Genomic DNA, 54804 nt, shown 5'->3' with positions numbered 1-54804 from the left:
TCATGTCGGTGCGACCTTCTTCGGCGATGTTCTGAATGATCATATCGACATTCACCCCGGCCTCGGAGAGCGGGCCGAAGATGGCGGCGGCGATGCCGGGCCGGTCGGCGACCGAGATGAGGGTCATCTTGGCCTCGTCCCGCGAATAGGCGATGCCGCTTACGACATTAGATTCCATGATTTCCTCCTCATCGCAGACCAGCGTCCCGGCCGCGTCAGATTGTTCCTCGAAACTGCTCAGCACGCGCAGTTTGACATTATAGCGCATCGCCAGCTCGACCGAGCGGGTCTGCAATACCTTGGCCCCGAGCGAGGCCAGTTCCAGCATTTCCTCAAAGGCGATCTTGTCGAGCTTGCGCGCCTTCGACGCGATGCGCGGGTCGGTGGTATAGACCCCGTCGACATCGGTGTAGATGTCACAGCGCTCGGCGTCGAAAGCGGCGGCAAAGGCCACGGCAGTGGTGTCCGACCCGCCCCGGCCCAGCGTGGTGATGCGGCCCTCGGGGCTCACGCCCTGAAAGCCCGCGACCACGGCGACGCGCATGCCTTCGCCAAACTTGGCGGTGATGTTGTCGGTGGGGATCTCTTCGATGCGGGCGGCGGAATGGGCCGAGGTCGTCTTGACCGGCACTTGCCAGCCCTGCCAGCTGCGCGCCGGCACGTCCATTTCCTGCAAGGTGAGCGCCATGAGACCGGCGGTCACATTCTCGCCCGAGCTCACCACCGCGTCATATTCGCGGGCGTCATAGAGCGGCGAGGTCTCGCCCACCCAGCCCACCAGCTCGTTGGTCTTGCCCGACATGGCCGAGACGATGACGATCACGTCATAGCCCTTGGCCACCTCGACGCCCACACGTTTGGCGGCGCGGCGGATGCGGTCGAGATTGGCGACGGAGGTGCCGCCGAATTTCATCACGAGAACGGGCATGGGGTCGGTCCCTTCGGGTATTGGTCGCGCGGGGGTTTACGCCCGGTCGCGGCGAAGGGCAAGTGGCGTGGCATCAGGAAAATTGCGCTCTGGGCCGGTTTGTCGCGGCTTGCGGCGGGAAATCCGCCCCGAGGGCGCAGTTTTCGGACCAAAGGGATCGGGGCAAAACCGCCTGTCGGTATCGCGTCGGTATTGCGGCGGTGCTACGACAGTGGCGGTTTTGGCGTGCTCAGCAGGGGATCAGAAGGGGATCGGGTTGCCGTCCCAGCCCTCGAAACAGCCGGTGGTGTCGAGGGTGAGCGCGTCAAACCGGGCGATGAGCCCGTCGCGCGCCTCTGCGACGTCGATATCGGCCTCATTACCGCCCATGTCGGTGCGGACCCAGCCGGGGTGATAGATGCCCAGCGCGATGCCCTCGGGGGCGAGATCGACCGCGAGGTTGCGCCCGAGGTTGAGCGCCGCCGCCTTGGAGGCGCGGTAGGCGTAGCTGCCGCCCGGGGCGCGGGCGTCGCTGGCCATGATGCTCGACAGGATGGCGATCTTGGGCGTCGCGGCGCGGGCGAGATGGGGCAGGAGGGACTGAATGGTGAGAAAGACGCCGGTGACATTGGTGGAGAGCGCCGCGGCCCAGGTGTCGGCGTCAAAGCCAGAGGTCAGATCGTGGCCCTTGTCGGGATAGACGCCGGCGTTGCAGATCAGGAGATCGACGGCGCGGCCCTCGAGCGTTTGGGCAAAGCGGGCCTGCGCCTCGGGGTTGGTCACATCGAGCGGATGGGCGGCGTCCGCGCCGCGCGCGGTGCCGGTGACCTCGTGATCCAGATCCGCATAGGCAGCCGCGAGGGCCGCGCCAATGCCACGATTGGCGCCGGTGATCACTACATGCATGGGATGTCCTCTCGGTGGGGTCTGTGCACCGAAGTTCAGTGCCAGAATTAGTGAGCCGGGGTCAGTTCGCTTTGCGGCCCGGGGTGAAGGGCAGGGGCGTGACCGGCACGCCATCCTCAATGAGCTTGCGCGCCTCGTCGGGGCGGGCCTCGCCATAGATGGCGCGGGAGGGGATGAGACCCTCGTGCATGTCGCGGGCTTCTTGCGCGAATTTGCCACCGACATAGTCGGAATTGCTCTCGACATGTTTGCGCAGCGCGGCGAGCGCCTGGGCGGTGACATCGGGGGATTGGTCGGCGGCGGGGCGCAGCGTATCCGCCTTGCGCCGGGCCTCTTGCACGCGCGGCGACATCAAGGCCTTTTCAACCTTGTCGCTGCCGCAAACGGCACAGGCGACATGGCCCGCCTTTTGCAGCTTGTCAAAGGCCTCGGCAGATTGAAACCAGCTGTCAAACCGGTGATCTTGCTCACATTTCAACGTGAATTTTATCATCGCACGCCCAAATATTACACCTAAGTGTTACATAACCTTTTGCCGCGAAAGATCAACGCTTGGCGCGAATGGGCTTGGGCAAATGCTTGGGGTTGAACTGGCGCAGAATCTGCGCGAGCTCGGGCTCGTCGACCTTGGTCGCGGCCTTGTCGAGACCCATCCATTTGCGTTTGCGCTGGCCTTTTTCGGGGAAATTCTGCGCCAGCGCCTTGACCTTGATCGGGTAGACCAGCGCCAGACAGGGCGCGCCATCGGTGCGGGTAAAAAGCTTGTGATAGGAGAAGACGCCGAGGCATTGATCATAGCCCTTGCCCTGCACGCCCGCCTCTTCCCAGGCCTCGATCAGCGCCGCCTCGGCGGGGGTGCGTCCCGGCATCGGCCAGCCCTTGGGGATGATCCAGCGGCCAGAGCCGCGCGTGGTGATCATCAGCACCTGCGGCTTGCCTTTTTTCATGCGAAAACAAAGCGCTGCAAATTGCGAACGCATGTCGCGCTTGTCGTAATCGTCAACCGATATGGGGGCTTGTCTGATCATGTGCCGCATTCGTCCCGCCACTTTCGCGCGGTTATTGTTTCACTCACTCGTTACACACAACATATTGTGGCGTTTCACCCGTTCTGACCAGAGGAAATTATCGCGAAGCCCGGCGCGGGGCAAAATGGCCACGGTGGCGGGGCGCGCGCCGCTTGCGCCGCTGGGGGGATTGCGAAATACTCGCGCCATGACAGGAATTTTCGCCATGATCACCGGGGTTTGCGCCCTGATTGCCGTGCCGCTGACGGCGCTGGCAGGCTCGGCCCGGGCCGAGCCGCTCACCGTGTTTGCGGCGGCGTCGCTGCGCGAGGCGCTGGACGGGGCGGCGGCGGGGTTTTCCGGCGAGGTGGTCCTGTCCTATGGCGGGTCGGGGGCGATGGCGCGGCAGGTGGCGCTTGGCGCGCCGGCGGATGTGGTGATCCTGGCCAATGAGGCCTGGCTGCGCTGGCTCGACGACGAGGGCGCGTTGCGGGCGGGCAGCGTGGCGCGGGTGATGGGCAATCGGCTGGTGCTGGTGGGGCCCGAGGGGGCCGCGCCTTTGGAGGATCTGAGCGCCGAGGCGCTGCGCGCGCGGCTGGCAGGCGGGCGCATGGCGCTGGGGCAGGTTTTGTCCGTGCCCGCAGGGATTTACGCGAAGGAATGGATGCAGTCCGCCGGGCTTTGGGAGGCGCTGGCGCCGCAGCTGGCCGAGACCGAGAATGTGCGCGCGGCGCTGGCGCTCGTGGAGCGCGGCGAGGTGGCGCTCGGCGTGGTCTATGCCACCGATGCGCGGGCGGCGCGGGTCGCCGTGGTGCGGGAGATCGGGGCCGAGACCCATAGCCCGATCGCCTATTGGGCGGCGGTCTCTGAGGCCAGTGAGCACCCGCAGGCGGAGGCGTTCATCGCGCATCTGATGGGTCCGGCGCAGGACGGGTTTGCGGCGCTGGGCTTTGTGCCCCGGGCCGCGCTTGGGGCCCTGCCATGAGTTTCACGCCCGAAGAGCTGGCGGCGCTCGGTCTGTCGCTCAAGGTGTCGCTTTGGGCGACGCTGCTCAGCCTGCCCTTGGCGGTGGCGATGGCCTGGCTCTTGGCGCGGCGCGAGTTTGCGGGCAAGGCGGTGCTGTCGGCGCTGGTGCATCTGCCTCTGGTGCTGCCGCCGGTGGTGACCGGCTATCTGCTGCTCTTGGGTTTTGGTCGGCAGGGCTGGCTTGGCGGGGCGCTCGACTCGGTGGGGATCGTGCTCGCCTTTCGCTGGACCGGGGCGGCGCTGGCGGCGGCGATCATGGGGTTTCCGCTCATGGTGCGGGCGATCCGGCTCGGGTTCGAGGCGGTCGATCCGCGGCTCGAAGAGGCGGCGGCGACCTTGGGCGCGCCACGGGCGCAGGTGTTCGTCACCGTGACCCTGCCGCTCATCGCGCCGGCGCTGTTGGCGGGGGCGGTGCTCGGCTTTGCCAAGGCGATGGGCGAATTTGGCGCGACGATCACCTTTGTCGCCAATATCCCCGGCGAGACGCGGACGCTGCCTTCGGCGATCTACACCTATCTGCAGGTGCCGGGGGGCGAGGCGGCGGCGCTGCGGCTCTTGTCGCTGTCGCTGGTGGTGGCGGTGGGCGCGGTTCTGGCCTCTGAGCTGCTGGCGCGGCGGATGGCGAAGAGGATCGGCAGATGAGCCTTTCTCTCGATATTACCAAGTCTTTTCCGGGCTTTACCCTCGAGGCCGCGTTGCAGGCCGGGGCCGGGGTGACGGCGCTATTCGGCCCGTCGGGGTCGGGCAAGACGAGCGTGGTCAATGCCGTGGCGGGGCTGTTGCGGCCAGATGCGGGACGGATCGCGCTGGGCGACAGGGTGCTGTTTGACGGGGCAGCGGGCCAGATGGTGCCGCCGCATCGGCGGCGCGTCGGCTATGTGTTTCAAGACAGCCGTCTTTTTCCGCATATGAGCGTCGCGGGCAATCTGCGTTATGGGGCGCGGTTTGCGCCAGAGCCGCCTGATCCGGCGCAGGAGGCGCGGATTGTCGATCTGCTGGGTCTGGGCGGGCTGCTCGACCGGCGGCCGCGGGCGCTCTCGGGTGGCGAGACGCAGCGCGTGGCGCTGGGGCGGGCGATCCTGTCGCAGCCCGAGATGCTCTTGCTGGATGAGCCTTTGGCGGCGCTCGATGATCGGCGCAAGGCGGATATCCTGCCCTATCTCGAAGAGCTGCGCGACGGGCTGGGGCTCTCGATGCTTTATGTCAGTCACAGCCTCGGCGAGGTGGCGCGGCTGGCGGATCGGATCGTGGTGATGGCGGGCGGGCGCGTGGTGCTGAGCGGGCCGGTGCAGGAGGTGCTCAGCGATCCGGCGGCGCTGCCTTTTGTGGGGGTGCGCGAGGCGGGGGCGGTTCTCTCGGCGCGGGTGCTTGGCCATGAGGCGGATGGGCTGACGCGGCTGGGGCTCGATGCGGGCGAGTTGCTGCTGCCGGGGGTGACGGCGGTGCCGGGGAGCGGGCTGCGCATCCGGGTGCTGGCGAGCGATGTGCTGATCTCGCGGGGGCGGCCCGAGGGGCTGTCGTCGCGCAACATCCTGCCGGCGGTGGTGAGCGGGCTTTTCCGGGGCGAGGGGCCGGGGGTGGCGGTGCAGCTGGCGCTTGGCCAAGACCGGATCTTGGCGCGGATCACGGCGCGGGCGGCGGCGGAGCTGGAGCTTGCGCCGGGGGCGGAGGTGTTCGCCATTCTCAAGGCCACGGCAGTGCCCCGACAAAGCATCGGTCAGAGCATCGGGCAGGGGGGCGGGCAGGGCGAGCCCTTGTCTGATTAATGGTTAATGGCCGGGATTACCCCCTGTAACCCCGGCCATATTTGTCTTAACCCAACATTTCGCGCGATTATCCCTATTCGGTGTGGTGGCAGGCCACCTCGGTGCCGGTCGAGGGCAGAACCCGCAGTTTCGGACGTTCCGCCCGGCACAGATCGGTGGCCAGCGGGCAGCGCGGCGCGAAGGGGCAGCCCTTGGGCAGGTTGACCGGATCGGGCAATTCGCCCGGCGTGCGCGGCTTGTCGAACGAGCCGCCTTCGAGCTTGGGGATCGCGTCCAAAAGCAGCCGCGTATAGGGGTGTTTGGGCGTCGCAAAGAGCGTCGCCGTCTCCGCCAGCTCCATCACCTGACCGAGATACATGACCGCGACGCGGGTGCCGAAATGCTGCACCACGCTCAGATCATGGGTGATGAAGAGATAGGTGAGCCCGCGCTCGGCCTGCAGATCGGTGAGCAGGTTGAGAATCTGCGCCTGGATCGACACGTCGAGCGCCGAGATCGGCTCGTCCGCGACGATGAAGGCGGGATTGGTGACCAGCGCGCGGGCGATGGCGATACGCTGACGCTGACCGCCCGAGAACTCATGCGGCAGGCGGCGCTGCCAGCTCAGGTCACAGCCGGTGGCGGCGAGCACCGCCTCGACCGTCTCGCGCTGTTCGGCGGCGGATTTCTCCGGCATCAGGTGGCGGATCGGTTCGACCAGCGTGTCATAGACATTGCGGCGCGGGTTGAGCGAGGCATAGGGGTTCTGAAACACCATCTGCATGTCGCGGCGGATCGGTTTGCGCGTCGCCTCGTCCATCTGGTCGATGCGCTGGCCGTTGAAATAGACCTCGCCCGCCGTCGGGTTTTGCAGCCCGATGATGGTGCGGCCGAGCGTGGTCTTGCCACAGCCCGATTCGCCCACCACGCAGAAGGTTTCACCGGCGCGGATCGACACATCGACGGTGTTGAGCGCATGCAGCACCGGTTTTTCGCGGCTCAGAAAATGGGTGGGCAGGGGAAAGCGCACCTCGAGCCCGCGGGTTTCGACGATATGGTCGGTTTGCGGGCTGGGGGCGGCTTTGATCTGGGCGCTCATGCGATCTCCTCCACGCTTTGCAGCGGGTGATAACAGGCCACGCCGTCGATGATCTCGGGCATGGCGGCGCGGCACTCATCGCTCGCGCGGGGGCAGCGCGGGTGATAGGGGCAGCCGCGCGGCAGGTTGGTGATCGGCGGCATCGAGCCGGGGATCTGATAGAGCTTCTGCCCCGGTTCGGCATTCTGCGGCAGCGCCTTGAGCAGGCCGGCGGTATAGGGGTGGTTGGGCGCGTCGATGATGGCGCGGGTCTCGCCCGCCTCGACGCATTTGCCCGCATACATGATCATCAGCTTTTGCGTCACCTCGGCCACGACGCCAAGATCATGGGTGATGAGGATCAGCGCCACGTCGTTTTCGCGGCAGAGCTTGAGGATCAGCGCCATGATCTCGGCCTGGATCGTCACGTCGAGCGCGGTGGTCGGCTCGTCCGCGATGATAAGCTCCGGGTCGGTCAGCAGCGCGATGGCGATGACGACACGCTGCCGCAACCCGCCCGAGAGCTCGTGCGGATAGGCGTCCATCCGGGTTTCCGCCGAGGGGATGGCGACCATCTTGAGCTTTTCCACCGAGAGCCTATGCGCCTCGCGCCGCGAGATGCGGCGATGGGCTTGCAGGGTTTCGATCATCTGGGTGCCGATGGTCAGCACCGGGTTGAGCGTCACCATCGGGTCCTGGAAGATCATCGAGATGCGATTGCCGCGGATGCCGCGGATCTGGCGTTCCGACATGTCGAGAAGGTTCTCGCCCATGAAGCGCACGGCGCCTTCGCTCACCCGGCCCGGTTCGGCGATGAGGTTGAGGATCGAGAAGGCGAGCATGGATTTGCCCGCGCCGCTTTCGCCCACGACGCCAAGGCGTTCGCCCTTTTCGAGCCGCAGGGAGACCCCGCGCAGCGCCTCGATTTCCTCTGTCTTGCCGCGCGGAAAGGCCACGCGCAGATCGTCGATTTCGAGCATGGCCATCAGTCGTCTCCCCGCCGCAGTTTGGGATTGAGCACGTCGCGCATCCAGTCGCCCAGAAGGTTGAGCGCCAGCACCAGCGCGATGAGCACCAGCGCCGGGTAGAGGGTGATCCAATATTGGCCCGAGAAGACGAACTCGAACCCCGACCGGATCAGCGAGCCGAGCGACGGCCGGTCCACCGGCATGCCGAGGCCGAGAAAGCTCAGCGCTGCTTCGGTCATGATCGCCTCGGCCACCTGGATGGTCGAGATCACCAGCACCGGGGTCAGCGTGTTGGGCAGGATATGCCCCCACATCACCTTGCGCGCGGGCAGGCCGATGACGCGGGCGGCATCGACATATTCCTTGTTCTTTTCGCCAAGGACCGAGCTGCGCACGGTGCGGGCGAATTTCGGCCATTCCGCCACGCCGATGATCACGATGAGCATGACAATCGCGTAATCGGCATAGACATTGGCATCAAAGGCCGCCTGAAAGATCGCCAGCACGATGATCGCGATCATCAGCGTCGAGAGCGACATCTGAATATCGGCAAGCCGCATCAGAAAGGCGTCGATCCAGCCGCCCTTGTAGCCGGCAATGAGCCCGAGGGTGACGCCGAGGATGGCCTGCACCACCACCGCGCCGATCCCGATCAGGAGCGAAATGCCGGTGCCATACATGATGGTCGAGAGCACCCCGCGCCCCTGCGCATCGGTGCCGAGCAGAAAGCGCGCATCGCCATCGTCTTTCCACGAGGGGGGCAATTCGCTGTCCATGATGTCGATCTGCATCAGGTCATAGGGGTTCTGCGGCGCGAGGAGCGGCGCAAAGACCGCCATCAGCACCAGCAGGAGAAGGACGATGCCCGCGCCGATGGCCACGGGATCGCTGAGAAAGCGTTTGAAGAGGCTGCGCCAGGTGATCATGATTTGGCTCCCGGCAGTTTCACCATCGGATTGATGAGCGTGTAGACGAAATCGACGATCGTGTTGACCACCACAAAGATCAGCCCGACCACGATGATATAGGCGATGATCAGCGGCGTATCGGTGCGGTTCACCGCCTCAAGAAAGAGAAAGCCCATGCCGGGCCATTGGAACACCGTCTCGGTCAGGATCGTATAGGCGATGAGCGTGCCGATCATCAGCCCGCCCACCGTCACCACCGGCAAAAGCGTGTTGCGGAAGGCATGGACATAGCGCACCCGCGCCGTGCGCAGGCCCTTGGCGCGGGCAAAGCGCACGTAATCGGTGCCCATGGTCTCCATCATCTCGGCCCGGATCAGCCGGATGAAGAGCGGCAGCATGATCGAGCTCAGCGTGACCGAGGGCAGGATCAGGTGTTTGAGCCCGTCAATCGTGAGAAACCCGGTGTCCCAGCCCCAGGGCAGGGTGACCGTGTCGCCGCGCCCGAAGGCGGGCAGCCAGCCGAGTTCGACCCCGAACAGCCAGACCATGAAGATCGCGGTCAGGAAGACCGGCACCGAGATGCCGATGATCGAGCCGGTCATGATGATCCGGGTGATCCAGGAATTGCGGTGGATGGCACAGTAGATGCCGGCCGGGATCGACAGCGACAGGAAGATTACGACCGCCCCGATCACCAGTTCGAACGTGGCCGGGAACTTGTCCATGATCACGTCGAGGGCGGGGCGTTTGAAGAAATAAGAGGTGCCCAGATCGCCCTGCACGGCATTGCCGAGAAAGCGGATATATTGGGTGAGGAACGGGTCGTTGAGACCCAGCTGATCGCGCAGCTCTTGGCGTTCGGCCTCGGAGACGGATTGTCCGACCAATTCGCGCAGCGGATCGCCCAGATTGTCCTGGATCGAAAAGCCGATCAGCGAAATCACGAACATCACGATCACGGCCTGAACGGCACGGCGGATGAGGAAAGCTAGAATATGCATGGGGTGCAGGGTCTCTGGCGGGGGCTTGAGCATCCGGCCCGAGGCGCAAGCAGGCGCACCGGCAACAGCGGACGAAAGACGGCGGGCCGGAGCATACCGGCCCGCCGCAGGCGGTTATTCGGAGATGACGAGATCGCCCAGATAGGGGAAGTTCATCACGTTGAGCACGGGCTCGATGTCGACGCCTTTGCGCGCGGCCCAGGCCAGATCCTGCCAATGCAGCGGCACATAGGCTGCGTCGTCATAGAGGATCTTTTCGACCTCTTGCAGCATCTCGGCGCGTTTCGCGGGATCGGTCTCGGTCAGCGAGGCCATGGTCAGCTCGTCGACCTTGGCGTTCGAGTAGTTGCCCGAGTTGTACTGGCCTTTGCCGGTGTCGGCATTCGGCGTCATGGTCAGGAACTCGTTGAAGTTGGCGCTGTCCTCGGTGTCTGCGTGCCAGCCGATCATCATGATGTCCGCAGCGCGTTCATCGAATTTCGGCCAGTATTGCGCCTTGGGCATGGTGGTCAGGTCGATCTTGATGTTGATCTTGGCCAGCATTGCCGCCGCCGCTTCGCAGATTTTGAAATCGTTCACGTAGCGGTTGTTGGGGCACATCATCGTGGCCTCGAACCCGTCGGCATAGCCTGCCTCTTCCATCAGCGCCTTGGCCTTGGCCACGTCGAAACGCGGGGTCAGATCGGGGTTATAGCCGACATAGCCCTCGGGCGATTGCTGGGCCGCGGCGGTGCCAAAGCCCTTCATGATCTTTTCGACGATGCCTTCGTTGTTGATGGCATGGACGATGGCCTGACGGACCTTGGGATCGGCCAGCGCTTCGTGGCGTTTCTGGTTGAGCTGCAGGGTGATGATCCGGGTGCCGGTCATGGTCACCAGGTTGACGTTTTCATCGGCCTCGATCCGTTCGAGATCGGTCGGCGGCACGGGGGCGATGAAATCGACGTCACCGGCGAGCAGCGCCGCAACGCGGGTCGGCGCCTCTTTGATCGGGGTCAGCACGGCGGTCTGCACGTTGCCGGGGCTGTTGGTGTCCCAATAGTCGGGGTTGCGCTCGAACACGACTTTCACGCCCTGTTCGCGCTCGGCGATGGTGAAGGGGCCGGTGCCCGACACGTTGGACGAGGCAAAGCTGTTGCCGTGTTTCACGACCTCATCACCGCCTTCGGTGTAGAAATCCTTGTCCATCGGAAAGACATAGGTGGCGGTGTGCAGCACCAGCGGGCTCGGCCCGTCGGTCTTCACTTCGACGGTATAGTCATCGACGGCGGTGGCCGAGGCCCAGCCCGAGAAGATGCCTTTGAAATCCGGCGAATTCTTGAGGCGTTCGATGGTATAGACCACATCTTCGGCCTTCATCTCGTCGCCCGAGTGGAATTTCACGCCCTTGCGCAGGTTAAAGCGCACGGTGGTGTCATCGACACGGTCCCAGCTTTCGGCCAGACGACCGTCAAAGCCCAGATCCTTGTTCCAGCGCACCAGCGGGTCAAAGACCATATGCGACAGTTGCAGCGTGCCGCCGGACAGCTGCTCATGCGGATCGAGCGACACCGGGTCGGCGTCATAGGCAAAGTTGAGCGTCTGTGCCGACGCGAGCCCTGCGGTGCCCAGCATAATGGCCGTGGCAGTGGCAAGATTACGAATGGTTTTCATGAGAGTCTCCCTGAATTGACGGTGCCTCCCGCGCGAAATTTTTGACGCGCACACCTGTCATGCGGGCAAAACTGGCGCGAATTATGTCTGCTGTAAAGGCTTGCGACGGGTGGGTAACTTCACGTCATTTTTAACCATTTGGTTGAAATCTTGCGTTGCCAAGGGCTTGCGCGGTTTGGCGAATATTTCGTGTGACGCGAAATACATGGGGCTTCCGGCGGGTCAGGGTTGAGGGAGCGGGGCGGAGAATCAGGCCCGGATTGGGTCAAGGCAGGGCCGGGGGAGCGCTGGGGAAGGGCCGGTGCAGCGGGCAGAGGTCCCGCATCTTCCCGGCGCATTGATTGACGGCGCCGCGCTTGGGCAATACTGATCGAAAACCTCGGATATCGCCGCCCGGACGCGCGGGCGGACCCCACAGCGGATCAAGGATCAGATGATAGACCGCCTGTTGCACCGCCTGGCCTGGCTCGTGGCCCTGCTTTGTGTCGCGCCCATCGTGGCGGCGGGGCTGGCGGCGTTGACCGGCGATCTCGACACCTGGCGCAATGTTCTGGCCCCGGTCTTGCCGCGCTTTGCGGGCACCACGCTGTTGCTGGTCGCCATTGTCGGCACGGCGACGGCGGCGATTGGCACGGGGGCGGCCTGGCTGGTGACGGTCTATCGCTTTCCGTTTTCGCGCACGCTCGAAGTGGCGCTGGCGCTGCCGCTGGCCTTTCCGGCCTATGTGCTGGCCTATGCCTATACCTCGTTCCTCGATCATTCCGGCCCGGTGCAGAGCCTTCTGCGCGATGTGACCGGCTGGGGCCCGCGCGACTATTGGTTTCCCGAGATCCGCAGCATGGGCGGCGCGGCGGCGATGCTCATCTTTGTGCTCTATCCCTATGTCTATCTGCTGGCGCGGGCGTCGTTCCGCCAGCAAAGCTCGAACGCCTATCTGGTGGCGCGGACGCTCGGGCATACGCCGCTCACCGCCTTTTGGCGGGTGGCGCTGCCGATGGCGCGCCCGGCGATTGTCGGCGGCGCGCTTCTGGCGGTGATGGAGACCATCGCCGATTACGGCACGGTGGCGTTTTTCAATGTCGATACCTTTGCCACCGGGATCTACCAGTCGTGGTTCAGCCTTGGCGACCGGGGCGCGGCGGCGCAGCTGGCGCTCTGCCTTCTGGGCTTTGCGCTCTTGGTGGCGGGGCTCGAGCGGGTGCAGCGGGGCCGCATTCGCACCGCCGGGCGCGGCGCGCGGTTCGAGACGGTGGAAAAGCCCCGGCTGCGCGGTGGGGCGGGCTGGCTGGTGACGGCGCTCTGCGCGGTGCCCGTGGTCTTTGGCTTTGTGATCCCGCTGGTGATGCTCGGCTCCATGGCGGTGGATTCGGGGCAGAACATCCTCAGCGCGCGCTATGCCGCGCTGATGAGCAATTCGGTGACGCTGGCGGCGCTGGCCTCGGTGCTCACGGTGCTCGGCGCGGTGGTCATCGGCTTTCACGCGCGGATGCGGCCGGGGCGCGGGGCGCGGGCGATGGTGCTTGGCGCGGGGCTTGGCTATGCGGTGCCGGGGGGCGTGATCGCCGTCGGGCTCATGGTGCCCTTTGCGGCGCTCGACAACGCGATCGATGCGGCGATGGAGGGCTGGTTCGGCGTGTCCACCGGGCTTTTGATCACCGGGTCGGTCTGGCTCATGGTGCTGGCCTATATGGCGCGGTTCATGGCGGCGGCGCTCAATGCCTATGACAGCGGCATGGCCACGGTGCCGGCGCATTTCGACGCCATTGGCCGGTCACTCGGCCAGTCGGGGCCGCGTCTTTTGTGGCGGGTGCATCTGCCGGTGGCGCGCTCTTCGGTGCTGACCGCGCTGCTCATCGTCTTTGTCGATGTGATGAAGGAGCTGCCCGCGACGCTCATCCTGCATCCGTTCAACTTTCAGACGCTGGCGGTGCAGGCGCATCGGCTGGCCTCGGACGAGCGGCTCAACGAGGCGGCGGTGCCGTCGCTGGCGCTGATGGCCTTTGGGCTCATCCCGGTGCTGATCCTGTGCCGGTCGATCGGGCGCGAAGAGCGCGGGCGGCGTGCCGCACGGCTGGCCACGGCGGTGAAACCGGGGTGAGCCCGCGCTAATTTTACCCGCCTCCCTTGCAGCGCCGGGGGCGCGATAATAAGACTCCCTTAGGACATCGGACCTATCGTTCGAAGAAACTTCAGCAGGCAGGCGATTATGAAAGACCCTCTTGAGACGTATATGAACACGCTCGTGCCCATGGTGGTCGAGCAGACAAGCCGTGGCGAACGCGCCTATGACATCTTTTCCCGCCTGCTCAAGGAGCGGATCATTTTCCTCAACGGGCCGGTGCATGACGGCATGTCGAGCCTCGTCGTGGCGCAGCTTCTGCACCTCGAGGCGGAGAACCCGTCGAAGGAAATCTCGATGTATATCAACAGCCCCGGCGGTGTCGTGACCTCGGGCCTGTCGATCTATGACACGATGCAATACATCCGCCCGGCGGTCTCGACGCTGGTGATCGGGCAGGCGGCCTCGATGGGCTCCTTGCTTCTCACCGCCGGTGCCAAGGGCATGCGCTACTCGCTGCCCAACAGCCGGATCATGGTGCACCAGCCCTCGGGCGGGTATCAGGGTCAGGCGACCGACATCATGATTCACGCCGAAGAGACGCTCAAGCTCAAGCGGCGGCTCAACGAGATCTATGTGAAACACACCGGCCAGACCCTCAAAAAGGTCGAAGAGGCGCTGGAGCGTGATAATTTCATGTCGCCCGAAGAAGCCAAGTCCTGGGGCCTCATCGACGAGATCGTCGAGAGCCGTGGCAAGGCGGATGAGGACGACAAGGCGTAAGACTGCCTGCGGGGCGATTTTCGGATTGTGGCACCTCGGCACCTGCCGTAAGCTGTGAACCACATTTCGTCATGGCCCCGCATTCAACCCGATGAATGCCCGAAAGGTAAAATATGTCCAACAATTCCGGCAGCGACAGCAAGAACACCCTCTACTGCAGTTTTTGCGGCAAGAGCCAGCATGAGGTGCGCAAGCTCATCGCGGGCCCGACGGTGTTCATCTGCGACGAATGTGTCGAACTGTGCATGGACATCATCCGCGAGGAAACCCGCAGTGCCGGGCTCAAATCGGGCGAAGGCGTGCCGACCCCGCGCGAGATCTGTGATGTGCTCGATGATTACGTGATCGGTCAGGCCATGGCCAAGCGCGTGCTCTCGGTCGCGGTGCACAACCATTACAAGCGGCTCAACCATTCCGGCAAATCCGGCGATATCGAGCTGCAGAAATCGAACATCCTGCTGATCGGCCCGACCGGCTGCGGCAAGACGCTCTTGGCGCAGACGCTGGCGCGCATCCTCGATGTGCCCTTCACCATGGCCGATGCAACGACGCTGACCGAGGCCGGCTATGTCGGTGAGGATGTCGAAAACATCATTCTCAAGCTGCTGCAATCGAGCGAGTATAACGTCGAACGCGCCCAGCGCGGCATCGTCTATATCGACGAGGTCGACAAGATCACCCGCAAGTCGGAAAACCCCTCGATCACCCGCGACGTGTCGGGCGAGGGCGTGCAACAGGCGCTTCTCAAGCTGATGGAAGGCACGGTTGCCGCCGTTCCGCCGCAGGGCGGGCGCAAACATCCGCAGCAGGAATTCCTGCAGGTGGACACCACCAACATCCTGTTCATCTGCGGCGGCGCCTTTGCCGGTCTCGACAAGATCATCGCGCAGCGCGGCAAGGGCTCTGCCATGGGCTTTGGCGCGGATGTGCGCGACAATGACGATCGCGGCGTTGGCGAAGTCTTCAAAGAGCTCGAGCCCGAGGATCTGCTCAAATTCGGCCTGATCCCGGAATTCGTCGGCCGTCTGCCGGTCATCGCGACGCTCGAGGATCTCGACGAAGATGCGCTCATCACCATCCTGACCGAGCCCAAGAACGCGCTGGTGAAACAGTATCAGCGTCTGTTTGAACTCGAAGGCGCACAGCTCAGCTTTACCGATGATGCGCTCAAGGCCATTGCGAAACGCGCCATTCAGCGCAAGACCGGCGCGCGCGGGCTGCGCTCGATCCTCGAGGACATCCTGCTCAACACCATGTTCGAGCTGCCGGGTCTCGAGGGCGTCGAAGAGGTGGTCGTCAACGAAGAGGCCGTGTCCTCCGAGGCGGCGCCGCTGATGATCTATGCCGACGCCAAGAAGGAAGAGGCGAGCGCGGGCTGATCCAGCCGCCTTTGACCCATGACAGACGCGGGCGTCGGGACCTCCCCGGCGCCCGTTTTCCGTTTCGCCGCTCATCCGCCGCCTGTCCCCGTGCAAGAGACCGCCCGAGACGCCGCCTATCGGCCTTGGGGTACTGGACCTTTGGCCGCCGATGGGCCATATCTGGGGCAACGGATTCCGGAGGACCCTATGGGCATTCTCAAGACGCTACTTCGCGCCGCCACATGGTGGCATGGCAGCACGCTCAACACGCAATTCTTTACCTGGCGCCGGGGCGTCAAGGTGGGCGAGGACGAACAGGGCAACGTGTTCTATCGCAACCGCGACAACACCCGCCGCTGGGTCATGTTCAACGGCGAGGCCGAGGCGAGCCGCGTCAGCCCCGATTGGCATGGCTGGCTGCATCACACGTTCGACACGCCGCCGACCGACCGGCCGCTGCCCCATAAGACCTGGGAAAAGCCGCATCAGGAAAACCTGACCGGCACCGCGCTGGCCTATGCGCCCGCCGGGTCGATCCGCCGCCCGCAGCCGGTCGAGCGGAGCGATTACGAGGCCTGGAGCCCGGAGTAAACAGATGTCCGAGAACAAGACAGAAGTGGCCGTTGGCGGCATCGTGCTCGCGGCGGCGGTGGGCTTTCTGGTCTATGCGGGCCAGCTCACCGGCTTTGCCAGCACCTCGCAGGGCTATCCGCTGCACGCCTCCTTCCGCTCGGCGGATGGGGTCGATCTCGGCACCGATGTGCGCATGGCGGGCGTCAAGGTGGGCCGGGTGACCGCGCTCGATCTCGATCCCGAAACCTTCCGCGCGCGCGCCACTTTCACCGTGCAAGAGGGGATCGAGCTGCCCGATGACAGCGCCGTCTCCATCGCCTCCGAGGGGCTCTTGGGCGGCAATTTCGTCGAAATCCTGCCCGGCGGCTCGCCCTTCGCGTTCGAGCCCGGCGATACGGTCGAGTTTACCCAAGGCTCGGTGAGCCTGATCTCGCTTTTGATGAAATTCGTCGCGGGCGACAATGAGGGTGACAAGTGATGCGCCCGCTGGCCGCACTTCTGCTGGCCGGGGTGACCACCGGGCTCTGGACCGGGGCGACGCCCGGTGTGAGCGCCGCGCAGGAAGCGGCCTCGCTGGGGCAGGGCGCCATTCTGCGCGCCCTCGACAAGGTCAATGGCAGCGTCACCGATCTCGAGCTCGGCAATGCCAGCAGCGCGCGCTTTGGCCGTCTGACGATCAATCTCGGCGAATGCCGCTTTCCCGAGGGCGACCCGGCGGGCGATGCCTATGCCTTTCTGACGATCCAGGAAGATGGCCAGACCCAGCCGCAGTTTTCCGGTTGGATGATCGCCTCGTCGCCGGCGCTGAGCGCGCTGGATCACCCGCGTTACGACGTCTGGGTCATGCGCTGCAAAACCGCGTCGTGATCGCGGTCTAGCGGGACTTTCCAAATATTTCCGGGCATTTGCAGGGCAGAGGCGAGACGGCTGCGATAGTCGGATCGGCTGATTTCCTTGGCTCCGAGGCTCGCCAGATGGTCGGTGAGGAACTGCGTGTCGAAGAGCTGAAAGCCACAGCGCCGCAGATGGTCGATGAGATGCAGCAGCGCCCGCTTTGACCCATCCGTGCGGGTCGAGAACATCGATTCGCCAAAGAAGGCCGCGCCAAGGCTCACCCCATAGACCCCACCGGCCAGCACATCGCCCTCGTAAATCTCGAGACTATGAGCATGGCCCATATTGTGCAGCTCGATATAGAGGCCCCGGATCGTGTCGTTGATCCAGGTGTTTTCCCGCGCCGCACAGCCATCGACCACCGCCGCGAAATCCTGATTGAGCGTGGCGCGATATTCGGCGCGGCGCACGCGGCGGGCCATGCTGCGCGAGACGTGAAAGCCGTCGATGGGGAAAATCCCGCGTTCGCGGGGATCGACCCAGAATATTTCCGGGTCGTCGCGGGTCTCGGCCATGGGAAAGATGCCATTGGCATAGGCCCGCAGAATAAGCGCCGGTGACAGCGCAGGCTCGGTGCTCATGCGCTGCCCCGGTTGGCCCCCGCGCCCTTATGGGGCGCGAGGGACAGGATCAGGTCAGGGGATCGGTCTCCAGCCATTTTTCCAGCCAGTGAATGTTATATTCGCCGGTGAGCACGGCCTCTTCTTCAAGCAGCGCATGAAACAGCGGCACGGTGGTTTCGACCCCATCCACGATGAGCTCGCCCAGCGCCCGGTGCAGACGCGCCAGCGCCTCGGGGCGGTCGCGCCCATGCACGATCAGCTTGGCGATCAGGCTGTCGTAATAGGGCGGGATGTTATAGCCGTCATAGAGCGCGCTATCCATCCGCACGCCAAGCCCGCCGGGGGCGTGAAACTGCGTGATCCGGCCCGGACGGGGCGAGAATTCCGGCAGTTTCTCGGCGTTGATGCGGACCTCGATGGAATGGCCGTTGATGGTGAGATCGTCTTGCGTGAAGGACATCGGCAGGCCCGAGGCCACGCGGATCTGTTCGCGCACGAGATCGACGCCAAAGATGGCCTCGGTCACCGGGTGTTCCACCTGCAGACGGGTGTTCATCTCGATGAAATAGAACTCGCCCTTCTCGTAGAGGAACTCGATCGTGCCAGCCCCGGTATAGTTGATCCGGGCCACGGCATCGGCGCAGATCTTGCCGATGCGGTCGCGCTCTTCCTGGCTGATGCAGGGGCCGGGGGCCTCCTCGAACACCTTCTGGTGACGGCGCTGCAGCGAACAGTCGCGCTCGCCGAGATGCACCGCACCGCCCTTGCCATCGCCAAAGACCTGGATCTCGATATGGCGCGGCGTGGTCAGGTATTTCTCGATATAGACCTCGTCATTGCCAAAGGCCGCCTTGGCCTCGGTCCGCGCGGTGCGGAAGGCGCTTTCGATCTCGGCCGCGCTCATCGCGACCTTCATGCCGCGCCCGCCACCACCGGCGGTGGCCTTGACGATCACCGGATAGCCGATCTCGGCACAGAGCGCCTTGGCACTCTCGACATCGGGGACACCGCCGTCAGAGCCGGGCACGCAGGGCACGCCCAGATCCTTCATCGTGTCCTTGGCGGTGATCTTGTCGCCCATGATGCGGATATGTTCGGCGGTGGGGCCGATAAAGGTAAGGTCGTGATCCTCGACGATCTGCACGAAATTGGCATTCTCGGAGAGAAAGCCATAGCCCGGGTGGATCGCCTGCGCGCCGGTGACTTCACAGGCGGCGATGATCGACGGGATCGACAGATAGCTGTCGGTGCCCGGCGGCGGGCCGATACAGACGGATTCGTCCGCCATCCGCACATGCATCGCATCGGTGTCGGCGGTGGAATGCACCGCCACGGTGCGGATGCCCATTTCACGGGCGGCGCGGATCACGCGGAGGGCAATTTCGCCCCGGTTTGCGATCAGGATTTTATCGAACATGGGGCGCCCCTTATTCGATGATCATCAGCGGCGCGCCATATTCGACCGCGGCGCCATCCTCGACGAGGATGCGTTTCACCGTGCCGGCGCGCGGCGCGGGGATGTGGTTCATGGTCTTCATCGCCTCAACGATGAGAAGCGTGTCGCCTTCGCCAACCTGATCGCCAACCTTGACGAAAGAGGGCGAGCCGGGCTCGGCCTGCATATAGACGGTGCCGACCATCGGCGAGGTGACCGCGCCGGGATGGCTTGCGGGATCTTCGCCGGGGGCCTCGGAGGCGGCCGGCGCGCCGGGGGCATGCGGCGCGGGCGCGGCAGGGGCCGGGGCGGCGGCTGCGGCAGGTGCCGGGGCGGCGGCCATATGGACCACGTCTTGGCGGCGGCTCACGCGCACGTTGAGGCTGTCAGCTTCGCCATATTCGCGTTTGACCTGAAGCTCGGTGAGCTCATTGTCATTCAGCAGTTCCGCCAGCGCCTTGATGAACGCGACATCGTCTTCATGTGTTTTTTTTGCCATCGGGTTCCTCGACCGTTTCGGTGCCGGGGGGAGGCCCGGCCCGGTGCTCTTGCTTTGTTTTCGCCGCTTATACGGCAAGCTGTACAGCGATGAAAGCGCCGTTCTATGCGTAAAACTGGGAATAATGGCAGGCAATTGCGAGGGGGACGGGGAATTTTGCTGACGCAAGGGCAGTTTGCTGCCGATTGCGGGCCGAGGCGCGGTGGCCCGCGCCCTGTGCCTAATGCGGCATTCCGCTCAGCTTGGCGACCAGTTCGGCGAGATTGCGGGCGCTGAATTTCTTCAAGAGCCGGGCGCGGTACACTTCAATCGTGCGATAACTCAGCCCCAGTTCGAGCCCCACCTCCTTGGAGGTCATGCCGCGCGCGGTGAGAATGGCGATCTCGCGCTCGCGTTGGGTGAGCGCCACGATGGGCCGCTCCTCGGACAGATCGGCAAAGGACCACACGCCGCGCCGGAAGGGATCATCCGGGGTCACCGACTGGCCGCGCACCCGGCACCAGAACAGGCTGCCATCGCTGCGCTTCATGATCCGTTCGTCATTATAGCGCCCGGTGCGCTGCATCGCCTCGAGGCTGCGTTCGCCGATCCGGCGGTAATCCTCGATCGAGGGGTAGTAATGCGCCAGCGGGATGTTGATGAAATCGGCGGGCGTGCCGATGAAGGTGCGGGCAAATTGCAGATTGCACAGCCGGATGATCCGGTTTTCCAACACGACAAGCCCGGTTGGCGCATGGGTAAAGGCGATATCGTTGAGGCTGTCCATGCCTCCTTATGCCTTGCACCGCCGCGCGGGGGAAGAGGCCGCGACCGCGTGCCATGCTGTCGCAGGCGATAGGTTTCGGCTTTTGCCTCCGGCCTATGGTTCCCATATCTGGCGGCAGCCCCGGGGATGGGGCACGGGGTTGGGCAAAGGGACAGGACGGATGCAACGAGGAACGGAACGGCTGCGGCAGCGGATGGCGGGTTTTGGCCCGGCGCTGCCTTGGCCGCATCGCGGCGATCTGTGGCGCGCGAGCCTTGGCGCGGCGCTCGGGCTCTTGGCCTGTGCGCTCATGGTGCTGATCTGGCCTGCGGGGGCGGGGCTCTATTTGGTGGCGCCGCTGGGCGCGACGGCGGTTCTCGTCTTTTGCGTGCCCAACGCGCCGCTGGCCCAGCCCTGGTCAGCGCTCATCGGCAATATGATCTCGGCGGCGCTGGCGCTTGTGGTGCTCTGGCTCACGCCCGCCGGTCCCTGGCAACCGGCGCTCGCCGTGGGTGGCGCGATTGCCGCGATGATGCTCACACGCTCGCTGCACCCGCCGGGCGGCGCGGTGGCGCTCTTGACCGTGCTGGCGCCCGAGGCGGCGCTTGGCGCAGGGCCGCTCTATGTGCTGATGCCGATCGGGCTTACTACCGCGATCTTGGTGCTGGCCGGGGTGGTGTTTCATCGCTTCTCGGGCCGGGTCTACCCGTTTCGCCTGCCGCCGCCACCGGCGAGCGCCCCGGCGGAGGCGCAGCCCCGGCTGGGTCTTGGCACCGAAGATCTCGAGGCGCTGCTTGATGAGTTTCACCAAAGCGCCAACCTCGGCGTGGCCGATCTCGGGCGTATCCTCGCGGCGGCGGAACGCGAGGCGGCCGAGCACCGGTTCGACGGCACGCGTTGTGCCGAGATCATGACGCGCACTCCATTGCGGGTGACGCCCGAGGCGCGGCTGCGCGATGTGGCGCGGATGATGCGCGACCACGGCATCAAGAGCCTGCCGGTGGTGGGGGCGGATGGCGTGGCGCAAGGGCTGGTGCAGCAGGCCGATCTCATCGACGGGCTCACCCGGCAGCGCGGCATGGGGCCGATGCGCCCGGCGGCGCTTCAGAGCCGTGTCACCGCGGGCCGGATCATGCGCCCGGTGCCGGTCTCGGTGCCGCAGGACTGGCCGGTGGGGCGGGTGCTCAACCGGATGGCCGAGGGCGATGTGCAATCCGTGCTGCTCACCGATGCGGCGGGGCGGCTGAGCGGCATTCTCACCCGGTCGGATATTCTGGCGCTCTTGCTGCGCGGGGCGGGGGCGCGGCCGGAAACCGGGGCCTCAGGGGCCTCATCGGGCGCGTAAAATACGCACTGTCGTGATACAGTCGGAATACCGACAGGATACCGACATGGCATTTCGGCCGATTTCAGACGTCCGGGCTATCCACCACAAAGGGCGCGGTCGGCGCGATATGCACCGCCTTGGCCCGCCGCGCCGTCTGGATTTCGCGGTAGCCGATGAACACCCCGCTCGCCACGATCAGCGCCATGCCCACCACCGTATTGACCGGCGGCACCTCGCCCCAGAGGAGATAGCCGAGCACCGCCGCCATCGGCAGGTAGGAATAGTCAAAGGGCGCCATCAGGCTTGCCGGGGCGACCTGATAGGCCCGGGAATTGAGGATATAGCCCATCATCCCGGCCCCCGCGATCGCCGCGAGCCACAAGATGCCGCTGCCATCCGGGATCGGGAATTCGAACCGCAGATGCGCGAATTCCGGCCCGAAATCAAAGACTTGGTTCACCGACCAGCCGAGCAGCGCCACGATGGGCCCAGAGGGCGCGAGCGTATAGAGCCCGACGGTCAGCGTGCTCTCGCGGTCGCCGATCTTGCGCGCCACGATCTGTGACAGCGCATAGGTAAAGGCACAGATGAGCGGCAGCACCGCCACCCATTGAAAGGTCGCGCCCCCGGGCCGCATCGCGATAAGCACGCCGACAAACCCGATGACCAGCGCAAGACCACGCTGCAAGCCTATGGTTTCACGCAGGAAAACGGCAGCCAGCAGCGCCGTCATCAGCGGCGCGGAGAAGAAGATCGTGGTCACCTCCGCCAGCCCCATAAAGGGAAAGGCCGTGTAAAAGAGACAAAAGCCCACCGCAAACAGCGTGGCCCGGATCAGGTGCAAGGGCCAGAGCGGCGTCAAAAGCCGATGCGGCCTGCCCAGATAGAGGATGAGCGGCACCAGGATCATCACGCTGATCGTCGCCCGCGCCCCGATCAGCATCCAGACCGGATAGGTCGCCAGCAGCGTCTTCATCAGCGCGTCCTGGACCACAAAGAACACCATGCCGATCATGAGACAGGTCATCCCCTCGAGCGGACGCGACGAGGGCTGAAACGCGGTGTCTGACATGACGGCCATGGCTGTCTCCTGTAATTGGCGACAGGCCCAACCTCGCCGCGCGCGGGGGGCGGCGTCTTGTGACTTTGCGACAGCGTGTCGCAAAACGCCCCGCATCACAGGGTGACGCGGGGCAAGCCGTTGGAATGGCAACAGAGTTTTTAGCTGCGATTCATCCGGTTTTCGATGAGATCGTCGACCACGGCGGGCTCGGCCAGGGTCGAGGTGTCGCCAAGACTGCCGAAATCATCCTCGGCGATCTTGCGCAGGATGCGGCGCATGATCTTGCCCGAGCGGGTCTTGGGCAGGCCCGGGGCCCATTGGATGAGATCCGGCGAGGCGATGGGCCCGATTTCCTTGCGCACCCAGTCGCGCAGCTCCTTGCGCAGATCGTCGGTATATTCCTCGCCCGCCATCAGCGTGACATAGCAATAGATGCCCTGTCCCTTGACGTCATGCGGATAGCCGACGACCGCCGCCTCCGAGACCTTGGGATGGGCCACGAGCGCGCTCTCGACCTCGGCGGTGCCCATGCGGTGGCCCGAGACGTTGATCACGTCATCGACCCGGCCAGTGATCCAGTAATAGCCATCCTTGTCGCGGCGACAGCCATCGCCGGTGAAGTAATAGCCTTTGTAATCAGAGAAATAGGTCTTCTCAAACCGCTCGTGATCGCCCCAGACGCTGCGCATCTGACCCGGCCAGCTCGACTTGATGCAGAGCACGCCCTCGGCCTCGGTGCTGGTGATTTCCTCGCCCGATTGCGCGTCGAGCACGACCGGTTCGACCCCGAAGAAGGGCGTGGTGCAAGACCCCGGTTTGGTGGCGGTGGCGCCGGGTAGGGGGGTCATCAGGTGACCGCCGGTTTCGGTCTGCCACCAGGTGTCGACGATGGGGCAGCGGCCTTGGCCCACCACATCATTGTACCAGTTCCAGGCCTCGGGGTTGATCGGCTCGCCCACCGTGCCCAAGAGCTTGAGCGACGAGAGATCGCATCTGTCGACGAACTCGCGCCCCTTGCCCATCAGGGCGCGGATCGCGGTGGGGGCGGTGTAGAACTGGTTGACCTTGTGCTTTTCGCAGACCTGCCAGAAGCGCGAGGCATCCGGGTAGGTCGGCACGCCTTCGAACATCAGCGTCGTCGCGCCATTGGCCAACGGGCCATAGACGATATAGCTGTGACCGGTGACCCAGCCCACATCCGCCGTGCACCAGTAGATGTCGCCATCGTGGTAATCGAACACCAGCTCATGGGTCATCGATGCCCAGGTGAGATAGCCGCCGGAGGTATGCACCACACCTTTGGGCGCGCCGGTCGAGCCGGAGGTGTAGAGGATGAAAAGCGGGTCCTCGGCGTTCATTTCCTCGGGCGGGCAGTCGTCGGCCACCTTGGCCTCGAGATCATGCAGCCAGTGGTCGCGGCCCTCTTGCATGGGGATCTCGCCGCCGGTGCGCTGCACCACGAGCAGTTTGCAGTCATGCGAAACCCCGTCGAGCGCCTTGTCGGCATTGGTCTTGAGCGGCGTGTTGCGGCCGCCGCGCGGGGCTTCGTCGGCGGTGACCACAACCTTGGCCTCCGATCCGTTGACCCGCGCCGCGAGCGCGTCAGAGGAAAACCCGCCGAAGACCACCGAATGAATGGCCCCGATCCGCGCACAGGCGAGCATCGCATAGGCGGCCTCGGGGATCATCGGCATATAGAGCACCACACGGTCGCCACGGGTGACGCCCAACTCCTTGAGCGCATTGGCCATTTTACAGGTGCGCGCGTGCAGTTCGCGGTAGGAGATATGCAGCGCTTCTTCATCCGGGCTGTCGGGTTCCCAGATGATCGCAGTCTGATCGCCGCGGCTGGCGAGATGGCGGTCGATACAATTGGCCGCAACGTTGAGCGTGCCATCCTCGAACCATTTGATCGAGACATTGCCGAGATCGAAATTGACGTCCTTCACCTTGGTGAAGGGCTTGATCCAGTCGATACGCTGTCCGTGTTCCTGCCAGAATGCCTCTGGATCGCGCAGCGAGGCGTCATAGAGCGCCCGGTATTTCGCGGCGTCGATATGGGCATTTTCCGCGAATTCGGCGGATGGCGGGTGAATGGTGTCGGACATGTCGGACCCCCTCTTAAGACATTGGTTATATTTTTGGGCGATCTTGACGGGGCTTTGCCTAATCCACAAGCACCCCGAGAAGATTTTGCATCGCGTGGAAAATACACTCTAGATCGCGAGATACTCCGCCCGCAGTTCGGCATTGTCGAGAACCTCGCGCGCGGTGCCGTCAAAGACGATGCCGCCGGTGTCGAGGATCACGGCACGATCTGACAGTTCGAGCGCGCGCACCGCGTTCTGTTCAACGATCACCGTGGTGATGCCCTGTTGTTTGATCACGTCGAGCGTCTTTTCGATCTCGTCGACGATCACCGGCGCGAGGCCCTCATAGGGTTCGTCCAGAAGCAGAACCTTGATGTCCCGCGCCAGCGCCCGTGCCACGGCGAGCATCTGCTGTTCGCCGCCCGACAGGGTCACGCCCTCTTGTTTGCGCCGTTCGGCGAGGCGCGGGAAGAGATCGTAGAGCCGGTCGAGCGACCAGCCCACCGGCGGCGCGATCTGGGCCAGTTCGAGATTTTCCTCGACGGTGAGGCCGGGGATGATGCGCCGGTCCTCAGGGACAAGACCGATGCCCGCCTGCGCCGCCTGATGGGCGGTCATATTGTGCAGTGGCTGATGGTCGAGCCAGATTTCGCCGCGATGCAGCTGTGGGTTGGCCATCCGCGCGATCGAGCGCAGCGTCGTGGTCTTGCCCGCGCCATTGCGGCCCAGAAGGGCGAGAATCTCGCCTTCATGGACGTTAAAGCTGATGCCTTGGACGATATAGCTCTCGCCGTAATAGGCCTGAAGATCCCAGACCGAGAGATAGGCAGGCGCGGTTTCGGCATGGTTGCCATTGTGGGCGATGTCGGGTTTGACGTTCATCTTTGATCTCTCCTTTGACCCGGCTCAGGCGGTTTCGCCGAGATAGGCTTCGCGCACCTTGGGGTGGCCCTTGATCTTTTCCGGCGTGTCCTCGACCAGCGGCGAGCCCTGGGCCAGCACGGTGATGCGTTCGGCGAGGCTAAAGACCACATGCATATCATGTTCGATGATGGCGATGGTGATGTCGCGCTCGTCCTTGATCTGCTTGAGCAGGTCGATGGTGTTGTTGGTGTCGGCCCGCGCCATGCCGGCGGTGGGTTCGTCCAGCAGCAGGAGGCGGGGGTTCTGGCTCAGGCACATGCCGATTTCGAGGCGGCGCTTGTCGCCCCGGCTCATGGCGGCGGAATGCATGTGTCGCTTGTCGGCCATGTTGAGGCTTTCGAGCATATGTTCCGCCTGCTCGAGAACGTCCCGCTCGCCCGCCGTGCTGGACAGGGCCTGCATCCGGAAGGCGCCGTCGCGCTTGGCGAAAATCGGGATCATCATGTTTTCGAGCACCGAGAGTTCGCCAAAGATTTCAGGCGTTTGAAAGACTCGGCTGATCCCCATCTGACAGATCTCAAAGGGTTTGCGCCCGAGCACGGATTCCCCGTCAAAGAGCACACTGCCGGTGTCGGGGATGAGCTTGCCGATCAGACAGTTGAGCAAGGTGGATTTGCCCGCCCCGTTGGGGCCGATGATGGCATGGACGGTGTTTTCCGCCACGCTCAGGTTCACGTCGCCGAGGGCCTGCAGCCCGCCGAAGCGTTTGTTGACGTTTTTGACCTCTAGGATTCCCATCACACTCTCCTCATTCCGCCGGGGTGGATTGCGCGGATTTCTGGCTGTCGTCGTCGCTCGGACGACGGCGGCGGAAGAGTCGCGCCAGACGTTGACCGCCTTCGACCAGCCCACCGGGCAGGAAGATGATCACCATCATGAACAACAGACCAAGCGACAGGTGCCAGCCTTTGCCCACGAAGAAATGCAGCACGCCGACAAAGGCGTTTTCCAGCCCGTCGGGCATGAAGGACAGCCATTGGTGCAGCACCTCGTCGTTGATCTTGCTCAGGATGTTCTTGAAGTATTCGTTGAAGCCCGCGCCGAGGATTGGCCCGATGAGCGTGCCGACACCGCCGAGGATCGCCATGATCACGATCTCGCCACTGGCGGTCCAGTGCATCCGCTCGGCGCCCGCAAGCGGGTCCATCGAGCTCAGCAAGCCGCCAGCAAGCCCGGCATAGATGCCCGAGATGACAAAGGCCGCGAGCGTGTAGGGACGGCTCGACAGGCCGGTATAGTTCATCCGCTGCTGGTTCGATTTCACCGCGCGCAGCATCATGCCAAAGGGCGAGCGGAAGATGCGGATCGAGATGTAGAAGGAGATCAGCATGATGATCCCGGCGAGGTAGTAGCCCGCGTTGAAGGTAAAGAGCCAGCCGCCGATTTCGAGGTTGAAGCTGTCGCGCATGGCGATGCCAAAGAAATTGGTCACCGGGATCGAGCCATCCGCCGTCACGCTTTCGCCCAGCACACGCGGGTCGTCGAGCAGCAGCTGCAGGCCGGTTTCGCCATTGGTCAGGTTAAAGTTCGACGCCGGATTGCCGAGCACCGAATAGGCGAGGTTGTAGGACATCTGGGCGAAGGCCAGCGTCAGGATCGAGAAATAGATGCCCGAGCGGCGCAGGCTCACATAGCCGATGAGCAGCGCGAAGAGCCCGGCCACCACCATCGACAGCAGGATCGCAGGCACGACATTCATGCCCACCAGCTTGAACACCCAGACCGCCGCATAAGAGCCCACGCCGAGAAAGGCCGCGTGGCCGAAGGACAGATAACCGGTGAGGCCGAAGAGGATGTTGAAGCCGATGACCAGGATGCCGAAGATTACGAAACGCTGCATCAGGTCGGGGTAGCCCGCGTTGAACATCTGCGCCATCGCGGTGCCTTCGGGGAAGGGGTTGAGGATGAAAGGCGCCAGCAATGTCATCGCCGCGACGATGAGGAACAGGCGGGTGTCTTTTTGGTTCAGTCCGAACATGGATTATTCCTCCATCACGCCGGGGCGGCCCATGAGGCCACGGGGACGGGTGAGAATGATGATGATGGCGACGAGATAGATGATGATCTGGTCGATGCCGGGGAAGATCGCCTTGATCTCGTTCATCGAGGCAAAGGCCTCGAGAATGCCGAGCAGGAACCCGGCGAGAACGGCGCCGGGCAGGCTGCCCATGCCGCCGACGACGACCACCACGAAGCTCAGCACCAGAAAATCCATGCCCATGTGGTAGTTGGGTGAATTGATCGGGGCGTACATCACGCCTGCGAGCCCTGCCACCGCGGCGGCGACGCCGAACATGATGGTAAAGCGGCGGTCGATGTTGATGCCGAGAAGTTCCACGGTTTCGCGGTCGGCCATGCCGGCGCGCACCACCATCCCGAAGGTCGTGTAGCGCAGGAAGGCAAAGACGCCGCCGATGATCACCGCAGCAAAGGCGAAATAGACCATGCGCCAATAGGGGTAGATGATCGTGTTGGGATCAAAGCCGAACATCGAGCCGAAATCGAACGACCCTCGAAAGGCGGCGGGGGCGCCGGTGGGGATTGGGTTGGCGCCGTAGAAGGCCTTGATGATCTCTTGCAGGACGATGGCGAGACCAAAGGTCACGAGGATCTGGTCGGCATGGGGGCGCTTGTAGAAATGCTTGATCAGCCCGCGCTCCATCACATAGCCGATGAGCAGCATCACCGGGATCGCGAAGAGGATGGCCAGCGGCACGGACCAGTCGATGATTGCCGCCCCGGTCTCGGGGCCGAACCAGCTTTCGACATAGGGGGTTTTGACCTTGAGCGGATTGCCAAGGAAGTCTTTTTGCGTCTCGTCGATGGTGATCGTGCTGAGCGTCAGGATGCGTTGCAGCGTCACCGCGCAAAACGCCCCGATCATGAACAGCGCGCCATGCGCAAAGTTCACCACGCCGAGCGTGCCGAAGATGAGTGTCAGGCCGAGCGCGATGAGCGCATAGGCCGAGCCCTTGTCGAGCCCGTTGAGTATCTGAAGGAGGATGGCGTCCATGGTCCCCGCCTTGCATAAGAGTGTCCAGTGCCGTGCCCGCGAAGCAACGCAGACCGACGGCTGGAAGGAATTGGGTTTTCGGTGTCCTGGGGTCGGGTGGGCATCGCTGCCCACCCGGGTCTAGGCTCAGGCGCCGGGGTTGCAGGAGCCGAGGCTGCCGCCTGCAAACATCGGGTGATCAGGTGCGTATTCCACCTGGGCCCGCGGGGTGACCTCGACCACTTCGAGAAGGTCGAATTCGCTGGTCGGGTTTTCCTTCCCGCGCACCACCAGAACATCCTTGAAGCACTGGTGATCTTCGGCACGGTAGAGCGTCGGACCGTTGCCCAGACCGTCGAACTCATAGCCCTCAAGGGCTTCGGCGACGGCGCAGGGGTTGAAGGATCCGGCGCGTTCCACGGCATCCGCATAGAGCAGGGTCTGCACATAGCAGGTGTGCGCCGCCTGGCTCGGCGGGAAGCCGTATTTTTCGCCGAAGGATTTGACGAAGGTTTTCGAGCCTTCATCGGTGAGTGACCAATGCCAGTTGGTCGAGCCGAGGATGCCCTTGACGTTTTCGCCGGCACCCTTGGCCATCAGGCGCGAGTAGAGCGGCACGACGATTTCGAAGTTCTTGCCGTTCACCTGCTTGTCGCGCAGGCCGAATTGCACAGCGTTGGTGAGCGAGTTCACCATGTTGCCGCCGTAGTGGTTGAGCACGAGCACATCGGCGCCCGAGTTCATGACCGGGCCGATATAGGACGAGAAGTCGGTGGCGGCGAGCGGTGTGCGCACCTTTTCCACGGTTTCCCAGCCCATGGCCTCGGTCGCGGCCGCGATCGATTCCTCCTGGGTCCAGCCCCAGGTGTAGTCGGCTGTCAGGTGATAGGCCTTGCGGTCATTGCCATACATGCTCTCGAGCACGGGGGCGAGGGCGGCGGCGGACATGTAGCCGTTGAAGAAGTGGCGGAAGCCGTTGGCTTTCTTGTCCTTGCCGGTGGTGTCGTTCGAGTGGGTGAGACCGGCCATGAAGATGACGCCTGCCTCTTGGCAGAGGCCCTGCACGGCAATGGCCACGCCCGAGGACGAGCCGCCGGTGATCATCACCGCGCCATCTTTTTCGATCATGGATTTGGCGCTGGCACGGGCCGCGTCGGATTTGGTCTGGGTGTCGCCGGTGACAAACTCGACCTTCTTGCCGAGGACGCCATTGCCCTGCAGCACCTTGGACGAAAACGTGTTCATCATGCCGCCATCGCCGCCACCGTTGAGGTGTTCGACCGCGAGCTTGTAGGCGCGCAGCTCGTCAGCGCCCTCGTCAGCATAGGGGCCGGATTGCGGCACGTTGAAGCCGAGGGTGACGGTGCTCCCGGTGGGTTCGTTGGTAAAGGCTGCAGCCGATGAGGCCGTAAAGATCGTCGGCAGTGCCAGACCTGCGCCGGCAATGCCGCTGGTCTTCAACAGGCCACGACGCGTGAAGTTCGATTTTGACATGAAGTCCTCCCAAATTTTTATCTCCATCCGCGGCGACATCTCCTCCATGTCGCAGTGAATGGGCACGATTGTGCAAAAGCATTATTTCATCGCGTAAGAAAATTTCTCAATAAAAGCTTTCCCAGTAAGGATTTTTTTGTAAAGTTTTCGACAGGCGGGGTGTGGTTTTTGTAAAAAAATTCGCAAACCCGGGCTGGAGAGGTTGGAAACATGGCAGAAATTGCCCTAGCGGAAACCGGGCTGATCGGGACGAGAGTGCGGGAAAGACGGCTGGCGCTGGCGTTGAAACAGACCGATCTGGCGCGCGCGGCAGAGATTTCGCCCTCCTATCTCAATCTGATCGAACACAACCGGCGCAGAATCGGCGGCTCGCTCGTGTTGCGGCTGGCGCGGGCGCTGGGGGTCGAACCGGCGCTCTTGACGCAAGGGGCGGCGGCGGGGCTTGTCTCCGGGGTGCAGGCGGCGGCGCAGGGGTATCCAGAGCTGGCGCTCGATGTGGAGGAGGCGGCCGAGCTGGCCGAGCGGTTCCCGGGTTGGGCCGAGCTGATCACCAAGGATCAGGCGCGGCTGGCGGAGCTCGAAGAGCAGGTGCAGCGGCTGACCGACCGGCTTGCCCATGATCCCGATCTGGCCGGCAGGCTGCATGAGGTGCTGAGCATGGTGACCGCGATCCGCTCCTCGGCCTCGATCCTGATGGAGACGCCCGAGCTCGAACCCGAGTGGCAGCACAGGTTTCACCGCAATATCAACGAGGACAGCGACCGGCTTGCCCAAGGGGCGGAGGCGCTGGTCGCATATCTCGATGCGCCGGTGGGGCAGGCAGGGCAGATGCAAACGCCGCTCGACGAGGTCGATGGGTTTTGGGCGGCACATGGGCACCATTTCCCCCAGATCGAGGCGCAGGGGCCCGGGGCCGTGGCGGAGCTGATCGCGGCGAGCGATGTTCTGGTGTCCGAGCAGGCGCGCGCCATGGCCCGCGAGCGGCTCGGCCACTATGCACAGGAGGCCGAGGCGCTGCCTTTGGCAGAGATTGCAGCGGCGGTGGCGGATCAGGGCACGGATGTTTTGCGCTTGGCGCAGCATCTCGATCAGCCGGTCGCGCGGGTGATGCGCCGCCTGTCGCATCTGCCGCAGGAGGTGATTGGAGAGCTCGGATATCTGAGCTGTGATGGCGCGGGGGCGATCCTGTCGCGGCGGGCCATTGCGGGCTTTGCCATGCCGCGCGGCTCGGGCGGCTGCCCGCGCTGGCCGCTCTATCTGGCCTTGGGACAGCCGGGGGCGGTGATCCGGGTCGAAATCCAGCAGGCCGGGCAAGAGGCGCGCCACTTGCTGGCCTATGCGCATGGCGAAATGATCCCGGCGGCGCAATATGGCCAGCCGGCGCTGCACCGGGCGCAGATGATCCTCGTCCCCGCCGAGCGGGGCGACGCCACGCCCTCTGAGCCGGCACGACAGGTGGGGATGACCTGCCGTGTCTGCCCCGTGTCGGGATGCGCCGCGCGGCGCGAGCCGTCGCTGCTGCAAAACCCGGCAGACCGGGGGCCGGCAAAGGAGTTTTGACAGCGGGCAGGGCAATGGTGATAGTGCGAGGCAATGGTTTTGATCGGAGGGGAGGCCGGTTGAATGGGGGCGAAGGTACTTCTGATAGAAGATGAGCCGAACATCACCGAGGCGATCGGCTTTATTCTGTCGCGCGACGGGCTGACGGTGAAGAGCCATTCCAACGGGGTGGACGCGGTCGATGTCGTGCGGCGCGAAGCGCCCGATGTGCTGGTTCTCGATGTGATGCTGCCCGGGCGCAGCGGCTATGACATCCTGCAAGACCTGCGCAATGACGATCAGACCCAAGGCCTGCCGGTGCTCATGCTGACGGCGAGAGGTCAGACGCGCGACCGGGAAATGGCTGAGAAGCTTGGCGCAAGCCGTTACATGAGCAAACCTTTTTCCAATGCGGATGTGTTGCAGGCGGTGCGGGATCTGCTGATGCCATGACGCAGGCCAAAGACCCGATCTATGCCGAGCGGCAAACCTATCGGCGGCGGCGGCTTGGCGATGCGGCGCGGCTGTTGCCGGTGCTCGGGGCCGGGCTCTTTGGTCTGCCGATCTTCTGGCAGGAAACGCCGACGACGCGGGCCTTGATCTATGTGTTTCTGACCTGGGCGCTGCTTTGCATCCTGTCGGGGCTGGTGGCGTGGCGGTTGCGCGCAGATGCGGAGGGTGAGGGCGACGACGGCGCTGATGGCTCTGAAGAGGCAAAACCCGAGCAGGTGACATGAGCATTCTCAACCTGCTGATCGCAGTGTGCCTTGGCTATGTGGTGTTTCTCTTCAGCGTGGCCTTTGCCGCCGACCGTGCAGCGCGGCGGGGACGGGGCGCGTGGCTCCGCTCGCCCATCGTCTATACGCTGTCGCTGTCGATCTATTGCACGGCCTGGACCTTTTACGGGGCGGTCGGGTTTGCGGCGCGCTCGGGGCTCGAGTTCGTGACCATCTATCTCGGGCCGACATTGGTGATGATCGGCTGGTGGGGATTGCTGCGCAAGATGGTGCGGATCGGGCGCAGTCAGCGCATCACTTCTATCGCCGACATGATCTCTTCGCGTTATGGCAAGTCGAACCTGCTGGCGGTGATTGTCACCTTGATCGCGGTCATCGGCACGACGCCTTATATCGCCTTGCAGCTGCAATCGGTGACCCTGTCGATCAACGCCTTTGCGCAGGTCGATCTGCCGGGGGATCAGGTGAGCGAGACCGGGACCACAGGGTTTTTGATCGCGGCGGGGCTGGCACTTTTTACTGTGCTCTTTGGGACGCGGAACCTTGATGTGAACGAACGGCATCACGGGGTCGTCATGGCGATTGCGGTGGAGGCGGTGATCAAGCTCTGTGCGCTCTTGGCGGTCGGGGTGTTTGTGGTCTGGGGCCTCGGCGGCGGACCGGCGGATATTCTGGCGCGGGTGGATGCGTCGGATATCGCGCGGTGGGAGGTGAGCAACAGCCGTTGGATCGGGCTGACCATGCTGTCAGCGGCGGCGTTTCTGTGCCTGCCGCGGATGTTTCAGGTCATGGTGGTCGAGAACCAGGATGAGAGCCATCTGCGCACCGCCGCCTGGGCCTTTCCCACCTATCTCATGCTGATGAGCCTGTTCGTGATCCCGATTGCGGTGATGGGGCTCGACCTGCTGCCCGAGGACAGCAATCCGGATCTCTTTGTTCTGACGCTGCCCTTGATGCATGGGCAGGACGGGCTGGCGATCTTTAGCTTTCTGGGCGGGTTTTCCTCGGCCACCTCGATGGTGATCGTGGCGGCGATTGCCCTGTCGACCATGGTGTCGAACCATATCGTGATGCCGGTCTGGCTTCGGATGACGGGTGGCACGGCGATGATGTCGGGGGATGTGCGCAGCGTGGCGCTCTTGGCGCGGCGTCTGTCCATCGCAGCGGTGGTCTTCCTTGGCTATCTCTATTTCCGTCTCTCAGGCGGCGGCACGGCGCTTGCGGCCATCGGGCTCATCGCTTTTGTCGGGGTGGCGCAGTTCTTGCCCGCGCTGCTCGGTGGTCTCATCTGGCGCGGTGCGACCCGCAGCGGGGCGCTGGCGGGGGTCTCGATCGGCTTTGTCACCTGGGCCTATTGCCTGTTCCTGCCGAGCTTTGGGCCAGATGTGCTGATCCCGGCGGAAGTGATGCAGGCGGGGCCTTGGGGCATCGGCTGGCTGCGGCCCTATGCGCTCTTTGGGACGGAGGGGATCGACAATGTGGTGCATGCGGTGCTGTGGAGCCTATCTCTCAACGTGGCGGCCTTTGTCGGGGTGTCGCTGCTGAGCTTTCCGACTCCGGTGGAGCGTCTGCAGGGCGCGCAGTTTGTGAATATCTTTGACCATTCCGGCACCTCTGGGGGCTGGAACGCGGGCATGGCGCAGAGCGAAGACCTGTTGATCATGGCGCAGCGGATCATGGGACCGGACGAGGCGCGCAAGCTCTTTGCGCGGTCGGCACAGCTTCAGGGGCTGCCGGGGTTTTTGCCAGAGCCGTCGCCCGAATTCATCGAACTTCTGGAGCGTGAGCTGTCGGGCTCGGTCGGCGCGGCGACGGCCCATGCGATGATTTCGCAGATCATCGGCGGCGCGAATGTGTCGGTCGAGGATCTTCTCGCCGTGGCCGACGAGACGGCGCAGATCATGGAATATTCCTCGCAGCTCGAAGCGAAGTCCAATGAGCTGGCCGACACCGCCCGCCAGCTGCGCGAGGTGAATGACAAGCTCACCAAGCTGTCGGTGCAAAAAGACGCGTTCCTCAGCCAGATCAGCCATGAGCTTCGCACGCCGATGACCTCGATCCGCTCGTTTTCGGAAATCCTGCGCGACACTCAGGGCCTCGATGCCGGGGCGCAGGCGAAATATGCGGGGATCATTCATGATGAGACGCTGCGGCTGACCCGGCTGCTCGATGATCTGCTGGATCTGAGCGTGCTGGAAAGCGGGACGGTCGTTTTGAACCCCGGGCGTGCGCGTCTGGGCGATCTGCTCGACCGGGCTATTGACGCGACCGGCGGGCTCGACGCGCGGCTGCGCATCCTGCGGGAGGCGGCGCGCGAAGATATCGTGGTGGACACCGATCTCGACCGGCTGGTGCAAGTGTTCATCAACCTGATCGCCAATTGCCGGAAATATTGCGATGCGCCGCAACCCGAGCTGCGGATCGACGTCGCGCAGCGGGACGACATCGTGCAGGTGATCTTTGCCGACAATGGGACGGGCGTGCCGGAGGAGCTGCAGAGCATTATCTTCGAGAAATTCGTGCGGGTCGGCGAAACCAAGGCCGGCGGCGCGGGGCTGGGACTGGCGATCTGTCGCGAGATCATGACGCGGCTGCGGGGCGAGATTGTCTGCCTGCCCAAGCAGCAGGGCGGCGGATTTCTCGTGAGTTTTCCGGTGGCGGGCGGGCTGCAGGCTGCCGGGGAAAACGTCGCCGATTAAGAGGTTGATAACCTCGCCTGACGTAGGCTGAGCCTGCCTCCCGTTTCAGGACATCGGTGCTTCTATGGATTCGGTCGCGACCGACACAGTCAAACACAGAAAGGCGCGTGCGGCCCGAGAGGGGTTTGATGCGCGGGCCATGTCGCCGGCCAAGGCGTTGCGTGTCGGGCTGGGCAAGGCCGCGGATGGCACGCTTGGCCTCGCGCTCTCTGTCTCGACGGTGGAACAATCGCGGCTGTCGCAAAAGGACCTGCCCGAAGTTTTGGCCGGGACCGGGCTCACCTGTCTCGTCGAGGATGATCGGGGGCGGCGCGGGGCCGTGCGGCTCGATTTTCCGGCGCTGAGCGCGGTGATCGAAATTCAGACCATCGGTCGCGTGGCCGAACGCGAGGTGGTTGAACGCCCGCTCACCCGCACCGATGCGGCGCTCTGCGCGCCGCTGCTCGATGCGGTGTTCGAGGCGTTCGAGACGGGGGCCGAGGACCTGCCCGATGGCCAGAGCTGGCAGGGCTATCGCTTTGGCGCGATGGCCGAGGATGCGCATTCCCTGAGCCTCGCGCTGGAGGCGGATCAGTATCACCTTTTTCGGGTTGGCGTGATGCTGGGCGAGGCCAAGCGCGCCGGGGTCTATGAGCTCTTGCTGCCGGTGATGGACGCGCCACAGGTCTCCAAGGAAAAGCCGGGGCGGCCGCGGGACGAGCCGCGCGCGCTCAGCCCGGTGGTCATGGGCGCGCCGGTGACACTGCAGGCCATTCTCGCGCGGCATTCCATCCCGCTCGAGAAGGCCTTGTCGCTCAAGGCCGGCGATCAGCTCATCGTGCCGGGAAGTGGTGCGATGGCGCTGCGGCTCGAGGCGCCGGGCGGGCATTTGGTCTCAGACGGGCGGTTGGGCCAAGTGAACGGGATGCGGGCGATAAGGCTGCGCAAACAGCCGTCGCATCAGCCCGCCGAGCCGGATCAGAAAAACCCAGCTGCGGCGAAACCGGCGCCGGCCACGCGGGCCAGAGCACGGCCCGTCGCGCCACAAAGTGATCCGGTGCCGACGCCCCGAGAGGCACAAAAGACAGTGGGGTCAGCGGATTGAGGGGCGAGATCAATTTGGACCAAGCGCATGCGGCAAATGACATGCGAGCAATTCCGCCGAGTTTTTCAACCAGCGGTAAGCATAGGCGACGATTCGGAGGAAATCTGATATGAGAGATAAAGATTGCATCAGCGGGGGCTGCTCCCCGCGACACCAGGGGGGGAGACTGATGACCGGATCACATGACGAGACCTTTGGCGCATTGTTGCAGAGGATTGAAAGGGCATCCGCGCCCGCGCGCTACGCGCATATCCCGACGCTGCGGCGCATGATTGCTGCGCAATCCAGCTCGGGGCAGCCGGCACCCTGTCAGGCGCGGGCCATGTTGCGGCGGCTCGAGGAGGAAGCGGCGGAAGACATGTTCGACAACATGCCTGTCTGACATCCTTCAAGTCACAGATTGCCTTTTGACAGACATCTCTGTTCTAAACTGTTCAGGCCGCATGCGTCACGGCGGCCGGTGGTTTGGTGTGTGGAGGTGATATGTCAGGACTGATCCGACAGGCGGATGGCGTTGCCATTCTGGAGCTGCCCGCAGGGCCGGAGGGCTATTTGACCGGCGAAATGTGCCGGGATGTGTTGCGGGCGCTTGATGATTTGGCTGGCCGTTTGGAGCGCGGCGAAACCGATGCCGCGGGTCTTGTTCTGCGTGGGGCGGGGCAGGAGTTTTGCCGAGGCTTCGATCCCGTGGCAGAAGAGGGTGACGCCGCGCGAGAAGCGCTGGCGGCGCTCTGCACTGGATTGGAGGCTTTCCCCGTTCCGACCGTCGCGTGTCTCGACGGGCTCGTGAGCGGGGCCGGGGTGGCATTGGCTCTGGCCGCCCATGGCCGAGTGGCGACCCGAGAGGCACGGCTGATCTGTCCCGAAGTGGGCTTTGGCCTGATCCCGGGCGGGGGCAGCACGCAACGGCTGCCGCGACTTGTTGGGGCGGATACCGCGCTTCAGATGATGATCGACGGGCGGCTGCATCGGGCCGGTGATCCAGCGCTTGCGGCAGTGATCGACGGGATCGAGGATGAGGCCCCGCTGGCACAGGCGATCAAGCTGGCAAAAACGCTCGCCCCATCGCGGCGAACTTCTTTGCGAGAGGACGGGCTGCGCCAGCCCGGGGCTTATTTCGCAGCAATAGCCGCACATCGCGCCCAGTCCCATGCGCCTGTGACGGCGGCCGCTCAGGCGGTCATTCGCGCGGTGGAGGCGGCGGCACTCTTGCCGTTTGAACGGGGTGTCGCGCTCGAGGAGGTGCTGGCGCAGGATTTGGCCCGGGACGCGGAGGCGCGTGCCGCGCGATACCGGGCCCGGTTGGCGCATTTTGCACGCGCATCGGCGAGGGATGAGCCGCCAAATGATGCGGCAGCGACGTGGGTCAGGCAGGGCTATTGGGCGATCGGGCGCAGTCTCTTGGTCCGAGGGGCACGGCCCGATGCCATTGATGCAGCGGCGCGGCAGATCGGATTTGCCAACGGGCCTTTCGCGATGATGGAGACACATTCCGGCGAGGAGATCGTGCGCGAATTCGATGCCTTCGCACGGGCGAGCGGCTGGCGTGTGCCCGCGAGCGGCTTTGCGCAAGCGTCGCTCGACGAGGCGCTGCTCGGTGGCATTGTCCATGCCGGGATGGTGAATCTCTGCGTGGCGGCGCAGGCAGCCGGGGTGCTGCGGCACACGATGGAGGCGGATGTGATTGCGGCGCGGGACCTTGGGTTTGAGGCCGCAAAAGGCGGCCTGCTCTTTCAGGCGGAAGAACAGGGGCTCCTGCCGCTCTTGCGCGCGTTGCAGGGGCTGCGGGCCGAGGCCGCATCGGTTCTGGCACCGGTGCCGGAGTTCTCGCGCATGGTGAATGAGGGGCGGCGCCTCTTTGATGAGGTCACGCCGAGGAACGCCAGCCTCGCCGGGGCTTAGCCCGAGAACACGATACCGAGCACCACGACCATCAGGCCCAGAACTGAGAGCAGCAGGGCGCCGGTGTTGACCGGGACCACCCGTTGCAATTCCGCGCGCAGCGCCTCTTCGGAGAGACCCGCCTTGCGGGCGCGCCAGACCCGAGCAATGCACCAGAGCAGACCGCCGAGGCCGGTGGCAGAGATGGCGGCGCCAATCCAGATGAGGAAGTCCATGTCCACGGTCCCTTGTGCGGTGCAATCGGTTCAGATGCTGCGCCGGGTAAATGACTTCGGCCCGGCTGGCAAGGGTGCGAAACGGGCTTGCGAGCGTTCTGAGCCCGCGTTAGGCAGATAAAAAAGCCAGAATGGAGACATCACATGCAGGATGCCGAGAGCAGTTACCGGGTCACCGCCGACGAGTTGCGCCAGTTCATAGAGCGGTTCGAGCGGCTGGAAGCCGAGAAAAAGGATGTGGCCGAGCAGCAAAAGGAAGTCATGGCCGAGGCCAAGGCCCGGGGCTATGACACCAAGGTCATGCGCAAGGTCATCGCGCTGCGCAAGCGCGACAAGGACGACATTGCCGAAGAAGAGGCCGTGCTCGAGATGTACAAAGAAGCGCTCGGCATGGGGTAAGGCCCCGCGCAGGGGCGGCCTCGCGCCTCACCAGACATGAAAAAAGCCGCGCAAGATGTTGCGCGGCTTTCTTTTTTGCTGAGGACAGAGGCTTAGGCCTTGTCGTCTTCGTCGGCGTCTTCGGGAAGAACTTCTTCCACGGTTTCGGCCAGATCTTCGTCGTCCGATGCGGCAGCGCCGATATCGTCGAAGAGTTCCGCGATCTCGTAATCAGCTGCGGCTTCTTCTTCCGCGGCCAGTTCCTGGATCGATTTGCCCGACGCTTGCAGCTCGGCCTCTTCGGGCGAACGTGCGACGTTGAGGACAACGGTGGCTTCGACTTCGGGGTGCAGGCTGACGATGACTTCGTGCAGACCCAGTTCCTTGATCGGCGAGGTCAGCGACACTTGCTTGCGGTCGACCGAGAAGCCGTTCTCGGTCGCTGCGTCAGCGGCGTCACGGGTTGTGACCGAACCGTAGAGCGCGCCCGAATCCGCGGCTTGGCGAATCACGACGAACTGTTGACCGTCGAGGTTTGCCGCCAGGCTTTCGGCTTCTTTCTTGGTTTCCAGGTTGCGCGCTTCGAGCTGCGCTTTCTGGTCCTCGAAATTGGCGATGTTCTCTTTCGAGGCGGTCAGCGCCTTGCCCTGACGGAGCAGGTAGTTGCGCGCGTAGCCGGCTTTGACGTCGACCACTTCGCCCATCTGGCCGAGCTTGGCCACGCGTTCGAGAAGGATAACTTGCATGGTTCTCTCCTTACTTCACAGCGTAGGGCAGCAGGGCGAGGAAGCGGGCGCGTTTGATGGCACGGGCCAGTTCACGCTGCTTCTTTGCCGAAACGGCAGTGATGCGCGAGGGCACGATCTTGCCACGCTCAGAGATGTAGCGTTGCAGCAGTTTCGTGTCTTTGTAGTCGATCTTCGGCGCGTTCTCACCCGAGAAGGGGCAAACTTTACGACGGCGGAAAAATGGTTTTGCAGCCATGGGTTAGTCTCCTTCTCTTACGCGCGGCGCTCGCGGCGTTCGCCACGTTCGTCACGTTTTTGCATTTGCACCGAGGGGCCTTCTGCGTGCTCGTCGACCTTGATGGTCAGGACGCGCATCACGTCGTCATGCAGGCGCATGAGGCGTTCCATTTCCTGAACCGCTGCGGCAGGCGCGTCGGATTTCAGAAAGGCGTAATGGCCCTTGCGATTTTTGTTGATCTTGTAGGCCATCGTTTTGACGCCCCAGTACTCGCTCTCGACGACTTTGCCGCCGTTGTCCGAAAGGACCGTCCCGAAATGTTCGACCAGTCCTTCGGCCTGCGTGTTCGACAGGTCCTGACGCGAGATAAAGACATGCTCATAAAGCGGCATGTGTGCTCCATTTCTATCAAGGCGCATTTCATAGGACGGGCTTATGATGTCCGGTTGCGGCCCATCCACGAGAGACTGCGCGGTTCCATAAAGATGCGACCGGACGCGGGCGTTTACCCCGGATCAGGGCAGGGCACAAGGGCTCGCGGTCTTTTGCCGGGTGGTAGGCCTCCGGCGGCGATAGATCAAACGCGAGGGAAAGAACGAGAATTGACCCCAGCATTGCCCAAATCACGGCCCATTTGCCACGGAGACTGAGAGGCGACATATGAAAAGGATCGCCCGATGACCGCCTTGCCCGATACGATCATGCCTGACCGCGCTCTGCCTGTTCTGCCCGAGATTTCCATGGCCGATGAGGAGGGCACGAAACATGTGCTCATCCGGCTGGCCTGTCGGGGGCTCGGGGTGGCGCTCATCATTGCGGCCGCCGGTGTGTGGCTGGTGCCGGTTGCGCCGGGCGATGGCCTGATGCAGATGACCAAGCTGCTGTTTTCGCTGGCCTTCGTGGGGCTTGGCCTGCTCGGGCTGACCTGGCAGGTCGATGCCGGGCTGCCCGATATCACCATCGATCCCGAGCGTCGCGAGATCCGCATGACCGAATTTGACGCCAAGGGCCGGGTGCGGTCGGAGCTGTCGCATCGCTTTGACGATCTGAGCGATGTGGTGCTGCGGGATGACTGGCTGACAGCGCGGGATGGCCATGGGCGGCTGCTGGTATCCCTGCCGGTGCGCGATCCGCGCGCGGTCAAGGCGTTGCGTGCGGCCTTTCGCTAAGCGCCTGAGATAAGCGGCGTAACCCTCTTGAAAAGCGGCGGGAAAATGGCGGATTTCCGCCGTGCCCCGCTCTGTTCGCCGTTCCACACAGAATGTTGACTTCTACAGGGTTGCTGCATCCCCGCAGCACCGTAAGATCATCGGCGACGTTGGTCTTACCAGGAGTAAACAAAATGACGTATCTACCCCGTGCGATGGCAGCGGCCGCAATGGCCATGATGGCAACCACTGCAATGGCAGAGCCGGTGAAATACACGCTCGACGCCAGCCATTCCCAAGTTGTGTTCAGCTATGACCACCTGGGATTTTCGACCACTTACAACATGTTCGGCGGCTTTGAGGGCGAGATCATGTTCGATCAGGACGCGCCCGAGGCCTCGTCCGTGTCGGTGGAAATCCCCGTGATGTCGATGCTGACCGGCTGGGAAAAGCGTGTGGCGCATTTCATGAGCGATGATTTCTTCGGGGCGGAAGAGGGCGATATGATCACCTTTACCTCAACCGGGATTGAGGTGACGGGTGAGAATACGGCGAATATCACGGGCGATCTGACGATCAATGATGTGACGCAGTCGGTGGTTCTCGACACCAAGCTGAACAAGGCGGCGCAGCATCCGATGGCGGGCAAGGATTGGGTCGGGTTTGATGCTACGACGACGATCAAACGGTCGGATTACGGTCTTGGAAAATTCGCCCCGAATGTGGGTGACGAGCTCAACGTGATGATCTCGATCGAGGCGCAGAAAGAGGGCTAAGCCCTTTACTTTACAAGTGTTTACCCCTGCGCGGAGCGATCTGCGCAGGGGTTTCTTTTGCCCACTCGTCACTCAGCCCGGGTGGCGGTCAGGTCGAAGGAGATGACCACGTCGAAGGCGAGCGATCCTTCGTCCGAGACGCTGTCGCCGATGCCGAAGGCGCGGCGGTCGACACTGGTCTTGCCACTGGCTGTGGCGGTGTCGTCCTCGATGGTGAGAGTGACCGGAAAAGACAGCGGAACCTCGATGCTGCGAATGGTCAGTATTCCGTCGGTAACCAGTCGGTCCTCATTTTGACGCAAAACGGCGGCATAGGTGGCGGTGGGAAAGCTGCCACTGGCGAGGAAATCGGGGCCGGTGGCCTGATCCGTGACGCTGCCAAGGCTGAGCGAGCCGGTGTCGATGCTGACCTCGACCGCGCCATGTTTGCCCTCGGCATCCGGGGTCTCGTCATAGGTGATATTGGCGCTCCAATTGGCGAACTGGCCCGAGACCTCCTGACCCATCTGCTGGATCGCGATGGAGAGCTCGCCCGAGGTGACCTGCCATTGACCGGGTTCGGCCTCGGTCTGGGTGACCTGGGCGGCGGGGGCGTCATGGGTGCTGGGGAACCAGCCGAGCTGGTTCGCACCGAGCAGCGCCACGGCCCAGACCGCGAGCGCGCCGAGGATCGGCAGGGCATGGCCCGGTTGCTTGGCCGTGGGTTCGCCACGGGTGTTGCCGGGCAGCATCCGGCGCAGCGTGGCGTCCTTGTCGATCACATGATGTTTGAGCGCGCCCAGGACATGCAGCGCAATCGCACCGATCAGCACCCATTGCAGGATATAATGCAGCGTGGCGAAGAGCTCGGCCACATGCGGGTCTTTGGGCACGAAGGGCAGGCCTTGGCCGAAGGGCCACCAGATCGGTGCAAAGCCGGTGGTCGCCGCGTGGTCGATCCAGCCGGTGAGCGGGACGAGCACCAGAGAGCCATAGAGTAGCCAATGCACGAGCTCGGCCAGGATCGCCTCGGCCCGGTGATCGCCGTTGAGCAAACCGGGCTTGGGCTGGGTCACGGCCCAGAGGATGCGGGCCAGTGCCACGAAAAAGATCGTCACCCCAAGGGTCTTGTGGGTGGAAAAGAGCCAGGCGGCGCGGGCCAGATCGGCGGCGCTCGGCTGGGCCCCGGCGGCCTGCACCGCCTCGGCCTGCCAAGAGGCCACGAGGCCAAAGCCGATGTTGGACAGGATCAGCAGGGCGGTGAGCCAGTGAAAGGTTTTTGCGACCGAGCCGTAGCTGGCGGCGGTGTTGGACGTGGACATATCTCGTCTCCGAAACTCAGGTTGCCGCAATGGTAATCTATTCGCGTAACAGCACAATCACCGCCATTGCACGGGACATGTGCACGGATGTGAGCGTTGCCTTGCCGGCCAATGCACGGTATCCGACGACAAAGGCTAGTTGGGAGAGGGTTTCATGAGCCGAGCATTCGTATTTCCGGGGCAGGGTGCCCAGACGATCGGGATGGGCAAGGCCCTCGCCGAGGCCTATCCGGCGGCCAAGGCCGTGTTTGACGAGGTCGATGAGGCGCTGGGCGAAAAGCTGTCGCAGCTGATCTGGGAGGGCGAGCAGGACACGCTGACCCTGACCCAGAACGCGCAGCCGGCGCTGATGGCCACCTCGCTCGCGGCGATGCGGGCGCTTGAGGCGGAAGGCGTGAGCATTGATGCGGCGGCCTTTGTGGCGGGGCATTCGCTGGGCGAATATTCGGCGCTGGCGGCGGCGGGGGCGATGTCCATCGCCGATACCGCGCGTCTGCTGCGCACCCGTGGCGTGGCCATGCAAGAGGCGGTGCCGGTGGGTCAGGGCGCGATGGCGGCGCTGCTGGGGCTCGATTTCGACACGGTGCGCGAGGTGGCCGCCGAGGCCGCCGAGCAAGAGGTCTGTCAGGCCGCCAATGACAATGACCCCGGTCAGGTGGTCGTGTCGGGCCATAAGGCGGCGGTCGAGCGGGCGGTCGAGCTTGCCAAGGGGCGGGGCGCCAAGCGGGCGATGCTGCTGCCGGTGTCGGCGCCTTTCCATTGCGAATTGATGGCGCCTGCCGCCAAGGTCATGGCCGAGGCGCTCGACGATGTGGAGATCCACGCGCCGAAAGTGCCGCTGGTGGCCAATGTCATCGCGCGGTCGGCGGAAGACCCGGCGACGATCCGCTCGCTTCTGGTGAGCCAGGTCACCGGCTCGGTGCGCTGGCGTGAGTCGGTGGAGCAAATGGTGGCCGATGGGGTCACCGAGTTCTGGGAAATCGGCGCGGGCAAGGCGCTCAGCGGGATGATCCGTCGGATCAACCGCGAGGCGGCCACGCGGACCGTGGGCACGCCGGATGAGGTGAAAGCCGCGGCCGAGGCGCTTCAGGGCTGATCGCCAAAAGAGCGCGCCACAACAGGATGCCGTGCCCGAGGGCACAAAAAGAAGGTTTAGGATATGTTTGATCTCACTGGGAAAAACGCATTGGTCACCGGCGCGTCGGGCGGCATTGGCGGGGCGATTGCCAAGGCGCTACATGGCGCGGGGGCGACCGTCGGGCTGAGCGGGACGCGGGTTGAGCCGCTCGAGGCGCTGGCCGCCGAGCTCGGCGAGCGGGCGCATGTGCTGCCCTGCAACCTGTCGGATGGCGACGCGGTCGATGCGCTGCCGAAACAGGCGATCGAGGCGATGGGCGGGCTCGATATTCTCGTCAACAATGCCGGGATCACCCGTGACCAGATTTTCATGCGCATGTCGGATGAGGAATGGCAGCAGGTGCTCGATGTCAACCTGACCAGCACGATGCGCCTGTGCCGGGGCGTGATGCGCCCGATGATGAAGGCGCGTTGGGGCCGGATCATCAACATCAGCTCCATCGTGGGCACCACCGGCAACCCCGGTCAGGTCAACTATGCCGCCTCCAAGGCGGGCATGGTCGGCATGACCAAATCCATTGCCTACGAGGTGGCGAGCCGGGGCATCACGGCCAATGCCGTGGCACCGGGGTTCATTGCCACGGCGATGACCGAAAAGCTCAACGATGATCAAAAAGCCGCCATCAATGGCAAGATTCCCGCCGCCCGCATGGGCACGCCCGAGGAAATCGCCGCGGCGGTGCTCTATCTGGCGAGCCCCGAGGCGGGCTATGTCACCGGCAGCACGCTGCATGTGAACGGCGGAATGGCGATGATCTAAGGCGGCGATCCGCAAGGTCCCCCCTTGCAATTTTGCCGCCAGTCCCCATTCTGGACAAATCGTTTGCCAATGGCGCGGCATGTGCTATAGGCGGCGCAGATTGGCTAGGAGGCGTTCAAGGCTTCTGACGTTCCGGTGGGAACTGGGCCGTGACCGCCGCCCGCAGGGCAGAACAGAAAACCCGGTGCCGCAGCCTTAGCGGGCCGGTGCGAATGGGCCGCAAGGTCCGAGTGAAACGAAGAGGAATTTGGCATGAGCGATATCGCAGACCGCGTGAAAAAGATCGTTGTGGAACATCTTGGCGTCGAAGAAGACAAGGTCACTGAAAGCGCCTCCTTCATCGACGATCTGGGCGCAGACAGCCTCGACACGGTCGAACTGGTCATGGCCTTCGAAGAAGAGTTCGGCATCGAGATCCCCGATGACGCCGCAGAGAACATCCAGACCTTCGGCGACGCGGTGAAATTCATCAACGAGGCCTCCTAAGCCCCGCTGCGAACGCATCTTGCGAGTTTGGTAAACCCCCGTCCCAGTGGCGGGGGTTTTCTTTTGTGCGCGCTTTCGCCGGATTTCTGCGGGGGCCGCCGGAATTTGACGCGAGAGTGCCGATTTGGGATCATGGTCCCCAGGTGTTTTCCCACAAGCTTAGCGTGCTGCCCAATGTCGGGGGCTTACTGGTTCTGAAGGAGGACAGGCTTCCATGATTATCTATCCCACACTTGAATTGAAGAACGGCAAATGCGTGTCGCTGACCCGGGGTCGTCTTGACGAGCCGGTGCTGTGGCATGTCGATCCGGTCGAGACGGCGCGGAGCTTTGTCGAGGCCGGGGCCGAATGGATGCATGTGACCGATATGGATGCGCTCGCTGGTGGCGAGGGCAATGAGGCGCTGATCTCCGAGATCATCCGCGCGGTGGGCATTCCCGTGCAGCTTGGCGGCGGGTTCCGGTCGCGTGAGCGGGTTGAACATTGGATCGGGCAGGGGGCCGGGCGGATCGTCATCGGCACAATGGCGGCGCATGATCCGGATCTGCTGCGCGAATTGGCGAAATACCACCCCGATCAGATCGTTCTGGCGGTGGATATCTATCAGGGCGCGGTGATGACCGAAGGCTGGCAGAGCCAGAGCGCCTTTGATCCGGCCGACTATATCAAGGCCTTCGACGATGCGCCGCTGGCGGGGATCATCCTCACCGATGTGGACGCCGATATCGAGGACAGCGACGGCAGTCTCGGGCTCATCACGTCGCTCGCGGCACAGACCCGGCATCCGGTCATCGCGCGCGGCACGGTGCGCAGTGCCGATGATGTGGCGCGGCTCAAATATGTGCCGAATATCGCCGGCACGCTGATCGGGCGGGCGCTGTTGTCGCGCGATGTCGAACTCGGCGAGGCGCTGGCGCTGGCGAGCGCCACGAAAGGGCCGGTCGCGGCCTTCCAATAAGCGAAAAAAGGGGTAAACTTCGGGGCTGTCGCGCATCTGCACAGTCCCGGACTTGCCCATCGGGGCCAAGCCGGGGTATGAGGCGCGGAACTTGGCAAGATAAAGGGCAGCATTATGCGTCGTGTCGTTGTTACGGGTCTTGGATTGGTCACGCCTCTTGCGGATGGCGTGGAAGAAACCTGGAGCCGCCTTCTGGACGGTCAGTCCGGTGCTGGAACGATCACCCGTTTCGACCCGCAGAACGTGGTCACCAAATATGCCTGCGAAGTGCCGATGGGCGATGGCTCCGACGGGACGTTCAACGCCGATGATTACATGGAGCCGAAAGAGCGCCGTAAAGTGGATGATTTCATCCTTTACGGTGTCGCGGCGGCCGATCAGGCGGTGCGGGATGCAAACTGGATGCCCGAGGACGAGGAAAGCCGTCTGCGCACGGGCGTGATGCTCGGCTCTGGCATTGGCGGGCTGCAATCCATTGAACAGACCACGCTTCTCATCCGGGACAAGGGTGTGCGGCGGGTGTCGCCCTTCTTTATTCCCGGCGCGCTGATCAACCTGATCAGCGGTCAGGTGGGCATCCGCTATGGCTTTAAAGGCCCGAACCATTCGGTGGTGACCGCCTGTTCGACGGGCGCCCATGCGATTGGCGACGCGGCGCGGCTGATCATGTTCGGCGATGCCGATGTGATGGTGGCCGGGGGTGCCGAGGCGGCGATCTGCGAGATCGGCATCGCCGGGTTCAACGCCTGCAAGGCCCTGTCGACCAAACGCGCGGATGATCCCAAGGCCGCAAGCCGCCCCTATGACGAAGACCGCGACGGGTTTGTCATGGGCGAGGGCGCGGGGGTTGTCGTGCTCGAAGAGCTCGAACATGCCAAGGCGCGGGGCGCCAAGATCTATGCCGAAATCCTCGGCTATGGCCTGTCGGGCGATGCCTATCACATCACCGCGCCGTCCGAGGATGGCGATGGCGGCTATCGCGCGATGAAAATGGCGCTCGGCCATGCCGGGATCGACCCGTCCGAGGTGGATTATATCAACGCCCATGGCACATCGACCATGGCCGACACGATCGAGCTCAAGGCGGTGGAACGTCTCCTGGGCGATGCGGCGTCGAAAGCGGCGATGAGCTCGACCAAATCGGCGACCGGGCATCTGCTCGGCGCGGCGGGGGCGATTGAGGCGATCTTTTCGATCCTCGCGGTGCGCGATCAGGTGGTGCCGCCGACGATCAACCTCGACAATCCGGCGGTGGAAAGCCCGATCGATCTGGTTCCCAACGTCAAGCAGGAGCGCAAGGTCGACGTGGCCATGTCCAACAGCTTTGGCTTTGGCGGCACCAACGCCAGCCTCTGTATCGGGAAGCTTCGATAATGTGGCGGCATATCGCCTCGAACGCGCTGACCTTTTTCGTTGTGATCACCTTCCTGCTGGGGGGCGTGATCCTCTGGGGGCAGTCGACCTACCATGCCGAAGGGCCTCTCGCTGAGCCGATCTGCCTGCGGGTTCCGAGCGGGTCGAACATGCGTAAGGTCTCGCTCCAGTTGGAAAAAGACGGGGCGGTGACGCATCCGGCGCTGCTGCGGATCGGGGCGGATTACGCCGAGAAGACCGGGCAGCTCAAGGCCGGCAGCTGGCTCATCCCGGAAGGGGCGAGCATGGGTGAGATCGTCGATCTCGTGACCCGCGGCGGGGCCAGCACCTGTGGCACGGAAGTGGTCTATCGCATCGGGGTGACCCGGTCCGAGGTCGAGGTGCGCGAGCTGGATCCCACCACCAACCGCTTTGTCGAGATTGCCGAGTTCACGCCCGGTGAGGGCGAGGTGCCGGCAGAGTTCACGCGGGTGCGGCAGGCGGGGGATACACGCTATCGGATCGCGATTGCCGAAGGCACGACCAGCTGGCAGATCGTGGAAGGTCTGAAGTCGGTGGATGTGATGGCCGGAGAGGTCGAAGAGATCCCTGCCGAGGGCATGCTGGCGCCCGACAGCTATGAGGTCAACGAGGGCGCGAGCCGGGTTGAGCTCTTGAAGAAAATGCAGCAAGCCCAAGAGGTTCTTCTGGCCGAGGCCTGGCAAAACCGGGATGAGGACCTGCCGATCGAGACGCCGGAGGACCTGCTCAAGCTGGCGTCGATCATCGAGAAGGAAACCGGGGTCGCGGAAGAGCGCGAACAGGTGGCGAGCGTCTTTGTGAACCGGCTCAACCGCGGCATGCGGCTGCAGACCGACCCGACGGTGATCTATGGCATCACCGAGGGCAAGGGTGTGCTGGGCCGGGGGCTGCGGCAGTCTGAGCTGCGCAAGGAAACCGCTTGGAATACCTATGTGATTGACGGTCTGCCCAAGACGCCGATTGCCAACCCGGGACGCGCCAGCCTCAAGGCGGCGGCCAATCCGGGGGAGACGAATTTCGTCTTCTTCGTGGCCGATGGAACGGGCGGGCATGCCTTTGCCGAGACCTTGGAAGAGCATAACGCCAATGTCGCCCGCTGGCGTCAGATCGAGGCCGAGCGGGCCAATCAATAGCGGGTCGGTACCACGTCGGTATTGCGACGGTAACACGACAGTCCGAATTTTCGCCCTGGGGCCCGCGCAGATGTCGCGGGCCCCTCGGCGTTTATGTCTCGGGGAACGCGCTTGACCCTTGCGGCGGCACCCGCCATCAAGACCGGCAATTGATGGGAGACGACATATGGCGCGGCGTGGCGGTTTGGATGCGGAGCTGGCAAAGCGGGAAAGCTCGAAAAGGATCGGCGGCCTGTCGGCGCTCTGGCCCTTTTTGCGGCCCTATCGGCTGTTGCTGGTGGCGGCGCTCGGGGCGCTGATCCTGACGGCGAGCATTTCGCTCATCCTGCCGATGGCGGTGCGCCGGGTGGTGGATAATTTCAACGCGCAGGATGGCGCGCTTCTGGATCGCTATTTCACCGCGGCGCTGCTCATCGCGGCGCTTCTGGCGCTGGGCACGGGGCTGCGCTATGCGCTGGTGACGCGCTTGGGCGAGCGGGTGGTGGCGGATATTCGCAAGGCGGTGTTCGACCGGGTGATCGGGATGAGCCCGGCGTTTTACGAGCGGATCATGACCGGCGAGGTTCTGAGCCGGATCACCACCGATACGACGCTCATCCTGAGCGTCATCGGCTCGTCCGTGTCGATCGCGCTGCGCAATGCGCTTATCTTCATCGGCGGGCTGACCTTGATGCTCTTTACCTCGGCCAAGCTGGCGGGGCTGGTGCTCTTGATCGTGCCGCTCATCCTGGTGCCGATCCTGACGTTGGGGCGGCGGCTGCGGGGGCTGAGCCGGGAGAATCAGGACTGGATCGCGGAAAGTTCGGGCAATGCGTCCGAGGCGCTTTTGAGCGTGCAGACGGTGCAGGCCTTTACCCATGAGGATCAGAGCCGGGCGCGGTTTGGCGCGGTGACCGAGCAGAGCTATGACGCGGCGCGGCGGCGGATTTTCACCCGGGCGCTGATGACGGTGATCGTGATCTTTCTGGTCTTTGCCGGGGTGGTGTCGGTGCTGTGGATCGGGGCGCGGGATGTGCGCCTGGGGACGATGAGCGCCGGGATGCTGGTGCAATTCGTGATCTATGCGGTGCTGGTGGCCGGGTCCGTCGCGGCGCTGTCGGAAATCTGGGGTGAGTTGCAGCGCGCGGCGGGGGCGACCGAGCGGCTGGTCGATCTGCTGCATGCCGAGGATGCGGTGCGCGACCCGGAGGTGCCCCAGCCGGTGCCGACCCCGGTGCGCGGCGGGATCACCTTCGATCACGTCAATTTCTCCTATCCGTCGCGGCCCGACCGGGCGGCGCTCGACGATCTGACGCTGACGATTGCGCCGGGAGAAACCGTGGCGCTGGTCGGTCCCTCGGGGGCGGGCAAGACGACGATCATTCAGCTCATCCAGCGATTCTATGATCCGGCCAGCGGCACGGTGAGCCTCGATGGCGTGCCGCTCGACCAGATGGCGCGGCAGGCGTTTCGCAAACATATCGCGCTGGTGCCGCAGGACCCGGTGATCTTTGCCGCCTCGGCGCGCGACAATATCCGGTTTGGCCGGTTGGACGCGAGCGATGCGGAGGTCGAAGAGGCGGCGCGGCTGGCGGCGGCGCATGAGTTCATCAGCGCGCTGCCCGAGGGCTATGACAGCTATCTCGGCGAGCGGGGGGTGATGCTCTCGGGGGGGCAGAAGCAGCGGGTGGCGATTGCCCGGGCGATCCTGCGCGATGCGCCGGTGCTGTTGTTGGATGAGGCGACCAGCGCGCTCGATGCCGAGAGTGAGCGGGCGGTGCAGCAGGCGGTCGAGACCATGTCGCGCGACCGCACCACCATCGTCATCGCGCATCGGCTGGCCACGGTGAAAAAGGCCGACCGGATCATCGTCATGGAAGAGGGCCGGATCGTCGCCAGCGGCACCCATGACAGCCTTGTGGCGGAAGGCGGGCTCTATGCCCGTTTGGCGCGGCTGCAATTCACCGATGGGGAAGTCGTCTAGGCGTTTCCCCCTGCAATCTCTCCGGTGGGGGCCCTAGATATGAACCAACCCGGAGATGTGGAAGCGCTGCGGGGAGGGCGCCAAGTATGGCGCGCCTGTACTTGGTGTTTCGGAGCCAGTGCATCCTGTCTTAACGGCAGATTGTCATCGGCGGTGTAACCGAAATTCTGTGTGAAGACCTTAAGAGTGTTCTTGTGTTCAGGCCCCGGACGCGCTGCGCGTCCGGGGTTTTTCTATGGGCATGGGCATGTTTCCAAGCTGGCTTGAGTGTATCTCAATTGAGACCTATATTGGGTGGAGATACAGGAGATCGTGCCATGGCCACCCAAACCTCGATGCTTCATGTTCGCGTAGATGACCAGCTCAAGGCGCAGGCCGCCGAGGCGCTGTCGGGTGTCGGTTTGACGCTCTCGGATGCGGTGCGCATCCTGCTGACGCGGGTGGCGGCGGAGGGCGGGTTGCCTGCCGGTCTGACGGCCGATCCGGACAGCTATGACGCGTGGTTCCGGGCCAAGGTGCAGGAGGCGCTGGCCGATCCGCGCCCGGCAAAGCCGCAGGATCAGGTGATGCAAGAGGCGCGGGCGCTGATCGACGGGAAGCGCGGTGGCTGACCTCAGCTGGCTGGCTCCGGCGGTCGATGATCTGATGGCGATTGTCGATTACATCTCGGATGACAACCCGGACGCAGCCCTCGCCGTGATGACGGAAATTCAAGACAAGGTCGGGCAGCTTCCGGCGCATCCCAAACGCGGCCGTCTGGGACGGGTTGAGGGGACGCGGGAGCTGGTCGTTCGGCCCAACTATATCGTGGTCTATGCCGAAGACGCGACCTCGGTGGTGGTGCTGCGTGTGTTGCACGCGGCGCAGTTGTGGCCCTGAGCGGGATTTAGGGCGCCGATCCTCGTGCGGGTTTTCGGCGCGGCGGGCATTGCATGGGGCGCGGTGGCGGGCTACCTCAGGGGGGACGCGCCATGCCGAGGAGCCCGATATGAAAGTCGCCACCGCCGCCTATTCGCTCGACCCGCTGAAGGACTGGGCCGCCTATGCCGCCAAGCTCGAGGATTGGGTGTCGCGCGGGGCGGAGACGGGGGCGGAGATCCTCGTCTTTCCCGAATATGGCGCGATGGAGCTGGCGATGCTCGAGGGGCCGGAGGCGGCGGGCGATCTGGAGCGGTCGCTCTACGCTGTGTCGGACCGGATCGGCGAGGCGGACGCGCTCCATTCCGAGCTGGCGAGCCGCTACAAGGTGCATATTCTCGCGGCCTCCGCCCCGGTCTTTGACGAGGCCTATGGTGCGCGTCCGGTGAACCGGGCGCGGCTCTTTTCGCCCACGGGCGGCGTCGGCGTGCAGGACAAGCAGATCATGACCCGATTCGAACGCGACCCTTGGGACGTGGTGCCGGGCGGGCCCTTGCAGCTTTTTGACACGCGGCTTGGCAAGATCGGGGTGCTGATCTGCTATGACAGCGAATATCCGCTCTTGGCGCGGGCGCTCAGCGAAGCGGAGCTGATCCTCGTGCCCTCGGCCACCGAGGCGCTGGCGGGCTATTGGCGGGTGCGGATCGGATCGATGGCGCGGGCGCTCGAACAGCAATGCGTCACCGCCATGTCGTCGATCGTCGGACCGGCGCCCTGGTGCCCCGCGGTGGATGAAAACGTCGGCATGGGGGGCATTTTCGGCCCGCCGGACCGGGGGTTTCCCTCGACCGGGGTAATCGCCGAAGGCACGCTCAACACGCCGGGCTGGACGGTGGGCGAGGTCGATCTTGGCCGGGTGGCGGAGGTGCGCGCCGATGGCGGGGTTCTCAACCGGAGCCATTGGGACGAGCAGCCCGAGCGCGTCCGCGAGGTCACAGAAGTGACCCTTGGGTGACAATCCGCTTGAAAAACTGCGGAAACAGGACCATGTAGAGCGCGATCCGCGGAATTCAGCGGAGAACTGTCTATGAGGAGACAACATGGCCAAGGAAGATACGCTCGAATTTCCCGGTGTCGTGAAGGAACTCCTGCCCAATGCGACGTTTCGGGTCGAGCTAGAGAATGGCCATGAGATCATCGCACATACGGCAGGCAAGATGCGCAAGAACCGCATCCGTGTTCTGGCTGGCGACAAGGTACAGGTCGAGATGACCCCCTATGATTTGACCAAGGGTCGGATCAACTATCGTTTCAAATAATCCACGTCCGGCGCGGGGGCAGTCATGCAGCTGATCCTTGGATCCGCCAGCCCGCGCCGACGGGACCTTCTGGCACAGATCGGCGTGGTGCCGGATGACATCCGCCCCGCCGATATCGACGAAACCCCACAATCGCGTGAATTGCCGCGCCCCTATTGTCTGCGCATGGCCTGTGAAAAGGCCCGTGCGGTGGCGGCGGGCGAGGGCGATATCGTGCTCGCCGCCGATACCACCGTGGCGCTCGGGCGGCGCATTCTTGGCAAGCCCGAGGATGAGGCGCAGGCGCGCGGCTTTCTGGCGGCCATGTCGGGGCGCCGGCATCGGGTGATCACCGCGGTGGCGCTGCGCAAGGGCGCGCGGCTCTGGCATCGCGATGTGGTGACCTCGGTGCGGATGAAATCCCTCTCGCAAGACGAGATCGACGGCTATATCGCCACGGGCGACTGGCAGGGCAAGGCGGGCGGCTATGGCATTCAGGGGCCGGCCGGGGCGCTGATCCCCTGGATTGGCGGGTCGTTTACCGCCGTGGTCGGGCTGCCCCTGGCGGAAACATCGGCCCTGCTGCAGGCGGCGGGCTATCCCATCTGGAAGAGCGGCACATGACGGACCACACGATTATCCTCGATCATTATGAAGGGCGCGAAGCGGCGGCCCTGATGGATCGCGGGCGGCTTGCCGATCTGCTGATCGATGGCGGCGATGCGCCGCGTCTCGGCACGATCTATCGCGCCGTGGCGCAGCGGCCGGTCAAGGGGCAGGGCGGGATGTTCCTCACCACCCCCGATGGCACGGCGTTTTTGCGGCAGATCAAGGGGCTCGCCCCCGGTCAGACGCTTTTGGTGCAGGTGACGGGCCATGCCGAGCCGGGCAAGGCCATCCCGGTCACCGCCAAGATCCTCTTCAAGAGCCGCTATGCGATTGTCACCCCCGAGGCGCCGGGGCTCAACATCAGCCGGTCGATCCGCGATGACGATCGCCGCGATGCGCTCTTGGAGCTGGCCCATGCCGGGATGGAGGGCAGCGCCATGGGGCTTATCCTGCGCTCGGCGGCGGAAGAGGCGGAGGCCGAAGAGATCGCCGAGGATATCGCGGCGATGCGGAGCCTGGCCGAAGAGATCACCGCGGATGCCGAGGGCGCGGCGGAGGTCCTGCTCGAAGGCGACGGGCCGCATGGGCTGGCCTGGCGCGACTGGGCGATGCCGGCGGATGTGATCACCGAGCCGGGCGGCTTTGCCCGCGAAGAGGTGCTCGACCAGCTCGAGGCGCTGCGCCAGGATGCGGTGCCGCTCTCGGGGGGGGCGTCGATGTGGATCGAGCCGACCCGCGCGCTGGTGGCGGTGGATGTGAACACCGGCGGCGACACCTCGCCTGCGGCGGGGCACAAGGCCAATCTCGCCGCCGCACGGGAATTGCCACGACAGCTGCGGCTGCGGGGGCTTGGCGGGCAGGTGGTGCTCGATCTGGCGCCGATGCCCAAGAAGGACCGGCGCGGCTTTGAGAGCACGCTGCGCGCCGCGTTCCGGGCCGATCAGGTGGAAACCGCGCTCGTCGGCTGGACGCCGCTTGGCCATTACGAATTGCAGCGCAAACGCGACCGGATCGCGCTCGCCGCGCTGCTCGAGGGCGCTGCGGGATGAGCTGCCCGATCTGCGACAAAGAGACCGACAAGCGGTTTCGCCCCTTCTGTTCCAAGCGCTGCGCCGATGTCGATCTGGCCAAGTGGCTGTCGGGCAGCTACGCCATTCCCTCGGACGATCCGGAGGATATGGAAGAGGCGCTCGATGCCGCGCTCAAGGCCCGCGACGACGGCGATGTGAAACCGCATTGATTTTTTTCTCAAACCCTCTGGACACCCCCGAAACACTGCCCTAGAACGCCTGCACCCGAACGGATCACCGTTCCCCATGCCCGGGTAGCTCAGGGGTAGAGCAGTGGATTGAAAATCCTCGTGTCGGTGGTTCGATTCCGCCCCCGGGCACCACCTTAGGTCATAACCTGCTGATATCCCTCGGTTTCTTTTGGAAACTGCGCGGGCGTAGGACATGGCGT

The 54804-nt window shown here is 64.1% G+C and carries 59 protein-coding genes and 1 tRNA gene (1 of these 60 only partly in view); 35 read left to right on the top strand and 25 right to left on the bottom strand.

Features of this window, described 5'->3' with window-relative positions; translation table 11 throughout:
* From WA237_RS15490 to WA237_RS15475, 4 genes are all read right to left on the bottom strand, one after another.
* A protein-coding gene (locus WA237_RS15490; RefSeq protein WP_009812303.1) for an aspartate kinase crosses the window boundary here: on the bottom strand, window positions 1-928 show its 5' portion. 308 nt of this gene lie to the left of the window's left edge; only the first 928 of its 1236 coding nucleotides appear in the window; it begins with the start codon at window positions 926-928; its stop codon lies beyond the left edge, outside the window.
* A 240-nt stretch (window positions 929-1168) separates the two neighbouring features.
* Complete coding sequence (locus WA237_RS15485) at window positions 1169-1813, bottom strand: SDR family NAD(P)-dependent oxidoreductase (RefSeq protein WP_336098731.1); 645 nt, start codon at window positions 1811-1813, stop codon at window positions 1169-1171.
* A 61-nt stretch (window positions 1814-1874) separates the two neighbouring features.
* Window positions 1875-2306 (bottom strand): DUF1178 family protein, encoded by a 432-nt coding sequence (locus tag WA237_RS15480; RefSeq protein ID WP_009812301.1) that lies wholly within the window; start codon window positions 2304-2306, stop codon window positions 1875-1877.
* A gap of 52 nt (window positions 2307-2358) precedes the next feature.
* The gene (locus WA237_RS15475; RefSeq protein ID WP_336098729.1) at window positions 2359-2841 is read right to left on the bottom strand and encodes an NUDIX hydrolase; all 483 of its coding nucleotides are present in this window, start codon (window positions 2839-2841) and stop codon (window positions 2359-2361) included.
* 205 nt (window positions 2842-3046) lie between these two features.
* Here WA237_RS15475 and modA point away from each other — a divergent pair, with 205 nt between their 5' ends.
* Genes modA through modC form a run of 3 tightly spaced genes read left to right on the top strand, consistent with a single transcriptional unit; the run spans window position 3047 to window position 5612 of the window.
* The gene (gene modA, locus WA237_RS15470) at window positions 3047-3805 is read left to right on the top strand and encodes a molybdate ABC transporter substrate-binding protein (RefSeq protein WP_336098728.1); all 759 of its coding nucleotides are present in this window, start codon (window positions 3047-3049) and stop codon (window positions 3803-3805) included.
* On the top strand, window positions 3802-4488 hold the full coding sequence (modB, locus tag WA237_RS15465; RefSeq protein ID WP_009812298.1) for a molybdate ABC transporter permease subunit: 687 nt from the start codon (window positions 3802-3804) through the stop codon (window positions 4486-4488). Before modA ends, modB begins: the two co-directional genes overlap by 4 nt.
* Window positions 4485-5612: a molybdenum ABC transporter ATP-binding protein gene (modC, locus tag WA237_RS15460; protein WP_336098727.1), complete on the top strand. Its 1128-nt coding sequence runs from the start codon at window positions 4485-4487 to the stop codon at window positions 5610-5612. Before modB ends, modC begins: the two co-directional genes overlap by 4 nt.
* A 73-nt stretch (window positions 5613-5685) precedes the next feature.
* Here the strand turns inward: modC and WA237_RS15455 are convergent, their stop codons facing one another.
* The 5 genes from WA237_RS15455 to WA237_RS15435 all read right to left on the bottom strand — a co-directional run bounded on the left by WA237_RS15455 (window position 5686) and on the right by WA237_RS15435 (window position 11199).
* Entirely contained in the window at window positions 5686-6690 is a 1005-nt protein-coding gene (locus WA237_RS15455) for an ABC transporter ATP-binding protein (protein ID WP_336098726.1), read from the bottom strand.
* Complete coding sequence (locus tag WA237_RS15450) at window positions 6687-7655, bottom strand: ABC transporter ATP-binding protein (protein ID WP_216014651.1); 969 nt, start codon at window positions 7653-7655, stop codon at window positions 6687-6689. The genes WA237_RS15455 and WA237_RS15450 overlap by 4 nt, the downstream gene beginning before the upstream one ends.
* Entirely contained in the window at window positions 7655-8563 is a 909-nt protein-coding gene (locus tag WA237_RS15445) for an ABC transporter permease (protein ID WP_009812294.1), read from the bottom strand. The genes WA237_RS15450 and WA237_RS15445 overlap by 1 nt, the downstream gene beginning before the upstream one ends.
* On the bottom strand, window positions 8560-9546 hold the full coding sequence (locus WA237_RS15440; RefSeq protein ID WP_246557115.1) for an ABC transporter permease: 987 nt from the start codon (window positions 9544-9546) through the stop codon (window positions 8560-8562). The genes WA237_RS15445 and WA237_RS15440 overlap by 4 nt, the downstream gene beginning before the upstream one ends.
* A 114-nt stretch (window positions 9547-9660) precedes the next feature.
* Entirely contained in the window at window positions 9661-11199 is a 1539-nt protein-coding gene (locus WA237_RS15435) for an ABC transporter substrate-binding protein (RefSeq protein WP_336098722.1), read from the bottom strand.
* A 433-nt stretch (window positions 11200-11632) separates the two neighbouring features.
* Between WA237_RS15435 and WA237_RS15430 the strand changes: the two genes are divergently transcribed.
* The 6 genes from WA237_RS15430 (at window position 11633) to WA237_RS15405 (ending at window position 16842) form a co-directional block, all read left to right on the top strand.
* Complete coding sequence (locus tag WA237_RS15430; protein WP_336098721.1) at window positions 11633-13297, top strand: ABC transporter permease; 1665 nt, start codon at window positions 11633-11635, stop codon at window positions 13295-13297.
* A gap of 108 nt (window positions 13298-13405) precedes the next feature.
* On the top strand, window positions 13406-14041 hold the full coding sequence (locus WA237_RS15425; protein ID WP_040617754.1) for an ATP-dependent Clp protease proteolytic subunit: 636 nt from the start codon (window positions 13406-13408) through the stop codon (window positions 14039-14041).
* A gap of 113 nt (window positions 14042-14154) precedes the next feature.
* On the top strand, window positions 14155-15420 hold the full coding sequence (clpX, locus tag WA237_RS15420) for an ATP-dependent Clp protease ATP-binding subunit ClpX (protein ID WP_009812289.1): 1266 nt from the start codon (window positions 14155-14157) through the stop codon (window positions 15418-15420).
* 189 nt (window positions 15421-15609) lie between these two features.
* The gene (locus WA237_RS15415) at window positions 15610-15993 is read left to right on the top strand and encodes an NADH:ubiquinone oxidoreductase subunit NDUFA12 (RefSeq protein ID WP_009812288.1); all 384 of its coding nucleotides are present in this window, start codon (window positions 15610-15612) and stop codon (window positions 15991-15993) included.
* Window positions 15994-15997: 4 nt separating this feature from the next.
* The gene (gene mlaD / locus WA237_RS15410) at window positions 15998-16453 is read left to right on the top strand and encodes an outer membrane lipid asymmetry maintenance protein MlaD (RefSeq protein WP_336098718.1); all 456 of its coding nucleotides are present in this window, start codon (window positions 15998-16000) and stop codon (window positions 16451-16453) included.
* Complete coding sequence (locus WA237_RS15405) at window positions 16453-16842, top strand: DUF2155 domain-containing protein (RefSeq protein WP_009812286.1); 390 nt, start codon at window positions 16453-16455, stop codon at window positions 16840-16842. Before mlaD ends, WA237_RS15405 begins: the two co-directional genes overlap by 1 nt.
* Here WA237_RS15405 and aat read toward each other — a convergent pair.
* The 4 genes from aat to WA237_RS15385 form a co-directional block, all read right to left on the bottom strand.
* Window positions 16803-17450, bottom strand: coding sequence for a leucyl/phenylalanyl-tRNA--protein transferase (gene aat, locus WA237_RS15400; protein WP_336098716.1), 648 nt, complete (start codon window positions 17448-17450; stop codon window positions 16803-16805). The genes WA237_RS15405 and aat overlap by 40 nt on opposite strands.
* Before the next feature lie 49 nt (window positions 17451-17499).
* On the bottom strand, window positions 17500-18849 hold the full coding sequence (gene accC / locus WA237_RS15395) for an acetyl-CoA carboxylase biotin carboxylase subunit (protein WP_009812284.1): 1350 nt from the start codon (window positions 18847-18849) through the stop codon (window positions 17500-17502).
* 10 nt (window positions 18850-18859) lie between these two features.
* Window positions 18860-19366, bottom strand: coding sequence for an acetyl-CoA carboxylase biotin carboxyl carrier protein (gene accB / locus WA237_RS15390; RefSeq protein WP_009812283.1), 507 nt, complete (start codon window positions 19364-19366; stop codon window positions 18860-18862).
* Window positions 19367-19586: 220 nt separating this feature from the next.
* Window positions 19587-20132 carry a LuxR C-terminal-related transcriptional regulator gene (locus WA237_RS15385; RefSeq protein ID WP_009812282.1) on the bottom strand — a complete coding sequence of 182 codons (546 nt, stop codon included), beginning with the start codon at window positions 20130-20132 and terminating at the stop codon, window positions 19587-19589.
* A gap of 160 nt (window positions 20133-20292) precedes the next feature.
* Between WA237_RS15385 and WA237_RS15380 the strand changes: the two genes are divergently transcribed.
* On the top strand, window positions 20293-21456 hold the full coding sequence (locus WA237_RS15380; RefSeq protein ID WP_336098714.1) for an HPP family protein: 1164 nt from the start codon (window positions 20293-20295) through the stop codon (window positions 21454-21456).
* Window positions 21457-21520: 64 nt separating this feature from the next.
* Here the strand turns inward: WA237_RS15380 and WA237_RS15375 are convergent, their stop codons facing one another.
* The 7 genes from WA237_RS15375 to WA237_RS15345 form a co-directional block, all read right to left on the bottom strand.
* On the bottom strand, window positions 21521-22519 hold the full coding sequence (locus tag WA237_RS15375; RefSeq protein WP_336098712.1) for a DMT family transporter: 999 nt from the start codon (window positions 22517-22519) through the stop codon (window positions 21521-21523).
* Window positions 22520-22659: 140 nt separating this feature from the next.
* A complete protein-coding gene (gene acs, locus WA237_RS15370; protein ID WP_336098711.1) occupies window positions 22660-24609 on the bottom strand; it encodes an acetate--CoA ligase in 1950 nt (649 codons plus the stop codon).
* A gap of 108 nt (window positions 24610-24717) precedes the next feature.
* Window positions 24718-25473: an ABC transporter ATP-binding protein gene (locus WA237_RS15365; protein ID WP_009812277.1), complete on the bottom strand. Its 756-nt coding sequence runs from the start codon at window positions 25471-25473 to the stop codon at window positions 24718-24720.
* Between the two features lie 24 nt (window positions 25474-25497).
* Window positions 25498-26253: an ABC transporter ATP-binding protein gene (locus WA237_RS15360; RefSeq protein WP_009812276.1), complete on the bottom strand. Its 756-nt coding sequence runs from the start codon at window positions 26251-26253 to the stop codon at window positions 25498-25500.
* Between the two features lie 10 nt (window positions 26254-26263).
* Window positions 26264-27493, bottom strand: coding sequence for a branched-chain amino acid ABC transporter permease (locus WA237_RS15355; protein ID WP_216014658.1), 1230 nt, complete (start codon window positions 27491-27493; stop codon window positions 26264-26266).
* 3 nt (window positions 27494-27496) lie between these two features.
* Complete coding sequence (locus tag WA237_RS15350; protein ID WP_009812274.1) at window positions 27497-28528, bottom strand: branched-chain amino acid ABC transporter permease; 1032 nt, start codon at window positions 28526-28528, stop codon at window positions 27497-27499.
* Between the two features lie 126 nt (window positions 28529-28654).
* On the bottom strand, window positions 28655-30001 hold the full coding sequence (locus WA237_RS15345) for a substrate-binding protein (RefSeq protein ID WP_040618226.1): 1347 nt from the start codon (window positions 29999-30001) through the stop codon (window positions 28655-28657).
* A 210-nt stretch (window positions 30002-30211) separates the two neighbouring features.
* Here WA237_RS15345 and WA237_RS15340 point away from each other — a divergent pair, with 210 nt between their 5' ends.
* The 7 genes from WA237_RS15340 (at window position 30212) to WA237_RS15310 (ending at window position 37962) form a co-directional block, all read left to right on the top strand.
* The gene (locus tag WA237_RS15340) at window positions 30212-31561 is read left to right on the top strand and encodes a short-chain fatty acyl-CoA regulator family protein (protein WP_336098706.1); all 1350 of its coding nucleotides are present in this window, start codon (window positions 30212-30214) and stop codon (window positions 31559-31561) included.
* Window positions 31562-31624: 63 nt separating this feature from the next.
* Window positions 31625-31993, top strand: a complete 369-nt coding sequence (locus WA237_RS15335; protein WP_009812271.1) for a response regulator transcription factor — start codon at window positions 31625-31627, stop codon at window positions 31991-31993.
* Entirely contained in the window at window positions 31990-32277 is a 288-nt protein-coding gene (locus WA237_RS15330) for a hypothetical protein (RefSeq protein WP_336098705.1), read from the top strand. Before WA237_RS15335 ends, WA237_RS15330 begins: the two co-directional genes overlap by 4 nt.
* A complete protein-coding gene (locus WA237_RS15325) occupies window positions 32274-34976 on the top strand; it encodes an ATP-binding protein (RefSeq protein WP_336098703.1) in 2703 nt (900 codons plus the stop codon). Before WA237_RS15330 ends, WA237_RS15325 begins: the two co-directional genes overlap by 4 nt.
* 139 nt (window positions 34977-35115) lie before the next feature.
* Window positions 35116-36060 carry a FliM/FliN family flagellar motor switch protein gene (locus WA237_RS15320; protein ID WP_336098702.1) on the top strand — a complete coding sequence of 315 codons (945 nt, stop codon included), beginning with the start codon at window positions 35116-35118 and terminating at the stop codon, window positions 36058-36060.
* Window positions 36061-36229: 169 nt separating this feature from the next.
* Window positions 36230-36442 (top strand): hypothetical protein, encoded by a 213-nt coding sequence (locus WA237_RS15315; RefSeq protein ID WP_336098700.1) that lies wholly within the window; start codon window positions 36230-36232, stop codon window positions 36440-36442.
* A gap of 101 nt (window positions 36443-36543) precedes the next feature.
* Window positions 36544-37962, top strand: coding sequence for an enoyl-CoA hydratase/isomerase family protein (locus tag WA237_RS15310; protein ID WP_336098698.1), 1419 nt, complete (start codon window positions 36544-36546; stop codon window positions 37960-37962).
* Here the strand turns inward: WA237_RS15310 and WA237_RS15305 are convergent.
* Window positions 37959-38177: a hypothetical protein gene (locus tag WA237_RS15305; RefSeq protein ID WP_009812264.1), complete on the bottom strand. Its 219-nt coding sequence runs from the start codon at window positions 38175-38177 to the stop codon at window positions 37959-37961. The two genes, WA237_RS15310 and WA237_RS15305, sit on opposite strands and share 4 nt — an antisense overlap.
* A 144-nt stretch (window positions 38178-38321) precedes the next feature.
* Here WA237_RS15305 and WA237_RS15300 point away from each other — a divergent pair, with 144 nt between their 5' ends.
* On the top strand, window positions 38322-38576 hold the full coding sequence (locus tag WA237_RS15300) for a DUF2312 domain-containing protein (protein WP_009812263.1): 255 nt from the start codon (window positions 38322-38324) through the stop codon (window positions 38574-38576).
* Window positions 38577-38668: 92 nt separating this feature from the next.
* Here WA237_RS15300 and rplI read toward each other — a convergent pair whose 3' ends face one another.
* Genes rplI through rpsF form a run of 3 tightly spaced genes read right to left on the bottom strand, consistent with a single transcriptional unit; the run spans window position 38669 to window position 39913 of the window.
* Window positions 38669-39301, bottom strand: a complete 633-nt coding sequence (gene rplI / locus WA237_RS15295; protein WP_009812262.1) for a 50S ribosomal protein L9 — start codon at window positions 39299-39301, stop codon at window positions 38669-38671.
* A 10-nt stretch (window positions 39302-39311) separates the two neighbouring features.
* Window positions 39312-39539, bottom strand: coding sequence for a 30S ribosomal protein S18 (rpsR, locus tag WA237_RS15290; RefSeq protein WP_009805008.1), 228 nt, complete (start codon window positions 39537-39539; stop codon window positions 39312-39314).
* Between the two features lie 17 nt (window positions 39540-39556).
* Window positions 39557-39913: a 30S ribosomal protein S6 gene (rpsF, locus tag WA237_RS15285; protein WP_009812261.1), complete on the bottom strand. Its 357-nt coding sequence runs from the start codon at window positions 39911-39913 to the stop codon at window positions 39557-39559.
* 285 nt (window positions 39914-40198) lie between these two features.
* Between rpsF and WA237_RS15280 the strand changes: the two genes are divergently transcribed.
* Both WA237_RS15280 and WA237_RS15275 read left to right on the top strand, forming a co-directional pair.
* Window positions 40199-40690, top strand: coding sequence for a hypothetical protein (locus tag WA237_RS15280; protein ID WP_009812260.1), 492 nt, complete (start codon window positions 40199-40201; stop codon window positions 40688-40690).
* A gap of 173 nt (window positions 40691-40863) precedes the next feature.
* A complete protein-coding gene (locus tag WA237_RS15275; RefSeq protein WP_336098690.1) occupies window positions 40864-41445 on the top strand; it encodes a YceI family protein in 582 nt (193 codons plus the stop codon).
* A 68-nt stretch (window positions 41446-41513) separates the two neighbouring features.
* On the opposite strand, the gene WA237_RS15270 is transcribed toward WA237_RS15275, so the two are convergent.
* Window positions 41514-42746 carry a cytochrome b/b6 domain-containing protein gene (locus WA237_RS15270; protein WP_336098689.1) on the bottom strand — a complete coding sequence of 411 codons (1233 nt, stop codon included), beginning with the start codon at window positions 42744-42746 and terminating at the stop codon, window positions 41514-41516.
* 154 nt (window positions 42747-42900) lie between these two features.
* Here WA237_RS15270 and fabD point away from each other — a divergent pair, with 154 nt between their 5' ends.
* The 15 genes from fabD (at window position 42901) to WA237_RS15195 (ending at window position 54736) form a co-directional block, all read left to right on the top strand.
* Window positions 42901-43842, top strand: a complete 942-nt coding sequence (gene fabD, locus WA237_RS15265; protein WP_286908802.1) for an ACP S-malonyltransferase — start codon at window positions 42901-42903, stop codon at window positions 43840-43842.
* Between the two features lie 63 nt (window positions 43843-43905).
* A complete protein-coding gene (gene fabG / locus WA237_RS15260; RefSeq protein WP_009812256.1) occupies window positions 43906-44643 on the top strand; it encodes a 3-oxoacyl-[acyl-carrier-protein] reductase in 738 nt (245 codons plus the stop codon).
* 252 nt (window positions 44644-44895) lie between these two features.
* Window positions 44896-45129: an acyl carrier protein gene (locus WA237_RS15255; protein ID WP_009812255.1), complete on the top strand. Its 234-nt coding sequence runs from the start codon at window positions 44896-44898 to the stop codon at window positions 45127-45129.
* 214 nt (window positions 45130-45343) lie between these two features.
* Window positions 45344-46087: a 1-(5-phosphoribosyl)-5-[(5-phosphoribosylamino)methylideneamino] imidazole-4-carboxamide isomerase gene (locus WA237_RS15250; RefSeq protein WP_336098687.1), complete on the top strand. Its 744-nt coding sequence runs from the start codon at window positions 45344-45346 to the stop codon at window positions 46085-46087.
* Between the two features lie 114 nt (window positions 46088-46201).
* Entirely contained in the window at window positions 46202-47461 is a 1260-nt protein-coding gene (fabF, locus tag WA237_RS15245; protein WP_040617748.1) for a beta-ketoacyl-ACP synthase II, read from the top strand.
* Window positions 47461-48615 (top strand): endolytic transglycosylase MltG, encoded by a 1155-nt coding sequence (gene mltG / locus WA237_RS15240; RefSeq protein WP_009812252.1) that lies wholly within the window; start codon window positions 47461-47463, stop codon window positions 48613-48615. The genes fabF and mltG overlap by 1 nt, the downstream gene beginning before the upstream one ends.
* A gap of 166 nt (window positions 48616-48781) precedes the next feature.
* Window positions 48782-50578: an ABC transporter transmembrane domain-containing protein gene (locus WA237_RS15235; protein WP_336098685.1), complete on the top strand. Its 1797-nt coding sequence runs from the start codon at window positions 48782-48784 to the stop codon at window positions 50576-50578.
* Between the two features lie 317 nt (window positions 50579-50895).
* A complete protein-coding gene (gene relB / locus WA237_RS15230; RefSeq protein WP_336098683.1) occupies window positions 50896-51189 on the top strand; it encodes a type II toxin-antitoxin system RelB family antitoxin in 294 nt (97 codons plus the stop codon).
* Entirely contained in the window at window positions 51182-51457 is a 276-nt protein-coding gene (locus WA237_RS15225; RefSeq protein WP_336098682.1) for a type II toxin-antitoxin system RelE/ParE family toxin, read from the top strand. The genes relB and WA237_RS15225 overlap by 8 nt, the downstream gene beginning before the upstream one ends.
* 109 nt (window positions 51458-51566) lie before the next feature.
* A complete protein-coding gene (locus tag WA237_RS15220; protein ID WP_336098680.1) occupies window positions 51567-52451 on the top strand; it encodes a carbon-nitrogen hydrolase family protein in 885 nt (294 codons plus the stop codon).
* A gap of 85 nt (window positions 52452-52536) precedes the next feature.
* Window positions 52537-52755 (top strand): translation initiation factor IF-1, encoded by a 219-nt coding sequence (gene infA / locus WA237_RS15215; protein WP_005978431.1) that lies wholly within the window; start codon window positions 52537-52539, stop codon window positions 52753-52755.
* Window positions 52756-52779: 24 nt separating this feature from the next.
* The gene (locus tag WA237_RS15210) at window positions 52780-53358 is read left to right on the top strand and encodes a Maf family protein (RefSeq protein ID WP_286908699.1); all 579 of its coding nucleotides are present in this window, start codon (window positions 52780-52782) and stop codon (window positions 53356-53358) included.
* The gene (locus WA237_RS15205; RefSeq protein WP_009812246.1) at window positions 53355-54392 is read left to right on the top strand and encodes a ribonuclease E/G; all 1038 of its coding nucleotides are present in this window, start codon (window positions 53355-53357) and stop codon (window positions 54390-54392) included. Before WA237_RS15210 ends, WA237_RS15205 begins: the two co-directional genes overlap by 4 nt.
* Window positions 54389-54583 (top strand): DNA gyrase inhibitor YacG, encoded by a 195-nt coding sequence (locus tag WA237_RS15200; protein ID WP_009812245.1) that lies wholly within the window; start codon window positions 54389-54391, stop codon window positions 54581-54583. Before WA237_RS15205 ends, WA237_RS15200 begins: the two co-directional genes overlap by 4 nt.
* A gap of 78 nt (window positions 54584-54661) precedes the next feature.
* A tRNA-Phe gene (locus WA237_RS15195) sits at window positions 54662-54736 on the top strand.
* Window positions 54737-54804 lie beyond the last annotated feature (68 nt).

The sequence above is a fragment of the Roseovarius sp. CH_XMU1461 genome (genome assembly GCF_037027165.1).
GTDB classification, from domain to species: domain Bacteria; phylum Pseudomonadota; class Alphaproteobacteria; order Rhodobacterales; family Rhodobacteraceae; genus Roseovarius; species Roseovarius nubinhibens.
Note: the sequence above shows the minus strand (reverse complement) of the source record. Positions and strands in the feature narration are given on the sequence as shown.

Coding starts and splice junctions, on each gene's coding strand:
- WA237_RS15220 (WP_336098680.1), top strand. CDS start 51,567: ATGAAAGTCGCCACCGCCGCCTATTCGCTCGACCCGCTGAAGGACTGG.
- WA237_RS15385 (WP_009812282.1), bottom strand. CDS start 20,132: ATGGACAGCCTCAACGATATCGCCTTTACCCATGCGCCAACCGGGCTT.
- WA237_RS15405 (WP_009812286.1), top strand. CDS start 16,453: ATGCGCCCGCTGGCCGCACTTCTGCTGGCCGGGGTGACCACCGGGCTC.
- WA237_RS15205 (WP_009812246.1), top strand. CDS start 53,355: ATGACGGACCACACGATTATCCTCGATCATTATGAAGGGCGCGAAGCG.
- WA237_RS15280 (WP_009812260.1), top strand. CDS start 40,199: ATGACCGCCTTGCCCGATACGATCATGCCTGACCGCGCTCTGCCTGTT.
- rpsF (WP_009812261.1), bottom strand. CDS start 39,913: ATGCCGCTTTATGAGCATGTCTTTATCTCGCGTCAGGACCTGTCGAAC.
- WA237_RS15455 (WP_336098726.1), bottom strand. CDS start 6,690: ATGAGCGCCCAGATCAAAGCCGCCCCCAGCCCGCAAACCGACCATATC.
- fabG (WP_009812256.1), top strand. CDS start 43,906: ATGTTTGATCTCACTGGGAAAAACGCATTGGTCACCGGCGCGTCGGGC.
- WA237_RS15350 (WP_009812274.1), bottom strand. CDS start 28,528: ATGGACGCCATCCTCCTTCAGATACTCAACGGGCTCGACAAGGGCTCG.
- WA237_RS15320 (WP_336098702.1), top strand. CDS start 35,116: ATGTCGCCGGCCAAGGCGTTGCGTGTCGGGCTGGGCAAGGCCGCGGAT.
- WA237_RS15430 (WP_336098721.1), top strand. CDS start 11,633: ATGATAGACCGCCTGTTGCACCGCCTGGCCTGGCTCGTGGCCCTGCTT.
- WA237_RS15335 (WP_009812271.1), top strand. CDS start 31,625: ATGGGGGCGAAGGTACTTCTGATAGAAGATGAGCCGAACATCACCGAG.
- WA237_RS15325 (WP_336098703.1), top strand. CDS start 32,274: ATGAGCATTCTCAACCTGCTGATCGCAGTGTGCCTTGGCTATGTGGTG.
- relB (WP_336098683.1), top strand. CDS start 50,896: ATGGCCACCCAAACCTCGATGCTTCATGTTCGCGTAGATGACCAGCTC.
- fabD (WP_286908802.1), top strand. CDS start 42,901: ATGAGCCGAGCATTCGTATTTCCGGGGCAGGGTGCCCAGACGATCGGG.
- WA237_RS15435 (WP_336098722.1), bottom strand. CDS start 11,199: ATGAAAACCATTCGTAATCTTGCCACTGCCACGGCCATTATGCTGGGC.
- WA237_RS15485 (WP_336098731.1), bottom strand. CDS start 1,813: ATGCATGTAGTGATCACCGGCGCCAATCGTGGCATTGGCGCGGCCCTC.
- aat (WP_336098716.1), bottom strand. CDS start 17,450: ATGAGCACCGAGCCTGCGCTGTCACCGGCGCTTATTCTGCGGGCCTAT.
- WA237_RS15440 (WP_246557115.1), bottom strand. CDS start 9,546: ATGCATATTCTAGCTTTCCTCATCCGCCGTGCCGTTCAGGCCGTGATC.
- accC (WP_009812284.1), bottom strand. CDS start 18,849: ATGTTCGATAAAATCCTGATCGCAAACCGGGGCGAAATTGCCCTCCGC.
- mltG (WP_009812252.1), top strand. CDS start 47,461: ATGTGGCGGCATATCGCCTCGAACGCGCTGACCTTTTTCGTTGTGATC.
- WA237_RS15475 (WP_336098729.1), bottom strand. CDS start 2,841: ATGATCAGACAAGCCCCCATATCGGTTGACGATTACGACAAGCGCGAC.
- WA237_RS15375 (WP_336098712.1), bottom strand. CDS start 22,519: ATGGCCGTCATGTCAGACACCGCGTTTCAGCCCTCGTCGCGTCCGCTC.
- WA237_RS15355 (WP_216014658.1), bottom strand. CDS start 27,493: ATGTTCGGACTGAACCAAAAAGACACCCGCCTGTTCCTCATCGTCGCG.
- WA237_RS15340 (WP_336098706.1), top strand. CDS start 30,212: ATGGCAGAAATTGCCCTAGCGGAAACCGGGCTGATCGGGACGAGAGTG.
- mlaD (WP_336098718.1), top strand. CDS start 15,998: ATGTCCGAGAACAAGACAGAAGTGGCCGTTGGCGGCATCGTGCTCGCG.
- infA (WP_005978431.1), top strand. CDS start 52,537: ATGGCCAAGGAAGATACGCTCGAATTTCCCGGTGTCGTGAAGGAACTC.
- acs (WP_336098711.1), bottom strand. CDS start 24,609: ATGTCCGACACCATTCACCCGCCATCCGCCGAATTCGCGGAAAATGCC.
- accB (WP_009812283.1), bottom strand. CDS start 19,366: ATGGCAAAAAAAACACATGAAGACGATGTCGCGTTCATCAAGGCGCTG.
- WA237_RS15255 (WP_009812255.1), top strand. CDS start 44,896: ATGAGCGATATCGCAGACCGCGTGAAAAAGATCGTTGTGGAACATCTT.
- clpX (WP_009812289.1), top strand. CDS start 14,155: ATGTCCAACAATTCCGGCAGCGACAGCAAGAACACCCTCTACTGCAGT.
- WA237_RS15415 (WP_009812288.1), top strand. CDS start 15,610: ATGGGCATTCTCAAGACGCTACTTCGCGCCGCCACATGGTGGCATGGC.
- WA237_RS15450 (WP_216014651.1), bottom strand. CDS start 7,655: ATGGCCATGCTCGAAATCGACGATCTGCGCGTGGCCTTTCCGCGCGGC.
- WA237_RS15275 (WP_336098690.1), top strand. CDS start 40,864: ATGACGTATCTACCCCGTGCGATGGCAGCGGCCGCAATGGCCATGATG.
- WA237_RS15200 (WP_009812245.1), top strand. CDS start 54,389: ATGAGCTGCCCGATCTGCGACAAAGAGACCGACAAGCGGTTTCGCCCC.
- modA (WP_336098728.1), top strand. CDS start 3,047: ATGATCACCGGGGTTTGCGCCCTGATTGCCGTGCCGCTGACGGCGCTG.
- WA237_RS15360 (WP_009812276.1), bottom strand. CDS start 26,253: ATGGGAATCCTAGAGGTCAAAAACGTCAACAAACGCTTCGGCGGGCTG.
- rplI (WP_009812262.1), bottom strand. CDS start 39,301: ATGCAAGTTATCCTTCTCGAACGCGTGGCCAAGCTCGGCCAGATGGGC.
- WA237_RS15210 (WP_286908699.1), top strand. CDS start 52,780: ATGCAGCTGATCCTTGGATCCGCCAGCCCGCGCCGACGGGACCTTCTG.
- WA237_RS15305 (WP_009812264.1), bottom strand. CDS start 38,177: ATGGACTTCCTCATCTGGATTGGCGCCGCCATCTCTGCCACCGGCCTC.
- WA237_RS15300 (WP_009812263.1), top strand. CDS start 38,322: ATGCAGGATGCCGAGAGCAGTTACCGGGTCACCGCCGACGAGTTGCGC.
- WA237_RS15250 (WP_336098687.1), top strand. CDS start 45,344: ATGATTATCTATCCCACACTTGAATTGAAGAACGGCAAATGCGTGTCG.
- WA237_RS15310 (WP_336098698.1), top strand. CDS start 36,544: ATGTCAGGACTGATCCGACAGGCGGATGGCGTTGCCATTCTGGAGCTG.
- WA237_RS15235 (WP_336098685.1), top strand. CDS start 48,782: ATGGCGCGGCGTGGCGGTTTGGATGCGGAGCTGGCAAAGCGGGAAAGC.
- WA237_RS15270 (WP_336098689.1), bottom strand. CDS start 42,746: ATGTCCACGTCCAACACCGCCGCCAGCTACGGCTCGGTCGCAAAAACC.
- WA237_RS15380 (WP_336098714.1), top strand. CDS start 20,293: ATGCAACGAGGAACGGAACGGCTGCGGCAGCGGATGGCGGGTTTTGGC.
- WA237_RS15365 (WP_009812277.1), bottom strand. CDS start 25,473: ATGAACGTCAAACCCGACATCGCCCACAATGGCAACCATGCCGAAACC.
- WA237_RS15315 (WP_336098700.1), top strand. CDS start 36,230: ATGACCGGATCACATGACGAGACCTTTGGCGCATTGTTGCAGAGGATT.
- WA237_RS15445 (WP_009812294.1), bottom strand. CDS start 8,563: ATGATCACCTGGCGCAGCCTCTTCAAACGCTTTCTCAGCGATCCCGTG.
- WA237_RS15345 (WP_040618226.1), bottom strand. CDS start 30,001: ATGTCAAAATCGAACTTCACGCGTCGTGGCCTGTTGAAGACCAGCGGC.
- fabF (WP_040617748.1), top strand. CDS start 46,202: ATGCGTCGTGTCGTTGTTACGGGTCTTGGATTGGTCACGCCTCTTGCG.
- WA237_RS15480 (WP_009812301.1), bottom strand. CDS start 2,306: ATGATAAAATTCACGTTGAAATGTGAGCAAGATCACCGGTTTGACAGC.
- WA237_RS15330 (WP_336098705.1), top strand. CDS start 31,990: ATGACGCAGGCCAAAGACCCGATCTATGCCGAGCGGCAAACCTATCGG.
- WA237_RS15425 (WP_040617754.1), top strand. CDS start 13,406: ATGAAAGACCCTCTTGAGACGTATATGAACACGCTCGTGCCCATGGTG.
- rpsR (WP_009805008.1), bottom strand. CDS start 39,539: ATGGCTGCAAAACCATTTTTCCGCCGTCGTAAAGTTTGCCCCTTCTCG.
- modB (WP_009812298.1), top strand. CDS start 3,802: ATGAGTTTCACGCCCGAAGAGCTGGCGGCGCTCGGTCTGTCGCTCAAG.
- modC (WP_336098727.1), top strand. CDS start 4,485: ATGAGCCTTTCTCTCGATATTACCAAGTCTTTTCCGGGCTTTACCCTC.